Consider the following 55,274-nt stretch of genomic DNA (forward strand, 5'->3'; position numbering starts at 1 on the left):
CTCCTGCGAGGCGTCACGCGCGAGCGCGTCGACTGGGCGCAGCCGCCCGCTCCCGGGCGGCGCATCGTGCTCCGCTTCCATTCCGCTCCCGTGGAGATGCTCGGCGAGAAAGCCGTGCAGGGCGTACGGGTCGTGGAAGCGTCGGGGGAGCGGACGATACGGGCGGAGATGGTGCTGCGCGCGATCGGCTACCGCGGGATGCCGGTCGCCGGGCTGCCCTTCGACGAGACCACCGGCACCGTCCCGCACGAGGGCGGCCGGGTGGCCGGACAGCCGGGGACCTACGTCGTGGGGTGGATCAAGCGGGGCCCCAGCGGCGGCATCGGCGCCAACCGCACCTGCGCCGCGGAGACGGTCACCACGCTGCTCGCCGACGCGGTCGCCGGCGCCCTGCCCGCACCGGGTTCCGCACCGAAGGCCTTCCACCGGCTCGCCCGGCGCCGCAACCGCGCGGGGAGCCTCGCGCTGAGCCGCTAGCGGTGGTTCGCCCGGCGCGGCTCAGGGGGTGCGGGTCTCGGCCAGGGTGTGGGCGACCAGGGCGTTGGCGTGTCCGTGCCCCAGGCCGTGCTCGGTCTTGAGCCAACCGACGAGCTCCATGTGCTTGGTCAGCGGCGAGGCGCGGATGAGGTCCTTCCACTCGGTGATGGGGCGGCCGTACTTCTGCTCGATCGAGGGGAAGTAGCTGGCAGGGCCCTTGGTGGCTTCGGTCATGGTGACGCCGTCCCGTCTTTCGCGGTGGTGGTGCCCGTCAGGAGTGGTCTTGCGGGTGGTGTTGTCCCTATGACGGGTGGGGCCCGCTCAAATCATCGGGCGGCCCGCGTGTCCTGGATCACATTCTCTGGCGGTGATGCATCGGCCGAAGCCCCGGTCAGGGTCTCGCCGCCGCACCCCGCCGACGAATGGCGGGGCTCTAGGGGCGGGTCTAGCCTGAGACCAGTGGACGCGTCCGTTCACTGCCTGAGCGACACGCACACCGGCAATCCCATGACTGGCTCTCGGACGACACCCTCGGAGCCTGCCGCCACCCCGGAGCGGGGCAGCGGCAGCGGTATCGCACTCCTCGTCATCGCCTCGTGCCAGCTGATGGTGGTCCTCGACATCACCATCGTGAACATCGCTCTGCCGCACATCCAGACCTCGCTCGGCTTCTCCACCGAGACCCTGTCCTGGGTGATCAACGCCTACACGCTGACCTTCGGCGGACTGCTCCTGCTCGGCGGGCGCCTCGGCGACATCCTCGGACGCCGCAGGGTCTTCATGTTCGGCGTCCTGCTCTTCGTCTTCGCCTCGCTGCTCGGCGGACTCTCCCAGGAGTCCTGGCAGTTGCTCGCGGCGCGCTCGCTCCAGGGCGTCGGCGGCGCCATCGCCTCGCCGACCGCACTCTCGTTGATCACCACGACCTTCCGTGAAGGACCCGAGCGCAACCGGGCGTTCGGTGTGTTCGCCGCTGTCTCGGCGGGCGGCAGCGCGATCGGGCTGCTCGCGGGCGGGCTGCTCGTGGAGTGGCTCGACTGGCGCTGGGTGCTGTTCGTGAACATCCCCATCGGCCTGCTCATCGCCCTCGCCACACCCCGCTACATCCGCGAGTCCGAACGCCACCCCGGGCACTTCGACATCCTCGGCGCACTCACCTCCACCCTGGGCATGGTGCTGCTCGTCTACGGCTTCATCCGCGCGTCCGAGGACGGCTGGAGCGACAGCGTGACCATCGCGTCCTTCGCGGCGGCCGTCGTGCTCCTCGGCCTCTTCCTCACCGTCGAGCGCCGCTCGAAGCAGCCCATCACCCCCCTGTGGATGTTCCGCGACCGCAATCGCGCCGGTGTCTACGGGATGATGCTGTGCCTGGCCGCGGCCATGTTCGGCATGTTCTTCTTCCTGACGCTCTTCGTGCAGAACATCCTGAACTTCAGCCCGCTGCGGGCCGGTCTCGCCTTCCTTCCGGTGAGCGCGATCATCGCGGTCGGCGCGGGACTCGCCTCGCAGCTGCTGCCCAAGTGGGGGCCCAAGCCCTTCATGGTGGTGGGCGCGGTCCTTGCCGCCGTGGGGCTGGGCTGGCTGACCCTGACCGATGTCGACAGTACGTACGTGGGGAGCCTGCTCGGGCCCGTGCTGGTCTTCGGCTTCGGCATGGGCATGCAGTTCGTGTCCCTGACGCTGATGGCGGTCTCGGGCGTGCAGCCACAGGACGCCGGAGCGGCCTCCGGGATCCTCAACGCGACCCAGCAGGTCGGCGGTTCGCTCGGCCTGTCCGTCCTCGTCACCGTCTTCGGCACCGCGAGCCGCAACGAAGCCACCGACCAGGTTCCCCGCTTCCTGTCCCAGGCGACCCCGGCCGAGCTGGTGGATTTCCGCAGGACGGGCGAGCTGCCGGGGCGCTGGGGCGACCAGGTCCTCGCCTCGGGCATCTCCAGTTCCTTCGTCGCGGCTGCCGTCTTCGCCGTCGTCGCCGCGCTGATCGCCCTGATCGTCATCCAGGTGCGGCCCGCCGATCTGGAGCGCCTCCAGGGTGGCGCCGCCGTACCGCCCGCGCCGGGCACGGACGGGCGGGATTCGGGCACGGAAGAGCCGGATCCGGGCACGGGTGACGGGGCTTCTGCCGTCGACGGCTCCCCTCCCCGCGACGGTCCTCCCGCGCCCGGCCGAGGCAGCGGCTGAAGCCGCAGCTGGTGCCACGGCCCGAGGCCGCGGCCGAAGCCCGCGCGGCGTCCGTATTGCGGATGGCCTGATTCCCCTGGTGCGCAAGCGAGTTGAGAACGGGCAGACGTACTATGACCAGCCGATCGGGAGCGGGGGCGCTCGGGGGCTCGGGGTGGTGGGGGCGGCGCGGGGCAAGGACCCATGGAGACGGGCGTGAACACGGACACCGACTACCGCTTGCTGGGCCCGGTCGAGGCGTGGCGAGCGGGCCGCCGCCTCAGCCTGGGCGGGCCCAAGCCACGTGCACTGCTCGCGGCGCTGCTCCTGGAACCGGGGCGCGTGGTGTCGGTCGACGCGCTGATCGACGCCATCTGGGGCGAGAGGCCGCCGGACACGGCACGTTCTTTGATCCAGTCGTACGTCTCCGCGCTGCGCCGCGCGCTGACCGCCGACGCCATCGAGACCCGGCCGCCGGGCTATCTGATCCACGCGGACGCCACGCTCGTCGACCGGGCCGAGTTCGAGCGCCTCGCGGTGCAGGGCAGGCAGGCCGCGGCGGACGGCGACCACGCCGCGGCGGCCCGGCTGCTGGGTGACGCCCTCGCCCTGTGGCGCGGCCCCGCGCTCGGCGGCATCGGCGAGACGCTGCGGGCCATGGCCGACCAGCTGGAAGAAGCGCGGCAGGCGGCCCTGGAGGAGCGCATCGCCGCGGACCTCGCCCGCACCGGGCAGGAGAGGGAACTGGTCGCCGAACTCACCGCGTTGGTCGCCACGCATCCCACCCGCGAGCGTCCGCGCGGCCAACTGATGCTCGCCCTCTACCGGTTGGGACGCCAGGCCGACGCGCTCGCGGTGTACGTGGAGGGACGCGACGCACTCGCCGATGAGCTGGGCATCGACCCCGGACCCGACCTCAGACGGCTGCACGAGGCGATCCTGCGGGCCGACGAAACGCTGCTGCCCTCCGCGGAGGGTGCGACCGAACCCGTCGTCCCCAGGGACACGACCGCTGTCCCGGTGGCGGCCCTCCTGCCGCCCACCATCGGCGACTTCACCGGCCGCGACACCCAGCTCGCCGACGTACGGACCGCGCTGTCGGGGATCCGCGAGGCCATGCCGGTCGTCGTGCTCTCCGGACCCGGCGGAGTCGGCAAGTCCACCCTGGGCGTCCGCGCCGCGCACCAGGTGGCCGACGTGTACCCGGACGGACAGCTGTACGCCGAGCTGCGCGGCGCCACCGATCCCGTGGCCCCCGGGGAAGTGCTCGGGCGGCTCCTGTACGCCTTGGGCGCCGATCCGCCCGACGGGGACGCCGAGCGGCGCGACCTCTTCCGCAGCCTGGTCTCGGGGCGCCGCGTCCTGCTGGTGCTCGACGACGCGGCCAGCGAGTCACAGGTGCGCCCACTGCTTCCGGGGAGCGCCACCTGCGGGGTCCTGATCACCGCACGGGCCCGACTCGGCGCCCTGCCCTGCACCCACCGCGCCGATCTCGACGTGCTGGACACGGCGCCGGGCACCGAACTCCTCGGCCGCGTCGCGGGCCAGCGGCGCGTCACGGACGAACCGGACGCCGCCCGGCGCATCGTCGAGCTGTGCGGCGGCCTCCCGCTCGCCATCCGGATCGCGGGCGCCCGCCTCGCCACCCGCAGGCACTGGACCGCGCGCATGCTCGCCGACCGGCTCGCGGACGAACACCACCGCCTGGACGAACTCGCCGTCGGCGACCTCGAAGTGCGGGCCGGTCTCGGCCTGAGCTACCGGGCCCTGGACACCCCCGCCCGCACCGCCCTGCGCCGCCTCGGGCTGCTCGCCGCGCCCGACGTGGCCGCGTGGGTGGTGACCGCGCTGCTGGACGTGCCGGAGGCCGAGGCCGACCGCGTCGTGGAACAGCTCATCGACGCCCAGCTCCTGCACTGCACCGGCGTCGACCGCGCCGGCCAGCCCCGCTACCGGCCGCACGACCTGGTGCGCGTGTACGCCGCCGAACGCGCCGACGCCGAGGACCCGCCCGCCGAACGGGCCGCCGCCGTCGGCCGCGCGCTGGGCGCCTGGCTCTGGCTGACCGGCCGTGCCGCGTCCGCGACGCCCTCCGGCGCCGTCGAACTGCACCGCGGACTCCTGGACGCCGGCGGATCGGGCGGGGCCGCGGCCGTCGCCCTGCGGGGCCTGGTCCGGCCCGTGGGACCGGAAGCCACCCAGCGGGCCCTCGCCGACCCGGCTGCCTGGTTCGAGGCCGAGGCCGACGCGATAGCCGCCGCCGTCGAGCGCGCGGCGGCCCTGGACCTGCACACCCTCTCCTGCGAGGCGGCGGCCGCCCTGTGCTCCTCCGCGTACACCGTCGGGAACCGGTTCGAAGCCTGGTGGCGCACCCACGACGCGGCGCTGGCCGCCGCCCGCCGCGCGGAGGACAGGGCGGGCGAGGCCCTGCTGCTCATCGGCCTGGGCCAACTGCGCTACGAACAGGACCGGTTCCCCGAATCGCAGGGCTACTTCAAACAGGCCGCCGGGCTCTGCGCCGAACTCGGTGACATACGCGGCCGGGCCGCCGCCTTCGCCGGGCTCGGCAGCGCCCTGCGGGAAGCGGGGCGGCTGCGGGCCGCGCAGGAGACCCTCGTCCGGGCCGTCGAGGGCTTTCGCCGGCTCAGCGACGACCCGGGCATCGGCCTCTCCTGCCGGTACGCCGGATCCGTCCAGCTCGAACTCGGTGACTTCCAGGCATCGCGCGCGTTTCTCGACGAGTCGCTGCGGGCCTACCGCAGGCTGGGCAGCCGCCGCGGCGAGTCCCTCACCCTGCGCTCGCTCGGCCTCGTGCACCGTGCGCTCGGCGAGTACGCGGCGGCCGAGGAGCTGTCCGGCCGGGCGGTGGACCTCCTGCGCACCCTGGGCGACCCGCTGATGCTCGCGTACGCCATGCAGGCCAGGGCCAAGTCGCGCATCCGGCTGGGGCGTTCGGCTGAAGCCGCGGAAGAGATCCGCAGCGTCCTCGACGTCTGCCGGGGACAACGCGACCGCTTCGGCGAGGCACTTGGCCTGCGCACCCTGGGCGAGTGCGAGCTCGCCGCGGGCCGCCTCGACACGGCGGAACAGCACCTGACCGCGGCCGCCGCCCTCTGGAACGACCTGGAGCTGCCGCTGCCCCGCGCCCGCACCCTGCGCGATCTCGCCGCGGCGCGGGAGGCGGTGGGGGACCGGGCAGGGGCGGGTGCGCTGCGCGCCGAGGCGCGGGAGGTCTTCACGGCGTACGAGGCACGCGAACGGAACGAGCCGGGACTCTGACGCGGCCCCCCGAGGGCGGCCCTGCAATCCGCTTACCGCGCACTTGCAGAGAACTTGCAGCGGACTGCGTCATTCTCGGGATGTCGCCGGGCGAACATGCCGACGGCAACGGGGGATGGCAGGAAACAACGGGGGACTCAGCGGAATTCATCGGGGGGAAGCACGGGGGAAGGCCACTGATGCCTCGTACGGCCCACACCACCGACGCCGTCGGTCGTGTGGGCCGCTCGTCGCGTAGCGCCCCTGCCAGGGCACGGAGGGGACTCCGGGGGCGGGCCGCGGCCCGCCCCCGGGGCTGTGCCCGCCGCCGTCGCCACGAAGGGGCAAGCATGTCGTCGATCATCCTCATGAACGATCCCAGAGTCGTCGGCATACCGGTCAGTGAATGCGGCGAGGCCCTCGTCGACCTGCGCCAACTGCCTTTCGTGGACGTCGACGACCGGCTCGCGGACCCGGCAGGGGCCTACGCCCAGCTGCGGGAGGGCGTCGCCTGGCGCCTGGCCCGCGCCGCCCGGCTGCTGCCCGAGGGCCTGCGCCTCCTGGTCACCGAGGGATACCGCCCGCTGGCCCTCCAGATCCAGTACTTCGAGGAGTACGCGGCCGAGCTGAGGAAGGCGAACCCCGACTGGTCGGACGACCACCTCCACCGGCAGACGAGCCGTTCCCTCTCGCCGCCCGAAGTGGGCCCGCACGTCGCGGGCGCCGCGGTCGACCTGACCCTGTGCACCGCGTCCGGCACGGAACTCGACTTCGGCACCCCGGTGAACGCCAGCCCCGAGGAGAGCGAGGGCGCCTGCTACATGGACAGCGACCTGATCTCCCCGACCGCCCGCCGCAACCGCCGCACTCTCACCGCAGCCCTCGCCACGGCGGGCCTGGTCAACTACCCCACGGAGTGGTGGCACTGGTCCTACGGCGACCGCTACTGGGCCCTGACGACCGACGCCGCGGCGGCCCGGTACGGGCCGATGACGCTGGACACCTAGGCCGCGCCCCGGTGCTGCCGACGTGGCTGTAGCCTCAACCCCACTGGAAACAAAGCGAGTTGGCAGTCTGGGGCGATGTCCGTGAAGATTCTGATGGTGGCCGCGAACCCGGCAGACACCGGACGTCTGGCCCTCGACGAGGAAATGCGTCTGATCCAGCAGCGGACGGAGCAGAGCCCCCACGCGGCGAACCTGGAATTCGTGCCGGTCTGGGCCGCGCGTGCCGACGATCTGCTGCGAGAAATCAACCGGCACGCCCCGACGATGCTGCACTTCTCCGGTCACAGCTCCCTGAGCAGCATCGCACTCGTCGGCGACGACAAGCAGACCAAGCCGGTGTCGGGCGACGCCCTGCTGAGACTGCTCGACCTCCCGGCGGCCCGCTCCGTCAAGGTCGTCCTCCTGAACTCCTGCTACTCCTCCGAGATGGCCAAGCGGGTCGCGCACGAGACCAGGTGCGCCATCGGCACGATCGAGCCGTGGGGCGACGAGCAGGCAGCTCTCTTCTCCGCCTCCTTCTACCGCGCGTTCGGATTCGGCGCGAGCGTCACGGAGGCCGTGGAGCAGGGGTGCACCTCGATTCTGCTCGAGGGGTACACGGGCGCGGACGACGTGCGGCTGCACGGCGGAGCTGCTGCCTCGTCCATGCGTTTGGTCCGTTCGCCCACGTGGGGAGGTGGCGCGTGGGGCGGCGCGACGACGCCGGACGCGGCGCAGTCACCGGACGCCACCCGCGGCGGGGAGCAGACCGGGCCGATCCCCCTCTACAACGAAAGCGAGTGCGCCGACTTCGTGACGAGTGTCCTGGAGGACGCGTACTCGGCGGCGCTGACCTATCTCGACGTCGACGGCCTCCTGGGCATCAACAACGTCTACGGCGAGCACGTGGGCGACCTGGTGATCCAGCAGTGCGGCGAGCTCGTCGCCGAGCACAGCGCCGAGTCGGCGGCCCTGTGCCGGCTCAGGGGCGATCAGTTCGTCGTCGTGGAGCGGAACGTGGATACCGCAGTGGCGCAGGAGCGGGCCGGGAAGCTGGTCCAACGGATACGTCGGCACACGTGGTCGCACCTGTCCAGGGACCTCCACGTGAGCGCCACCGGCTCCATCGCGCACTGGCGCTTCCCCATGGAGGACGCCCCCAGCCTGATCCTGCGCGCGGTCCTCGGCGTCAAGGAGGCCAAGAGCACCCACCGGGCCTCACTCGCCGCCGCGCCCCTCGCCCTGCCCAGACTCGTGGGCGACTTCGAGCGCAGGGAAGACAAGATCTCCTACCTTTCCTCCTACCTGTCCTGACCGCGAAGGCCCGCGACGCGGCGCACCGTGCCCTTTCACGACGCGAACGGCACCGCCGCGGGTGTCGCGTCGAGTGACGCCGCCGCCGGGTGCTGCCACAGTCCCCGCGCCGCAAGCTGCGGCAGCACGCCCTCGCCGAACCAGTACGCCTCCTCCACGTGCGGGTAGCCGGAGAGCACGAACTCGTCGATGCCCAGGGCGTGGTACTCCGCGATGCGGTCCGCGACCTCGGTGTGGGAGCCGACCAGGGCCGTGCCCGCGCCGCCTCGCAGGAGGCCGATGCCCGCCCACAGGTTCGGGTAGATCTCCAGGCGGTCGGTGGAGCCGCCGTGCAGGGCCAGCATGCGCTTCTGGCCCTCGGAACCGGAGCGGGCCAGGCCCTGCTGCACCTCGCTGATCAGGGACGGGTCGGTGCCTGAGAGGAGGCGGTTCGCCTGGGTCCAGGCCTCATCCGACGTGTCGCGGGCGATGACGTGCAGGCGGATGCCGAAGCGGACCTCGCGGCCCTCCGCCCTGGCCAGTGCGCGGATCCAGGCGATCTTCTCGGCCACCTGCGCCGGGGGTTCGCCCCAGGTGAGGTACACGTCGCTGTGGCGCGCCGCGACCGGGCCCGCCGCCTTCGACGAGCCGCCGAAGTAGACCGGAGGCACCGGGGCGGGAAGGCGGGTGAGGCGGGCCTGTTCGACTCGCTCGTGCTCGCCGTGGAAGTCGACGCTCTCGCCGCGCCACAGGGAGCGGACGATGTGCAGGAACTCCTCGCAGCGGGCGTAGCGGTCGTCCTTGCCGAGGAAATCCCCGTACGCACGCTGCTCGTGGTCCTCGCCGCCCGTGACGACGTTGAGGAGCAGGCGCCCACCGGAGTGGCGCTGGTAGGTCGCCGCCATCTGTGCGGCGAGGGTCGGTGTGACGAGGCCAGGACGGAAAGCCACCAGGAACTTCAGGCGCTCGGTCGACTCGACCAGCATCGCCGTCGTCAGCCAGGCGTCCTCGCACCAGGCGCCGGTGGGGGTGAGCGCCCCCTCGAAGCCCAACTGCTCTGCCGTACGGGCTACTTGAGCGAGGTAGGCGAGCGAGGCGGGGCGGTCGCCCCCGGCAGCCCCGGTGGGTACGCCGTGGCCGCCGCCGACGATGTGGCGGCTGTCGCCGTTGGTCGGCAGGAACCAGTGGAAGGTCAGGGGCATGGCGGGGACGTCCTCTGCGATCGTGCGGTATCGGAAGCTTGCTCAGACCAGGCCGTTGCGGGGCGGCGGGGTGTCGTTGAGCTCCCAGCCGCCCAGGTGACGGAGCTTGAGGCGGCGTGGGTCGTGCAGGGTGTGGGTGCGGGCGTTGCGCCAGTGCCGGTGGAGGTTGAGGTCGCGGTCCGCGGCACGGGTGCCGATGAGTTCGAAGATGCCGCTGGACACGGCGAGGGCCACCGCGTCGGACCGCGCGCGGGCTGCGGCCACCGCGGCAGATGCCTCGGCGGCGCTCTCCTCGGTCAGTGCGGCGCGGGCCGCGTCCAGGGAGTCACCGGCGTCGCGCAGCAGGGCGCGCGCGGTGCGCACCTTCAGGGCGAGCTCGCCGAAGCCGTCGATGACGGCGCCCTCGTCGGCGGCGCGCTCCACGCCTGCCTCCAGGCGCGGGCGGGCCAGCGAGTGGATGAGCCGCTTGCCCTCGCGCAGGGCGCCGACCGCGATGCCCGTGTCGATGGCCGCGTGCAGATACTGGCCGAAGGCGCCGAACACCTCGTCCTTCTCGAAGATCGAGTACACCGGCACGATGTGCTCGGCGGGCACCCGCACCTGGTCGAAGCGGACGGTGCCGCTGCCGGTGGTGCGCTGCCCCATGCCGTTCCAGTCGTCCTCGACGCGCACGCCGGGATGGTCGGCGGGCACCCAGGCCGCGTGCGTACGGCCCTCCTCGTCGTTGGCGTACACCGGGATCCAGTGCGCGAAGAGCGACCCGGTCGCGTAGAACTTGGTGCCGTCCAGGACGCGGCCCCCGTCGGGGTGCCTTTCGAAACCGATGGCGAACTCACGGGCCGTACGAGTGCCCCGCTCGGAGAGCGCGTTGCCGAAGTGCCGCCCCGCCAGGACCTCGCGGTAGAAGAAGGCGCGCTGCTCCTCGGTGCCCGCGTGGGCCAGGACGTTGACGAAGGCGTAGTGGTTCTGCGGGATCTGGCCGATGCTCGCGTCCCCTGCCGTCAGCTCGGTGAACACCTCTCCCAGGCTGCGGGCAGCGAGCTCGGGCCCGCCGTGCGAGCGGGGGATCGAGAGCGTGAAGAGACCGGCTTCGGCGAGGTCGCGCACCTCCTCGTACGGCAGATCACGCTCGGCGTCGCGTCGCGCGTCGTCGGAGGCCAGTCGCTCGGCCACCCGACGGGCGAGCGCGATCGCCTCCGCGTCGGATGCGGGGATGCGGGGCATGGGGCGGGCCTTTCGGGTACGGAGGGGAAAGGGGCGGCAGGATCCGGCGGACCGACGCGAAAGGGAAAGCCGATTACCCCTCACGCCACCGCGAGCCGCGCCGGCACCGCGAGCGCCTCCCGGAAGCGGTCGACGACGGGGGTGAGACCGGCGTCCGCCTCGGGAGTGAGGCTGACCGTCCCGTCATCGGCGGCCGTGATGTGGCGGTCCAGGACGAACCAGCCCTGGGCCACCTCGGCGCCGAGCGAGGTGAGGACGGGCCGCAGTGCGTAGTCGACGGCGAGGACGTGGGCGGGGGAGCCGCCGGTGGCCAGCGGCAGGACGGGCTTGCCGCGCAGCGCGAACTGCGGGAGGAGGTCGAGGAAGGTCTTGAGGACGCCCGAGTACGCCGCCTTGTAGACGGGTGTGCCGACCACGAGCGCGTCGGTGCTCTCGACGAGGGCGACCGCTGCGGCGACGGCGGGGTGCGAGGTGTCCGCGGAGAGCAGCGCGTCGGCGGGCAGCGTGCGGACGTCCAGCGTCTGCACCCGGTGCCCCCGCGCGGCAAGGTCGCGGCCCAGATGCTGGACGAGGCGCGCGGTGCGGGAGGCGCCGGGGGCGGAGGCGCTGCCGGTGAGCGTGAGAACGGATGCCATGGCGGAAGTCCTTCGGGTACGCGGCCACGCGGGCCGGTGGGGCGAGGCAGGGGGAGGGGCAGCGAGGCGCGGCGCTGCTCGATACGTGCGGGGGTGAACCGGCGAAGTCGTCAGGGAATCGCGCGGGCCGTCAACGGGCCCGGCGGGACGCGGAGTTCACGCGCACGACAAGCGGTGGAGTGCCCGGCGGATGCTCAGCGGCCGTGGCGACAGCAGGCGCTGCACACCCGCGCGAGGTCGACGTACCGTCGCCGCGTGAGGTGGGATCGCACTGCATTCATGTCCTCGATTCAAGCAGCTGCCCCCACCAGGCGTCGAGTCGGTAATCGCTAAGCCCTGATAGGGTTTCCCTCCCACAGCGGGAGTTCGGCGAGAGGCGCGCGGGATGCGGACAGAGCAGCTCGAGTACATCGAGGCCGTCACCCGACTCGGCTCGCTGCGCCGCGCCGCGGGCGAACTGCACCTCTCCCAGCCCGCGTTGAGCGAGACCGTGCGGAACCTGGAGCGCGAACTCGGCGTCTCGCTCCTGGACCGGCACCGCTCCGGGGCGAAGGTCAGCGACGAGGGCCGTGAGCTCCTGCCGCACATCATCGGCGTACTGGAATCGGTGGACCGGCTGCGCAGGGCCGCGCACGACCAGCACCAGTCCAGCCGCGTCGTGCGGGTCGGCACGGTGAACGCGGCCACGGCCCCGCTCCTGGTCCCCGCCGTGCGCACCTTCCGTGAGACCCACCCGGCGACACAGGTGGAGATGGTCGGCTCGCAGCAGGACGACATCCACCGCGGCCTGCGCGAAGGCCGCTTCGACCTGGGCCTGGTCAACTACCTGGACGGCGACGACACCCCGCCCGACTTCGACACCACCGAGTTGCTGCGCGGCAGGCCCGTGGTCTGCCTGCACCCGGACAGTGCGCTGGCCCGGCTCTCCGCGGTCTCGCCCGCCGACCTCGGCACCGAACCGTTCATCGCGATGCGCGCCGGCTATGTGATGCACCGCTACGCCCACCGCCTCATCGGCGGCTCCGCGCCGTCCTTCGCGTACTCCACGGACGGCGCGGAACTGGGCAAGCTGATGGTGGCCGAAGGCCTCGGCGTCGCGCTGCTGCCCGATTTCAGCGTCGTCGGCGACCCGCTGGAGCGGGCCGGAATGATCACCCACCGTCCGCTCACCGACGAGACCACCCGCGTCCTCGTGGTCCTTCAGCGCCGCCGCAGCGAGTCCTTCCCGCGAGCGGTGAGGGAGTTGCACGAGGCCTTCGTGACCAGGGCGAAGGGACTCAGGGAGCATCCTTGAGCCCGCGACGACACAGCGCCCTACCGCACCTGACCGCCGCGCAGGGCTCCGCGCGCCACGGCTGACAGAAGCGAGCCGATGGTGACGCCGATGGCCAAGTAGACGGCAGCCGTGCCGATCTGGGCCTCCAGCGACGCGTAGAAGGTGAAGGGCAGCAGCACCATCACGACGGTGGCCAGCGAGACGATCCAGACGAGGAACCGGCCGGCCTGGGGCGTGCCGAGCAGCAGCAGATGCAGCAGGAGCGTGGCCGCGAGGGCGGCCAGCGCGGCGCCGCCCGCCAGCAGTGCCTACCCCTCCTCGCGGGACCCGTTCCTTACGATCGTCCCGGCGTGGCGCCGCACCACCAGTGGACAGCCGCCACACGAGTGGGGCCTGGTCAACCGGCTTCCGAGTCCGGCTGGTCCAGGGCGTCCGCGAGGCAGGGAACGGGGGCGAAGACCGGGTAGAGGCCGGTCACCCGCAGGACCTGGAGGGTCAGCGGGTGCGCGCAGACCAGTTGCAGCTCTCCGCTGTGGTCCAGGATGCGGCGCCGGGCCCGGCACAGCAGACGCAACCCCGAGCAGTCGAAGAACTCGACATGGCTGAGGTCGATGATCACGGTGAGGGCGGGCCGCGCCGTGTGTGCGTCCAGCGCGGGACCCATGTCCAGGGCGGCGCCGATATCGATCGCGCCGTGGAACTCCAGGACCAGGTGGCCTTGCGCGCGGTAGGTGTGCAGGTGCCCGGTGGCGGGCGGGGAGCCGTCGATCATGGTGGCATCCTCGGTGTGTACGAGGCCTGGCATGTGCCTGAGGAATGAGGGGGCGGACTCACCGGGGGCTGGGGTGATGGTGAGCGGCGAACCGAGGGTGGGGCAGGCCGCCGTGCAGCTGTTCGCCGGGCCGCGACGGCGGTCCGGGCATCCCTCATCTGTCCTGGTGAGGCAGGGAGGTGAGAGTTTCCATCATGGACCCATCAGGCTGCATTCGGCACATGTCCGGGGCAACTGGTTGCTATTGACGCGCAGTTGGTAGCCACGGGACCGCCCTTCGGCCTGGGCCGTGGGGAGAGCTTGCCGCTGCGTGGTCACCTTCTTACGTCACCCGGAGCGGGCGACGTGAGGTGCGTCGAGGAACCGGAAGGTGTCCGGCAGGAGTGGGATCCCGCCAGGAGAGGACACCGTCATGCGGATCGCCCTTGCGGTACTGCCGCTGGCGGGGCGCGTCATCCAGCAGCTCGTGCGCGTCACCATCCTCGACATGTCGACGCGCCTGGCGGCCCAGGCGTTCCTGGCCGCGCTGCCGATGCTCATCGCGGTGGCGTCCTTCAGCCCACCGGCCGTTCGGCAGGAACTGATGCTCTCGCTGCGTACGATGCTCGGCTCGGGCGGCCCGGTGGTGGCGCGGGCCGAGGTCGTGTCCGCGGCCGGGGACACCACGCTGCACAACTGGGGCACGGCGAGCGTGCTGGTCGCGCTGCTGTCCGCCACGGCCTTCACCCGCGCCCTGCAGCGCATGTGCGAGCGCTCCTGGGACCTGCCCCGCTCCGCCGTACGGCTCGTGGCCTGGCGCTGGGCCGTATGGCTCCTCGTCTGGATCGCGATGCTCGTCGTGCAGGGCGCCCTGCACCGGGCGTTCGGCGCGGGGCCCGTCCTGGGCGTCCTCCTGCAGTCGGCGGCCGCGATCCTGATGTGGTGGTGGACCCAGCACCTGCTGCTCGCGGGCCGCGTGCCCTGGCTCGCCCTGCTGCCGGGCGCCGTCCTCGCGGGCGCGGCAGGGACCGCGTTCAGCGCCGCGTCGGGGCTGTGGCTGCCGCGTGCACTACGGATGAGCGAGCAGCGCTACGCGGCCCTCGGCTCGGTGTTCACCGTGCTGTCCTGGCTGATCCTGTACTTCACCACCATCGTGTTCGGCATAGCCGTCGGCCGGGTGCTCGCGCAGGAGGAGTTCCTGCGTTACTGGCTCGGCGGGCCGACGGAGCGTCACTCCGATGCCGCGGTGACCCGGCCTTCGCGCACCGCGGTGGCCAGCGCCCGGTGGTCGCGCTCGTTCTGGTCGGCGTACGACTCCGAGAACCGCGCCAGCGCCCGGTCGAAGGAATCGGAGCCGCCCAGATAGGCGGCGATGGCGATCCGGTCGCCGGAGCGCGCGTGCGCGCGCGCCAGGGTCGCTCCGCACATGCGACCGAACAGCCGCATCACGTCGGGGGTCATCAGCTCGGCCTGGGGAATGGCCTTCCAATCCCGCAACTGCCGTATGTAGAAGTCGCGTTCGCGGCCGTCGAGCCCTTCGACCCGTTCCCAGCCCAGGAACATGTCGCTGGTCGCCTGCATCAGACGCTGCCCCGCGACGACCCGCTCCCCCTGGTTGAGGTGGCTGCTCGCGCCCGCGAACTCCGCGAGCACCGACGCCGACGCCTCCTTGGCCTGGAGCAGCAGCGGGTCGGTGTCGTCACGGCCGACCAGCAGCACGATCCAGCATCGGGTTCCCACACTGCCCACCCCGACCACCTTGCGGGCCATGTCGACCACCCGGTACTGGGCAAGCAGCGTCCTGCGGTCGGCGGGCAGCGTGAGCGCGTAGCGGTCGATCAGTTCGCGCAGTTGACGTTCCAGCTCCTTGCGTTCGACCCCCGGCATGAGGTCGTCGAGCGGCGTCACCAGGGGCGGGTCGGGTGAGATCCGCAGGTGGCCGTGGACGACCCGTGCCAGCTTCGCCGACGCCTGAAGGTGGTCGCGGGTCCGGGCCTTGCTGAGCGTGCGGGACATCCTGCGCCGCGCGCGTGTGTCCAGCTTGCCGGACATCGTGGCGTACAGATCCTCCGCGTCGATCTGCGAGTACCACACGTCGAGCGTCCGCATCCGGGCGAACTCGCTCATCGACTCCCGGTACGAGCGCACCGTCGCCCGCACCACACGGGCCCGCTCCGACGTGCTGAAGCCGTTGTCGCGCCCCGCGATGACAAGGCTGACCACGAGGCGTTTGACGTCCCACTCCCACGGCCCGGGAAGCGTTTCGTCGAAGTCGTTGACGTCGAACATCAGGTGCCGCTCCGGTGAGGCGAGCAGTCGGAAGTTCAACATGTGGGCGTCTCCGCACAGTTGGGCACGCAGACCGCTGTCCGGGGTGGTGGCCAGGTCGGTGGCCATGATGGCGGCCGCTCCGCGGAAGAACCGGAACGGCGACTCCAGCATGCGGCCGTAGCGGATCGGCACGAGCTCCGGGAGCCTGCTCGCCGACTGCCGCTCGATCACAGCGACCGGGTCGGGCCGGGCCGGCGCGGGGAGGAACTCGGCATGGTCGGACCGCCGGGCACGGGACCGGCCGGCCCTCCCCAGGGCCGCCCGCTCCTGCGGGGTGAGGTGGTGGTGCGTGGTCTCGGTCATGGCGCGCTCCCTCCAGGCGCTGAGGACTCTGGGCGCGGCTCGGCAGCTCGGCGTCACCCCGCCGGTGTGAGGTCGCCTCCCAGGGGTGAGGCCCGGCGCGCTGCGGTGCCACAGACTGAGAGGCATGGAACCGACGATGCGAGGACAGCGATGGCTGGCCCGTGCGTCCCTGGCATCCGCCGCGGCCGCGGTGCTGGTGCTGGCAGTGTTCGCGGGGTTCAAGACCTTCGCGCTGCTCGGCGTGGGACTGGCGGGCCTGACGGTCACGGCTGCCGCGGTCTGGTGGATCATCAGCAGGCGGGGCCTGCCGCGGGCCCTCGCGGTGCTGCTCGCACTCGCCGCTCCGGTCTGGGTGCTCGTGGAGTTCACCCAGGCCCGGCTCACCTGGGTGGTCCTGACCTCCGGTGCGCTGTGGCTCCTCGCGGCGGGCACGGGCCGCGCGGCCCTGGCCCGGCACACGGTCCCGGACCAGATGGCCGAGCAGCCCGCCGGAAAGTTCCGCCACCCGGTCCTGATCATGAATCCGCGCTCCGGCGGCGGCAAGGTGCGCCGGTTCGAGCTGCGCGAGCTGGCGGAGTCGCGGGGCGCCGAAGTGGTGCTCCTCGAGGGGCCGGGCGAGACCGATGTGGCGGCCCTTGCCCGCAAGTGCGCGGCCGGGGGCGCCGATCTGCTCGGGGTCGCGGGCGGCGACGGCACCCAGGCGCTGGTCGCCGAGGTAGCCGCCGCCCTGGACCTGCCCTTCCTGGTGATCCCGGCGGGCACCCGCAACCACTTCGCCCTCGACCTGGGCCTTGACCGCGAGGACCCGTCGACGGCCCTCGACGCGTTGCACGACGGGGTGGAATTGCGGGTGGACCTCGGCCGGGCCGGAGGGCGGCCCTTCGTCAACAACGTGTCGTTCGGCGCGTACGCCGAGGTGGTGCAGAGCCCGGCCTACCGGGACGACAAGACGCGCACCACCCTCAAGCTGCTGCCCGATCTCCTCGTGGGCCAGCAGGGGGCCAGGCTGACGGCGCGCGCGGGGGAGCAGGAATTCTTGGAACCGCAGGCCCTGCTGGTGAGCAACAACCCCTACGGCAGCAAGGACATCGCCGGGCTCGGCCGCCGGACGCGGCTGGACGGCGGGGTCCTCGGCTGCGTCGGCGTGCGGGTCACCAGCGCGACGCAGGCCGCGGGGCTGCTGCGCGGAGGGCAGGCCACCGGGCTGCACCTGGCCACGGCCACCTCCGTGGTCGTCGACGCCGATCAGGAGGAGATCCCGGTCGGCATCGACGGCGAGGCGGTGCGGCTGGCCGTCCCGGTGCGCTGCGAGGTCCGGCCCGGCGCCCTGCGGGTGATCGTGCCCCGGCTGCGTCCGGGGGTGTACCGGGAGCGGCCGAGGCTCGACTGGCGCCTGGTCGGCAGGCTGGGGCTGGCCTCCGGGCACTGACGGGGCCGACCCCGGCCCGTTACATGGGCGCCCCGTAGACCTTGTGGGCCTGCGGGTGGCCGTACACGGTCAGCGACCAGATCACCAGGATGTCGAGGGCGATGAGGATGGCCGACCACACCGGGTGGTACGGGGTGAAGAAGAAGTTCTCCATCGCGCTCAGCGCCGCGACGATGATCCCGACGACGCGGGCCCAGGTACGGCCGTTGAAGATGTTGAACGCCGCCGCGGCGATGATGACACCGGAGAGCATCTGGACCCAGCCGCGGACGTTGGCGTCGAAGTCGAAGGGATAGTCGCTCTGCGACTGGTAGTAGTTGTCGCCGAGGATCGCGGAGAGCCCCGCGATCGCGTGGAACGTGCCGATGATGCCCAGCACGCACACGGCGAAGACGACTCCGCCGACGGCGACCGGATTGACACGCGGCTGCGGTTCGGGCGGGCCGGAACGTGCCTGGCCCGACGAGATCTGGTCCGTCATGGCGAACCTCCTCTGAGGGTGGAACCGGAGCATCGCGCCCGGCACCGCGGGGCCGGTTCACCCGCAGCGGATGAGCCGGCAGCCGCAGGTGGCGGCATCGTCACCCGCGCAAGGTGATGCCGTCGGCCACGCCACCGCGAGAATGGCCGCTGATGGCAGAGCCCTCGTACAGGAGGTGGCGCCATGGGCGGGGCACAGGAGGACTCGGGGCCCGGACCGGCCGGGACCCCACCCGGTGGCGCCGACTTCGAGATCCGCGTCCGGGGCAGGATCGGCGAGGCCTTCCGCTCGGCGTTCGCGGAGATGACGATCGTGCTGCGCCCCGCCGAGACGGTGCTGGTGGGCGCGGGACTCGATCAGGCCGCGCTGTACGGGATCCTCGACCGCATCCAGGCGCTCGGGCTCGAACTCCTCGAAGTGCGCAGGCTGCCGGGCGCCGGCGCCTAGATCGCGGCGCGGACGCGGCGAGGGGGAAGGCCGGATTCTGTTCGAAAAAAGCCGAACGGCCACTTCCCGGCACAGTGCCCGCCGCCCCACGGTGTAGGGGTAATGCCCTGCACATGGGGAGGTGAGGGGCATGTCCGTGGCGCTGTGCGCGGAGCCGCGAAGCGGCTCGAGGGGAGTGGGCGGCGAAGTCTCCGTCCTGCACGGGCGGTTGCACGTGCTCAGCCGAGAGGCACAGGCGGCCGACACGACCGTGACGACGTGTCTGGCGTGGGTCGCGGGCACCTTGGTCCGGATCGCGGGAGACGTGGGCGACGTACGCAGTGCGGGTGCCCTGGTGGGGGAGGCGGCAGCCGTGCTGGCCTTCGTCGCCGCCCAGCCGGAGCAGCCCGTGCAGAGGCCCGTACAGGAGCCCGTGGAGCCTTTGACGCAGTGTCAGCTGGCGGTGCTGCACCAGTTGCAGCAGGAGGTGCCGCTGCGGCAGATCGCCGACGGCATGTACGTGTCGGTGAACACGGTCAAGAGCCACGTCCGCGCCGTGTACCGGAAGCTGGGCGTGTGCTCCCGGGCGGACGCGGTGCGGCGGGCCCGTGCGCTGGGGCTCGTGTCACAGGAGCTGTAGTTCGCGGGCCCGCCGGACGGCGGCCGAGCGCCGGGTCACGGCCAGCTTGCGGTAGACGCTCTTGAGATGCGTCTTCACCGTGTTCACCGAGAGATACAGGTCCTCGGCGATCTCCTCGGTGGTCATCATCTGCGCCAGCCGGTCCAGGACGTCGCGCTCCCGCGCGCTGAGCCGCCCGGCGGGGGCCGGCGGGACGCCCACGAGGACGAGGGCGGGCCGCGCGGTCGCCTGCCGCGGTACGGCGCTGAGCGCGACCCGGTGGCGAGCGGAGTCGAGCAGGGAGACGCACGCGGGCAGCACCGCCCGCAGCACGGTACGGGGCAGCCGGGACGCGGCCACCACGTCACCGATCGGCGCAGGCGTCGAACCGCCGCGCTCCAGCGCCGTGGCCAGCCCCGCCAGCAACGACTCGACCTCGGAGAGGAACACGTCGGGCAGCGCGCCGAGCACGGCTCTGGTCAGCGTGAGTTCGTGCCGGGCCCGGCCGGGTTCGCCGCGCGCCAGTTCGACCCAGGCGCGCACGAGGTGCAGGGACGCCTGCGGGCGCTGCGCCACGGTCCAGGCGGGCAGCGGCGGCTGGGCCGCCTGGGCGGCGAGTTCGTCGGCGCCACGGAAGCGGCCCCGGAGCGCCTCGATGAGCGCGAGTTCGACCAGGCAGTCCCGGCGCAGCATGCCGTTCCCGGCGGCGCCCGCGGCCTTGAGCCCCCCGGTGAGGGAGGCTTCAGCGGCTTTCAGGCCCCCCGCCCGCAGCTCGCCACTGCCGCGGATCGCCAAGGTGAGCGCAAGGATCTCCGGGTGCTGTGCCAGGGCCGCCTGCGGCAGGCATGAGAGGGCCGACTCCGCGTCGGCCGCCGCGGCGTGGGCCGCCTGCGGGTCCCGCGAGCGCAGCTGTTCCATGCGGATCACGCAATGCGCCACGCGGCACCGGGCGGTGCGGTCGTCCCCCGCCGTCAGGTCGGCCAGCAACCGTTCGGACAGGTCGAGGTAGCGGGAGGTCAGCTGGTCGTCCTCGCGGACCCGGGCGACCGCCGCGGCGAGCAGAGCGGATTCGGGGTGCTCCGTCGGCAGCTGTTCGGGCAACTGCCGGGTCAGCTCGGCCGGCAGCCGCAGCCGGGTGAGGCCGAGCACCTGGCCGATCGCGAGGCGGTCCACGATCAGCCGGGCCGCCCGGTCCCAGTCGCCCGCGGCGAGCAGGTGGCGCACGGCGTCGGCCAGGAGACCGTGCTCGCCCAGCCAGGCCGCGGCGCGGCGGTGCAGCGGGGCGACCAGGCCGGGCTTCTCGTGGCGCAGGCACATCCGCAGCACGTCGGCGAACATCTGGTGGCAGCGGTACCAGCCCTGGCCGACGGGTTGCAGGAACGAGTTCTCCCGGACGAGGTCGGCGAAGTGCCTGCCCGCGTCCTCGCCGGAGAGCTCGACGGCGAGTTCGGCGTTCACATGGTCAAGGACGCTCGTCGTGAGCAGCAGCCGGCGCATGCCGTCGGGTTGCTGGTCGAGCACCTCCTCGACGAGATAGCTGGCGACGGCCTCGTCGTCGCCGGCGAACTGCGCCACGAACCGCTCGGGGTCGTCGCGCTTCTCCATGGACATCGCCGCGAGCCGCAGGCCCGCCGCCCAGCCGTCCGTGCGCCGTCGCAGCGCGCTCACCGTCTGCTTGGGCACGTCGATCCCGTGCTGGGCGAGGAGCGCGGCGGTCTCCCGGTCGTCGAAGGCCAGGTCGCCGGTCCGCAGCTCGCTCACCTCGCTGGTGAGACGGCCGCGGTGCAGATGCAGGGGTGGATCCCGGCGGGCGAGGACCACCAGGCGCAGCACCCCCGGCAGATGCCGCAGGAGGCTGCTGACCCCTTCCGCGATCGGGGATCCCGGAGTGGGCTGGAAGTCGTCGAGGACCAGCACCACCGGCTCACCGTGCTTGCGCAGTCCGGCGGCGAGCGCCGCCACGAGCAGCGGTTCCGCCTCGGAGGTGGGGGCTTCCGACAGCTCCACTCCGGCCTCGCGCAGCGCGCCGATCACGCGCGGCCAGAAGACACCGGACTGCTCGGCCCGGCCGTCGCAGGTGACCCAGGCGAGCGGGCCCGGCAAGCGCCTGGTGTGCGCCCACTCCAGGGCGAGAGCCGTCTTTCCGGCCCCCACGGGGCCCACGATCACGGTCAGCGGGCCGAGGACGCCTCTCGCGAGACGGTCGGTCAGGCGGGGCCGGGGGACGAGCCAGGCGGGCACCGCGGGCGTCGCGCCTGCGGGCGCCCGGGTACGGCCGTCGTTCCGTGCGGGCCGTGAGGACTCGGCCATGGGCGGCACCTCGCTCTCGGAGCAAGTGTGGCGACTGCGCCAAGTATGGGGCCGCCGGAACCGGCAGAGCGCGCGGCAGGCGCCATCTCACCCGGGTGAAATCCCGGTGGGAGACGGCGCCTGCCGCCGCGGCCCGGAGCGCCGGGCCGCCCCCGGTCACTTCTCCTGAAGTGCCGCCACCAGCTCCTCCTCCCGGTCCTTGGTGAGCGACGTACGGATCACGGTGGGGTTGAAGGGACGCACCGCGTCACGTACACGGTCGGGTGTCGAGCGCCGGACGAGGGCGAAGAGCGCCGCGCGTCCCGGTTCGAGAGTGCTGGAGATCTCCTTGACGAAGGCGTCGTTGATGCCGACGTCGCTGAGCTTTCCGGCGATGGCGCCGGTGGCGGCGCCCACCGCGGCACCGAACACCGGCATCAGGAAGAGCAGTCCGAACAGCGAGCCCCACAGGGCGCCGCCGGCCGCTCCGGTGGCCGTGGTGTTGTACGTCTGGTGCACATGGATCTTGCCGTCCATGGTCCGCCAGGCGATTGCCGCGTCCTCCAGGTCGAGCAGTTCCTGGCGGGACAGTTCCTTGGCGAGGCGCAGGACGCTCTCCGCCTTCTCCTTGTCCGAGAATCCGAGCACGACGAGATCGGCCATCAGGCCCTCCTCCGGTGGTTGCGGGTTGTCGGGTCCGGCGTTGCCGCGGGCGTGACCGGGTCACCCAACTTCTGTGCCATCGACGTGAGTTCGTTGATCACGGGGGCCAGTGCCTCCTCGGTGAGGAAGCCCTCGGCGACGGGGACGGCCCCGGCGTCGCGGAGTGCTTTGCGCAGGTACTTGGCCCATACGTGTTCCAGCAGGATGAAGGCCGCCGCGGCCCCCGGGTCGAGGGAGTCGGCCATCTCCCTGATCTCGTCGAGGGTCAGACCGAAGGCGTTGCCGTCGGCCAGGCTCGCGTCCATCTCCTCCGCGGCCCTGACCTGCTCGCTGGTGAGCCCGAGGAGCGTGGCGACCGTCTCACCCATCCCCTCCGCCTGGAAGTCGAGGGCGAACAGATCCCCACCGGGCTCCTTGCGCACGAAAAGCATGTCGAGGACACGGATCTGTCCGTTCGCCTCGAGGATCGCCAGTTCCTCGATGATCCGCCCCTCGAACTTGGCGTCGGGTCCGAACTCGACCGTCAAAAGTTGTACCGGTCCGATCCCAGCCATCGTGTCTCCTCTCGGGGGAACCGCTGCCGTCACGGCCGTCATCACAGCGTCGCCACCCGCTGCCGCGCGTCACCCGCCTCAGGTGAGGGAACCGGGTCGCGGGTGCCGTGACGGTGGGAGGCGGAGGTGCGACGCCCATGACGCATCAAGAGACACCGGACGGGAACGTCCCCGAGCCCACCCGGGAGAGCGTCACCGAGGCCGAACTGGAGCGCCTGCGCGCGGAGGTCGGCGAGCTGCGGGACCGGGTCGGTACCGAGCGGCGGCGCCGGGCCCGGCTGCTGTCCGTGCGGCGGATCGTCGCGGCCGTCCTGATCGCTCTGGTCGCCGTCCTGGCGACCACGTCGATCGTGGGGGTGTGGGGAGCGCGGACCACGCTCAACACGGACCGCTGGATCGCCACGGTGGGTCCGCTGCCCGAGGACCCCGACGTGAACGCCGCCGTCTCCACCTATCTGGCGCGCGAGATATTCGACCAACTGGACGTCGAGCAGCGGCTTTCCGACACGCTGCCGCCGCGCGCGTCCTTCCTGGCGGCACCGGTCACCACCGCCGTCCACGACTATCTGCGGAACTCGATATCCAAGCTCATCGCCGACGACCGGTTCCGGGCGCTGTGGCGCGAGACGAACCGCCGCGCCCACGCGCGGATCGTCGAGGTGCTCGAGGAGCGCAACGAGAACGTGCGGGTGAGCGGCGACACGGTCACCCTGAACCTGCTGCCGATGGTCAACAACGTACTGCGGTCCCTGGAGGATCAACTGCCCACCCTGTTCGGCAAGAAGCTCGATCTGCCCGCACTCTCCTCCGGCGAGATCCCGCCGGGCCTGCACGAGCGCATCGAGAAGGCGCTCGGGGTCTCGCTGCCCGAGAACTTCGCGCAGATCCGGCTCTACAACCGCAACGAACTGGGTCAGTTGCAGGACACCGTGCTGCTGGCCAAGCGCTCCGTGGTGGGTCTGGTGATCGCGGTGCCCGTGCTGCTCGGGCTCGCCCTGTGGATCTCGCCCCAGCGGCGGCGCACCCTCCTCCAGCTCGGTCTGTGGCTGGTGGTGACCGTCACGGTCCTTGCGGCCGTCCTGCGGGCGGTCCGGGACCAGCTGCTCGGCCAGGTGCCGTCGGGCGTCTACCGCGACGGCGCACGCGCCGCGATGTGGACGGTGTTCACGACCCTGCGCGACCGGGGCGACCAACTGCTGTGGCTGGGCGTCGCCATCGCCGTGGTGGCGTACCTGGTGGGGCCCGGCCGCCTGCCGAGGGCACTGCGCCGGTACGTGGCGCAGGGCGCGCGCGCCACCGGCCACCTCCTGGCCAAGGCCGGCGACCGGGTGGAAGGCGCACGGGTGCGGCCGTGGCTGGCACAGCACGCCGATGTGCTGCGGGTGTCGGGCCTCGTCGTCGCGGCTCTGATCGCGCTGCTCCTGTCGTCGTGGACAGGCCTGTTCGTGGTCGGTGCGCTGCTGGCCGTGTACGAGATCGCGATCACCCTCGTCGCCCGCTCGGAAGGCTCACCCCCGTCAGGTGAGGCGGGCCGGGAGGCCCCCGCGAAGAGTGGCGCATCCGGTTGACCGAGGCAGGGAGACGGGCATGAAGAGGCGGACGCACGCCGGACGGGTCGGACCCAACGGCGACGGGAGTGGACGCTCACGCCTGTGGGGCCCGTACCTGAGCGAACGGCAATGGGGCACGGTCCGCGAGGACTACAGCCCCGGCGGCGACGCCTGGTCCTACTTTCCGCACGATCACGCGCGCTCTCGCGCCTACCGGTGGGGCGAGGACGGTCTCGGCGGGATCTGCGACGACAAGCAGCGCCTGTGCCTGGCCCTGGCCCTGTGGAACGGCCGCGACGCGATCCTCAAGGAGCGGGCCTTCGGCCTCACCAACGGCGAGGGCAACCACGGCGAGGACGTCAAGGAGTACTACTTCTACCTCGACAGCACCCCCAGCCACTCCTACCTGCGGTACCTGTACAAGTACCCGCAGACGGCGTTCCCGTACAACGATCTCGTGTCCGTCAACCGGGACCGCACGCGTCAGGAGTTCGAGTACGAGCTCATGGACACCGGTGTGTTCGACGACGACCGGTACTTCGACGTCACGGTGGAGTACGCCAAGGCGGACCACGACGACATCCTGATGCGCGTCACCGTCGACAACCGTGGCCCCGACGAGGCGACCCTGCACGTGCTGCCGACGCTGTGGTTCCGCAACACCTGGTCCTGGGGCGAGTCCCACGAGCAGGAGGCAAGGCCACGGCTGCGGGCGGTCGACGGGCCGGACCCGACCGTCACGATCCGGGCCGACCACCCCCAGCTGGGCAGTTACGACCTCCGGTGCGGCGAGGGGGTGCCGCTGCTCTTCACGGAGAACGAGAGCGACAACGAGCGGCTCTTCGGCTCGCCCAACGCCGGCCCCTACGTCAAGAACGCCATCGGCCGCTACGTCGTGGAAGGGGAGGAGAGCGCCGTCAACCCGGCCCGGGAGGGCACCAAGGCGGCCGCCCACCACGTCCTCGGTGTCCCGGCGGGAGGGTCGGCCACGATCCGTCTGCGGCTGGGCCCCGCGGGCGGGAAACTCTCCCTGGACCGGGGATTCGACACGGTGTTCAAGGACCGTATCGCCGAAGCCGACGCCTTCTATCAGGAGTTGACCCCCGAGGGCGCCGGCGAGGACGAGGCGCGCGTCCTGCGCCAGGCCCTCTCCGGAATGCTCTGGTCCAAGCAGTACTACGCCTTCGACCTGGAGAAGTGGCTGGGCGAGCACGATCTGACCCCGTGGAGCCCGCCGCGGCCGGGACTGCGCAACCACGAGTGGTTCCACATGGAGAGCGACGACATCATCTCCATGCCGGACAAGTGGGAGTACCCCTGGTTCGCCGCCTGGGACCTGGCGTTCCATGCCGTGGGCCTGTCGGTCGTCGACGTCGGCTTCGCCAAGGAGCAGCTCGAACTGCTGTTGCGCGACGCCTACTTGCACCCCAACGGCCAGATCCCGGCCTACGAGTGGAACTTCGGCGACGTCAATCCGCCCGTGCACGCCTGGGCCGCGTACTTCGTGTACACGGTGGAGAAGGGCACGACCGGCAACGCCGACCGCGCCTTCCTCGAACGCACCTTCCAGAAACTGCTCACGAACTTCACCTGGTGGGTCAACCGCAAGGATCTCGGCGGCCGCAACATCTTCCAGGGCGGCTTCCTCGGCCTGGACAACATCGGCGTCTTCGACCGCAGCGCCCCCCTGCCCACCGGAGGCAACCTGGAACAGGCGGACGGCACCGCCTGGATGGCGCTGTACTGCCAGTCGATGCTCCAGATCGCGATGGAACTCGTCGAACTCAATTCCTCGTACGAGGACCTGGTCCTGAAGTTCGTCGAGCACTACCTGTGGATCGCGGCCTCGATGGACCGGGTCGGGGAACTCCACGACGAGCTGTGGGACGAGGAGGACGGGTTCTTCTACGACGTGCTGCGGCTGCCCGACGGGCAGGCGGTCCGGCTGAAGGTCCGCTCCATGGTGGGCCTGCTTCCGCTGTGCGCCTCGACCGTCTTCCAGCCGGAGGAGCTGGAGCGGCTGTCCGGTGTCGGCGAGCGGCTGCGGCGGTTCGCCGAGCGCCACCCCTCGCTGTCCGTGACCCTGACATCGGCGCAGGCCGGCGTGGCGGGCGGCCCGCGGCTGCTGTCCATCCTGGACGAGAAGAAGCTGGTGCGCGTGCTCGCCCGGCTCCTGTCGGAGGACGAGTTCCTGAGCCCCTACGGCATCAGGGCGCTCTCCCGCCACCACGCCGCGCACCCCTACACGTTCTGGGTGCACGGGCAGGAGTACAGGGTCGGCTATCTGCCCGCCGAGTCGGACACCGGCATGTTCGGCGGCAACTCCAACTGGCGCGGCCCCATCTGGATGCCGATGAACGCCCTCGTCATCCGCGGGCTGCTCAACCTGTACGGCTTCTACGGCGACGACTTCACCGTCGAGTGCCCGACAGGATCCGGGGTGCGCAAGAACCTGTACGAGGTCGCCGAGGACATCAGCGCCCGGCTGAGCAGGATCTTCCTGCGTGCGGACGACGGCCGACGGCCCGTGTACGGAGGCCAGGAGAAGTTCGCGGACGACCCGCACTGGCGCGACCTGATCTCCTTCTACGAGTACTTCCACGGCGACAACGGGGCAGGCCTCGGCGCCTCGCACCAGACCGGCTGGACCGGTCTCGTCGCCGCACTGATGAAGATCTTCGGCACGCTCGGACCGGAAGACTTCCGCTCCGGCCCCGCGAGGAGGCAGAAACGATGACCGAGTTGCCCGCGCAGCCCGTCGTGCACGAGGTCAACACGCGCGTGTGGCTGCGCGAGACCGCGCACCGCACCGGTGGCCCGGCCGGTCTCGCGGACGTGCCCAAGGACGTGTGGGACGAGATCACGCCGTCCGGCATCGACGCCGTCTGGCTGATGGGGGTGTGGGAGCGCAGCCCGCAGGGGCGTGCCATCGCCCTGGAGGACCCGGCGCTGCGCGGCGCCTTCGCCGGAGCCGTCCCCGACATCGGTGAGCGGGACATCGCGGGATCGCCGTACTGCATCCGCCGCTACGAGGTCGACGCGGCGCTCGGCGGACCCGCCGGTCTTGCCGCCGCACGGTCCGAACTCGAGCGCAGGGGAGTGGGCCTGCTGCTCGACTACGTGCCCAACCACGTCGCCCCGGACAGCCCCTGGGTGCAAGCGCACCCCGAGTACTTCGTGCGGGGCGACGCGCAGGACGCCCGGAGCGATCCGGCCGGGTTCCTCGACACCGGGCACGCCGTGCTCGCGCGGGGCCGCGACCCGTTCTTCCCGCCCTGGCCGGACGTGGTGCAGCTGAACGCCTTCGCGCCCGCCCTGCGGCGGGCGACCGCGGAGGTGCTCGACGGCATCGGCCAGGTGTGCGACGGGGTGCGCTGCGACATGGCGATGCTGATGATGAACGACGTCTTCGCCCGTACGTGGGGCGAGCGGGCGGGGCCCGTCCCGCAGGAGGACTTCTGGCCGGAGGTCATGACCGCCGTCCGGCGCCACCACCCGCACATGGTCTTCGCCGCGGAGGCGTACTGGGACCTCGAATGGGAGCTCCAGGGGCAGGGGTTCGACTTCTGCTACGACAAGCGTCTGTACGACCGCGTGCTCAACGAGAGCCCCGAGTCGGTCCGGGCGCACCTGCGGGCCGACGAGCAGTACCAGCGCGGACTCGTCCGGTTCCTGGAGAACCACGACGAGCCGCGGGCCGCGCGGACGCTGACGCCGGCCAAGGAGCGGGCCGCGGCCGTTCTGATCGCGACCCTGCCCGGCGCCACCCTGTGGCACGAGGGCCAGTTCACCGGGCGCCGCGTCCACCTGCCGGTCTTCCTGGACCGCCGTCCCGACGAGCCGCCGGACCCCTCCCTGCGGGCGTTCCACGAACGACTGCTGTCGGCCGTGCACCGCAGCGGCATGCGGACGGGGCGGTGGCAGCTCCTGGACGGCTACGGCTGGCCCGACAACGACTCCGGCCGCGACCTGATCGCCTCGTGCTGGTCCGGTGAGTCGGGCCGGTTCCTGACGGTGGTGAACCTCTCGGACCACCGGGCCCAGGCCCGCATCCGGCTGCCCTGGGCCGAACTGGGGCAGGACGCCTGGGAGTTGGCGGGTCTGCTCGACGCCGAGCGGTTCGAACGTCCGGGCGCGGAGCTGACGGCCGAGGGGCTCTACGTCGACCTGCCGCCCTGGGGCACGCACCTGCTCTCGGTCCTCACGCCGGGCTGACCCAGTCCGCGCCGCTCTGCGCGCGGTACGCCTCCACGGCGGCCTCCACGGTGGGGTAGAAGCGGCGCGCGTCGAAGGTGCGGGCCAGCCCGTACTGCTCGACCTTGCGCCGCACCGGATCCTTGAGCTCGGCGAAGACCAGGACGACGCCGAGCTCCTGGAGCGCCGCGTCCAGCTCCTCCAGGATGTCCGCGGCGGTCGTGTCGACGTCGGTCACCGGCTCCGCGGCGATCACCACGCGCCGCGTGGCCGGGTCGGCGTGTGTGTACCGAAGGACTTCCTCGCGGAACGACTTGGCGTTGGCGAAGAACAGCTGCGCGTCGAAACGGAAGATCACCAGGCCCGGCAGGAGCTGCGCGCCCGGGTGCGAGCGCACGTCGTGGTAGCCCTCCAGGGCGGACACGCGCCCCAGCACGGTGCTGTAGGGCCACCACGCGCGCCGGAAGACGTTCAGGATGGACAGGCCCACCGCGACGCCGATCCCCGGCAGCACACCGAGCAGCGCCACCCCGAGGAAGGCCGAGATGGACAGCCAGAACTCCGCCTTGCGCTGGCGCCAAAGGCGCCTCGTGCCCGCGAGGTCGGCCAGCGAGAGGGAGGCCGTGATGACCACCGCGGCGAGCGCGGGCTGCGGCAGATCGCGGAAGAGCCCCGGCAGCAGCACGAGCATCAGCAGGATGAGGCCCGCACCGACGACTCCGGTGAGCTGGGTCTTGGCCCCCGCCCGCTCGGCCACGGCCGTGCGCGAACCGCTGGTGCTCACGGGGAACCCCTGGAACAGCCCCACGGCCACGTTCGCCGTGCCGATCGCGATCATCTCGTCGTTGCCGCGTACTTCCTGACCGGTGCGGGCGGCGAAGGCGGAGGCGTTGGAGATGGTGTCGGCCAGGGACACCAGGGCGATGCCCAGGGCGCCGACGAACAGCGGGCCCAGGTCGGCCCAGGCGATGTGCGGGACCGTGAACGGCGGCAGCCCCTCGGGCAGCGTGCCGACGGTCTTCACCCCGTGCTCGTCCAGATCGAGCAGGACGGACGTACTGATGGCGAGGACCACCATGACGAGGACGGCTGGGATCTTGGGCATCAGACGCTGCAGCAGCAGGATCACCAGGATGCAGCCACCGGCGACCGCGACGGCGGCCGGTACCGTGCGCCGGTCCGCCACCCCCTGGACGAAGGCGTCCACCTCGCCGATCAGCCCGTCGGCGTCGGTCGAGAAGCCGAACAGCTTGGGCAACTGCCCGATCAGGATGGTCAGGGCCAGGCCGTTCATATAGCCGATCATGGTGGGCTTGGAGATGAGATCGGCGACGAATCCGAGCCGTGCCACCCCGGCGAGAAGGGTGATCGTACCGACCATCAGGGCGAGCATGGAGGCGAGCGCGATCGCCCGTCCGCTGTCGCCGTCCGAGGCGATCAGGGGCAGGACCGTCGCGGCGATCATCGGGCCGAGCGAGGAGTCGGGGCCGAGCACCAGGACGCGCGAGGGACCGGCCACGGCGTACGCGAGCAGGCACAGCACGGAGGTGTACAGACCCGTGATCGGCGGCAGCCCGGCCAGTTCGGCGTAGGCCATGCCCTGGGGCACGAGCAGCGTGCTCAGTACGATGCCCGCGACCACGTCCTTGAACAGCCACTCCCGCCGGTAGGTCCGCAGCGTCTTGACCCCTGGCGGCGTCCCGCGCCCGCGCACCGGCCCCTCACCCCTGCCCGGCGAGCTCGCCGAGCTCCGACAGCGCAAGGAGCGCGAGGGCGGTGAGCACCGTGCCGGTCCGGCTGCGGCATCCGAGGGCGGCGACGATCAGACACGGCGCGAACGCGGTCAGGGCAATGGAGTGGCCGACGCGGACGCTGTCGTCACGCACGTCGCCGAGCTGGATCAAGGCCAGAAGGCCGATCGGCATGGCCGTCCCCGCGAGCCCGACGGTCAGCATCAGAGCCCCCGTCAGCACGGGCCGGCCGCGCGGCCAGCCGTGGCGTCGAGGCCCACGGCCGGGTCGACATCGGGTTCAGCGATCACCGAGTCGGCCGAGCGGGCGTACCAGTCGTCCGCCGGTGCGGGGCGTTCACCGTGGCCGGGTGGCTGTGCGGTCATCGCGCCTGCTCCTCCTCCAGCTGCTGTTTCGCCAGCTCCAGTGCACGCCGGCTCTTGTCGTCGATGACCGGATACTGCGGGTCGATGTCGATCAGGGTGTCGGCGAGCACGGCCGCCGCGCAGATGCGCGCGAACCACTTGCGGTCCGCCGGCACGACGTACCAAGGCGCCCAGGGAGTGCTGGTGGCGGACAACATCTCGGAGAACGCCGTCTGGTAGGAGTCCCAGAACGTACGTTCACGGGCATCGGCCGCCGAGAACTTCCAGTTCCGCTCCGGTACGTCGATCCGCTTGAGGAAGCGCAGACGCTGCTCCTCCTTGGACAGGTTCAGGAACAGTTTGACGATCCTGAAGCCGTTGTCCGTCAGATACCGCTCCCAGTCGTTGATCTCCCGGTAGCGGCGCCGCCAGATCTTCTTGCCCGTGGTGTGCCCCGGCAGCCCCTGGCGGGTGAGGTGCTCGGGGTGCACCCGCACGACCAGGACCTCCTCGTAGTGCGACCGGTTGAAGATGCCGATCTCTCCGCGGCTCGGCAGGCTGCGGGAGTAGCGCCAGAGGTAGTCGTGGCCGAGCTCCGCCGCCGAGGGCACCTTGAAGCCGGCCACGCGCACGCCCTGGGGATTGACCCCGCTCATCACATGGCGGATCGTGCCGTCCTTGCCTCCGGCGTCCAGCGCCTGGAGGCACACCAGGACCCCGTGCGTGCCCTGCGCGGCCAGCCGCCGCTGGTAGTCGGCCAGCAGGACGACGCCGGCGCGGAGCAGTTCCTGCCCGTCCTTCTTCGTCTTGACGCCCGCCTTGTGGGCGGGATCGAAGTCCCTGGACAGGTCCACTTTCGAACCGGGTTCGACCCGCAGCGGAGCGATGAACTCGGCGATCCGTTCCGCCCGATCGCCCGCCGAGCGTGCCCGTGCGTCCCTCATGGGCCACCTCGGTCAGTAGACGGAATCCTTCTCCACCACGCACAGGGCCCAGATGATGAACCCGTCCATCGCGATCAGGGTGAGGGACCAGATGGGGTGGTAGGGGAGGGACAGGAAGCTGGCGATGATCATCAGCGACGTGATGACGATGCCCGTGACCCTGGCCCACGTCGCCGCGACGAACAGGCCGAAACTGACGACCACCGCGATCGTGCCGATGACCATGTGGATCCAGCCCCAGCTGGTCAGGTCGAACTCGAAGGCATAGCCAGGGGTGTTGACGAAGATCTTGTCCTCGAGGACGGCCATGAGCCCCCGGCAGAAGTCCAGGGACCCGGAGAGGAACAGCAGCACCCCGGCGAAGATGGTCAGCCCGGCGGCCGCCGTCTGTTTGGCGCCGGAGCGATGGTGCTGAGTGGTCGTGGTGGCCATGACAGGGCCTCCATGCTCGAGCAGGGTGCCGATTGCACCGCAGTGCCCCGAGTGTTGCCCCCGACCGGTGCCCCCGGTCGTCACCCTCCGAGGGTGACGCCGCGGTGCAGGTCCCCCAGGAGGCTGGCCGTCGTCCGGCCGGCCAACGGCGGAGAGCCGGCGAACGGAGGCGAGGCGATGACCGTGCCGTCCACCCCAGAGGGAGCCAAGGCCCGGCAGGAGAAGCGCCCTTGGCCGCGTCAGGTGCTCGCGCCGCTCGCCCTGGCCCAGTTCGTCTGCAGTTTCGCGGGCTCGAACATGACGGTCATGATCCAGGACATCAGCGAGGACCTGGACACCACGGTGCAGGGCGTGCAGACCGCGATCACGGTCTTCCTGCTCGTCATGGCGGCGCTGATGATTCCCGGCGGCATCCTGACCGACCGCTACGGCCGCAAGCGCTGCCTCGTCATCGGTCTCGCCGTGTACGGGATCGGCACCGTGCTCAGCGCGCTGGCACCCGGCCTCGGCATCCTCATCCTGGGCAACTCCATCCTCCAGGGCGTCGGCACGGCCCTGCTCATCCCGCCCGTCTACATCCTCACCACCCTTCTGTTCACGAACGTGGCCGACCGCGCCCGCGCCTTCGGCGCGATCATGGGGATGGGCGGCGTCGGCGCCGCGGCGGGCCCGCTGATCGGCGGGCTGATCGCCTCGACGATCAGCTGGCGGGCGGCCTTCGTCTTCCAGGCCCTGGTGGTCGCGCTCATCATCGTGCTGACCCGCCGCCTCGACGATCCGCTCCCGCCGGACCCCGACCGGGTCTTCGACACCGGTGGCGCGGTGCTGTCCGCGACCGGTCTGATCCTGGTCGTCATGGGCATCCTGGCCGCCGACGACAACGCCTGGCTGATGGGCGCACTGCTCCTGGTCGGTGCGCTGGTGCTCGTGGCCTTCTTCCGCTGGGTGCGGGCCAAGGAGCGCGCCGGGGCCCAACCGCTCCTTTCCACCTCGCTGTTCCGCAACCGCACCTCCAACCTCGGCCTGATCACCCAGCACACGCAGTGGCTGATGCTCATGGGAGTGTCGTTCGTGGTGGCCGCGTACCTCCAGGTGGTGCGCGGGTACGACGCGATCGGCACCGGCGTGATCTTCAGTGCGTCCACGCTCGGCCTGCTCGTGTCCTCGCTCGGCGCGGAGCGCTTCGCGAAGAGGCGCGAGCAACGCACGCTCGTGATGGCCGGGTTCGCCGCGACGATCTGCGGCATCGGTGTGCTGCTGGCCATGGCCCACGGCGAACCGAGCGCCTGGACGTTCGTCCCCGGGCTGCTGCTCATCGGCCTGGGGATGGGGGTGATGCTGACGCCCTCGGTCAACGTGGTGCAGTCGAGCTTCCCCGAGGACCAGCAGGGGGAGATATCCGGCCTCTCGCGCAGCGTGTCGAACCTCGGCTCGTCGGTGGGCACCGCGCTCGCGGGCACCATCCTCGTCGCGGACCCGGCCGTGGGACCGTACGCCGTCGCCCTCGGGGTGCTCGCCTTCATCGGGCTCGGCGGGTTCGGCGCCGCCGCCATGCTGCCCCGGACCCCGGCGCCCACCCGGCACGGGTGAGGGCGGGCGGCTTCAACTCCAGTCGTAGCGCACCGCACTGGCCACCACCAGGTCCTGGACCGACGCCCGGCGTCTGCTGAGCGGGACCCAGTACAACCCCAGGGGGAACGTCACGCACAGGGCCGCACGCACCAGGGAACGCGGCAGCCCCAGCAGCTCACCCGCGCGGTCGGTGACGCGCAGTCCCATCAGCCCGTCTCCCGCCGTACGCCCGATGGCGGCCCACGAGCAGCCGAAGTACAGGACGGCGAGGGTCCAGCCCGAGACGCCGGCGAGCCAGCCGGGAAGATCGGGGAACTGGAAGGGAGGCCCGGTGAGCAGCAGCCGCACACACCCGGCGCCCGCCTGGAGCGTGATGCCGATGACGGCAAGGACCAGCACGTCGAGTATCGCCGCGGCGCCGCGCGAGACGATCCCGGCAGGCTCGGCTCCGGGCCCGCCGTCCCGTACGTTCACCGCGCGGGCCGTGGTGGTGGACCGGCTCCATTGCCCTGCGCCGGCCCCGCACGCCGGAGCAGCCGGTCGCTGAACCGGTTGACGCCCCGGTCGCCGCGCCTGCCGAGCAGGCGTACCGCGTCGGCGGTCTCCGCGGCCATCCCGCCCCCGGTGTCACGCACGATCCGCCCGAGATCGATCTCCGACAGCACGTCATGGGTGAGCCCCACCAGATCGATCCGCACGATCACCGAGTCCACGTCGACCCGTTCGGCGACCCGGTCGACGTCGACCTGGTCCGCGACCCGGTTGACGTCGATCCGGTCCGCGACGCGGTCGACATCGACCCGGTCCGCGATGCCGTCGACGTCGACGCGGTCGACGATCGCCCCCACGTCCACCCGCTCCGCGATCCGGTTCACGTCCACCCGGTCGGCGATCCGCTCGACGTCCACCCGGTCGGCGACCCGTCGTACGTCGATCCGGTCGGCGATCCGGTTCACGTCGACGCGGGACACGACGTCGTCCAGGTCGATGCGGTCGAGAACCACGCCTGCCAGCGCGCGGATCACCACGCCCGCCGCCTCGTCCACGATGTTCAGAGCGCTCCGCGCCCGCCGGGCGACGAACGCCACCGGGCTCCATCCTTCTTCTTCAGCCATCCGGTGATCGCAGCGGTATCCGGCGGCACCGGCATCCTCCGCCGCGGGTGAGTCGCCCGCGGCGCAGGACCCCTCAGCACTCCGCCGGCGGTGCGCGTCAGTAGTGCGGGACGACGACGACCGGGGTCGTGGCGTGGTGGATCGCCGCGTGCGCGGTCCGTCCCAGGCGCGGCCCCGCTGGGATGCGGCGGCCGACGACCAGCAGACCGCCGGTCGAAGCCGCCTTGGTCAAGTGGTGGCCGGGCAGACCGTGCAGGAGCCGTTCGGTGACCTCTGTCCGGGGGAACTTGTGCCGCCACGGGGTGAGCGCCGCCGCCAGAAGCCGCGACTTCTCCTCCACGGGGTCGACGGCGTCCGCTGAGGGAATCAGGGGCGCGGTCCAGATGTGCACGACGTGCAGCGGCACCTGCCGGGAGGTCGCCGCGTCGAAGGCGTACTCCAGCAGTTCGTCGTCCGGGCGGCGGAGGTCCAGGCCGAGCACGACCGGGCGCTGCGGACCGTCCACGCCCCGGTGTTCGTCCTCGGGGTGATTCCCCGCCCGGACCAGGGCGACGGGGCAGGCGGCACGCGCGGCGACGGCCAGTGCGACCGAGCCGACCAGGCTCCCGGTGAGCGCGCCGAAGCCGCGCGAGCCCAGGACCAGCAGCGCCGAGGATCTGGCCGCCGCGAGGAGCGCCTGCACGGGTGGGCCGGTGACCTGCTCGTCGAGGATCCCCAGCTCGGGGTGGGCGCGCGAGAGCTGCAGGACGGCGCGGTCGAGCGCGCCGTCCTCGCGGCGGAACGGGACGTCGATGTCCGGCGGCCGACTGCCCTCCACCGGCGGGTCGCAGGCGTGGACGAGGTGCAGGGGCAGGTCACGTCGCAGGGCTTCGCGGGCCGCCCAGCCGGCGGCGTCCAGGCTCTCGGGCGAGCCGTCGACGCCGGCGGTGATGGTCTGATGCGTGGGCATGGTGCGCACCTCCGCGGTGCGGTCGGGCGTCAGCCGGTCCAGGCCCCGGCACCGACCTCCGGAAGGCCGGTGCCGGGGGCGTGGATCCAGGCGTGGTGACGGGAACGGGTGTCGGCCATGGTCTGGCGTACGTGGCCGAGGCGGCGTGGCTTGATGTGTTCGGTCCGCAGCGGTTCGGTCAGCGGGGGATCGCCCATCAGGTGGATCTGGCCGACGGCCAGATGGTTCGCCGCGCGCCGGTGGGTGTCGAGGGCTGCCGTTCGGACCGGTGTCACGGTGCCTCCTGCATGCGGTTGTTGCGACTGTGTGGCTGGGCCGCTCAGGCGTACGGGACGACGGCCACCGGGCAGGCCGAGTGGTGCAGCAGGGCGTGGTTGACCGGGCCGAGCTGCATGCCGACGTGCCCCTTGCGGCGCCGGGCGCCGACCACCAGGAGGTCGGCGCCGCGGGAGGCGGCGAGGAGTGCGGTGCGCGCGTGGCCCTCGACGGTCTCGCGGCGGACCATGACCTCGGGATGGACGGCCGTCGCGTCCCGCAGCGCCTCCTCGACCAGTTCGGTGGCCCGGCGCCGGTGGCCGTCGTAGTGCGTCGCGGAGGCGTCGGGGACTTCCCTGTCGGGACAGCGCCAGGCATGGACGACGGCCACGGTGGCGTTGCGGGCCTCGGCTTCGTCGAAGGCGAACTCCATCGCCCCGTCGGCCTCTTGGGACGCGTCGACCCCCACGGCGATGGCGCGGAAGCCGCCTCGCAGGCTCTTCTCGCCGCCGCGTACGACGAACACGGGCGAGGCGGCGTTCGCGGCCACCGACAGGCTGATCGAACCGAGCAGCAGCTCGGCGAGCTCACCGCGCCCCCGGCTGCCGACCACCAGCGCACAGGCCTCCGGGCTGACCAGGGCGAGGGCGACGGCCGGGTCCTCGGGCAGCACCTCGCTCGTGACCTTGACGGTGGTGGTGTGGTGCAGAGCGCGATCGAGGGCCGAAGCCGCGATGTGGTCCGAAAGGGCTTGTACGGAGGCCTGGTTGATGTCGATGGACGGTTCGTGTCCCTCGTACCACTCCCACCTCGACGCGTGGACCACATGCAGTGGCACCCCTCGCGTCGCGGCCTCGTCCACGGCCCAGTCCAGCGCGCGCAGGCTCGGATCCGAGCCGTCGACTCCGACGATCAGGGGCTTGTCCACGCTGCCACCGCCTTCCGGCACGCCCCGGCAGGGGCCCTGCTTCGGACGGTTCCACCGGCGAGGCCGACCGGGGAGGGGCGAACCGGCCTCGGTAGGGGGACGCGTGGCGTGGCGCGGCGCCGCCCTCCGCGCACCGGCGGACACGCCCCGTCGGCTGCTGGTCGCGGCGAGTGACGACTGTGGCCGACGGGCACCTGTTCGACGTCGGCACCCCCCTTTTATGGTGGCGGTTGCCCCAGACCTCGGCGTCCCACCTTCCTGTGTCGCTTGCACGCGACACCTATGCCCACGCCCTGGAACCGGCCCCGGCCGACGTCACCGAAGAGGAGCCCCGGCATGAACATCCTGGTCGGCCACACCGGGGTGCACGGTTCCATCCACGGCATCGCGGAGCGCCTCACGCAGGCCACGGACTGCGTCCGCAGCCACCCCAGCACCCTGGTCGCGCACCCCACCTGGCTGTACAGCGTCAGCGTGCCGCCCCACGCCGGTGCCTGGCCCGGCCGACGCCCCTCCGAGCCCCGGCAACTGGCCGGGATCCGCTCCCTCATCCGCCTCCGGGAGCAGCAGATGCCGACCGGAGCCGCCTACCGTGACCACGTCCCGCGATGGCGGCACCTGGCCTTCAAGGCACGCGGCGGACGCTATGGCGACCACCGGGACCGGAAGGCCGTCGACAAGTGGGCCGAGCGCATCCATCAACGGCTCGCCGATCCCGACGGCACCGACACGCACCGGTGACCCCGCAGGCCGGTGCCGGTCGACAAGGCGCCGATCCGACCGCCCCCGCGGGCCGCGACGAACTCACTGACTCCCCGCTGGGCGGCACGCGCAGCCTGCTGGAAGCGGTGCTGCGGGAACTCGACCATGGCCTGCACGGCCGCCGGTCTCCTGCCGCCCCGTCAGCACACAGGGCCGACGCCGATACCACGGACCGGGGCTGAGCGACAACATGCCCGACACCAGGGGCAGGTGACGCTGTTGTGGCGGCCGTCGCCATTCTGCCCGCGTTCCGGTGGCTCCTACGGTTGCCGACACCCCGGCGTCCCGGCTCCTGCCCTGCCCCTAGCGGGTCCATGGCAGCAGTGGACGGGCCTCGGGGTCGCGTGATCCGCCCCGGAGAGCGCGTCGCCCATCGTCGGGAGCCGCCATGCCGTCGTACGAGAGACGCTGCGATCCGCAGCCGTCAGCAGCGCTACCTGCCCGACGCGGGCGCCGGCATCGGGCCCTGGGACGGATGGCCGCCGTCGTGGGCCTGGTCGTGGCCGCGGCGGTGTCCGCGCCCTCGCCCGCGGCCCAGGCGGCGCCGACGGCCGTCGCCCTGGAGAAGGTCGGTGACTTCGGCGCCAACCCGGGCAGCCTGAACATGTACGTGCACCGGCCGACGACCCTGGCGGCCGAGCCCGCGGTAGTGGTCGCGCTGCACGGCTGTAGCCAGAGCGCGCAGATGTACGCCGACAACGCGGGCCTGGTGAAATTCGCCGACCAGCACGGCTTCCTGCTCGTCTTCCCCGAGCAGACGTCCGCCAACAACAGCAGCAAGTGCTTCAACTGGTTCCAGCCAGGAGACACCAGGCCCGGACAGGGCGAGGCGGCGTCGATCCGCCAGATGGTGGCGCACGCCGCCTCCGCGTACGGCGCCGACCCGGAACGGGTGTACGTCACCGGCCTGTCGGCCGGTGGCGCCATGACCTCGGTGATGCTCGCCGCCTACCCGGACGTGTTCGAGGCGGGCGCGGTGATCGCGGGCCTCCCGTACGACTGCGCCGACGACGTGCTGTCGGCGTACACCTGCATGAGCCCCGGCGTCGACCGCACTCCCTCGGCCTGGGCACAGGGCGTGCGCGACGCCAACCCCGGTCATGGCGGCCCCTGGCCGCGGGTGGCCATCTGGCAGGGCGACAACGACCCCACCGTCGCCAAGAGGAACGCCGACGAACTGCGTGACCAGTGGACCGCCGTGCACGCCCTGGACCAGAGCCCGGACCGCACCTCGGTCATCGGCCCGAACTCGACCCGCAGGGAGCAGTACCTCACGGCGGACGGAAGCGTCGCCGTAGAGGTCGACAAGGTCCCCTCCCTCGCCCACGGCACCCCGGTCGACCCGGGAACGGGCGCACAGCAGTGCGGTGCCACCGGGACGGCGAACTTCATCGACTCCATCTGCTCCAGCTACTGGATCACCGGCTTCTTCGGCCTGGACGGCGCCGATCCGGACCCCGGCGGCCTGCCCGCGCCGAGCGGCCTGGCGGCGACCGGGGCGACCGACACGTCACTCACCCTGAACTGGAACGCGGTGGGCGACGCCGCGTCGTACGCCGTGTACAGGGACGGCGCCCGGGTCGCCACCCCCACAGGCCCGCCGTTCACGGACACCGGCCTCAGCCCCGCTTCCCGCCACACCTACAGCGTGGCCGCCCGCGACACGACCGGAAGGGAAGGCGTGCGGTCGGCCACGCTCACCGTCTCCACCACAGGCGCCACCGCCAAGTGCTGGACGGCCAACAACTACCAGCAGGTCCAGGCGGGACGGGCGACCACCAGCGGCGGCTACACCTACGCCAAGGGCTCGAACCAGAACATGGGCCTCTTCAACACCGCCGTCACCCACACCCTCAAGGAGTCACCGGCCGGCCACTACGTCATCGCCGACGGCACCTGCTCCTGACGGTCCCCGCACCACACCTGGCAGCGGTGGCACCGGACTTCGGCCGTGCCACCGCTGTTCCAGGCTGCCGTCGTACGCACGCACACGTCCACCGGAGGTACTCCGTGCACGCCATAGATCCGCCCAGAGCCCTGCCCTCCAGGGCGCGCCCCGCCCGCTCGCTCCGCGGCGCCCTTGCCATGACAGGGCTGCTGATCGCGCTCGCCGCGGTTCCGGCCGCCGCCGAACAGCCCGGCGCCACCCCGGGCGGCGGCCCGCAGCACTGCGCGTCGTCGGCGCGGCTCAAGGTGCCTGGGGCCGAACGCCAGGAGAAGTCCTGCCTGGCCGAGTTGACCACCGCGGGGACGGTCGCCTCCGGCCACACCGACCCGGCCGACTGGGCGGGGCTGACTCCCGCCGCGCTGCCGACGCCCCGCGGTGTGCCCGGCATCCAGATCGACGGCTACTTCCCCGACACGTCGGCGACCAACACCAACCACGGCTGGAAGCACGACGCGCAGTTCGTCATCCGCCTGCCCGACCGGTGGAACGGCGGCCTGGTCGTCGCGGGCACACCGGGCGTCCGTGAGCAGTACGCCAACGACCGGGCGATCGGCGACCGGGTGCTCTCCCAGGGCTACGCGTTCGCCTCGACCGACAAGGGCAACACCGGCGCCGCCTTCTACCGGGACGGCTCCGAACCGGGCGACGCGATCGCCGAATGGAACGACCGCGTCACTCAACTCACCCGCGCCGCACGGACCGTGGTCGCGCAGCGATACCACCGCCCTCCCGCGCGCACGCTGGCCACCGGCATGTCCAACGGCGGGTATCTGGTGCGCTGGCAGCTGGAGAACCATCCCGAGCTCTACGACGGGGGAGTGGACTGGGAAGGCACCCTGTGGAGGGCCAAGGGCCCGAACCTGATCGATTTCCTGCCACCCGCGCTGCGTGCCTACCCGGTCTACGCGGCGGGCGGCGAAGGCGCCGGCAGGGCCCACCGGGAGATGCTCGCGGCCGGTTTCCCCGCCGGTTCGGAGTTCCTGTGGCCCTACCACCACCAGGTCTACTGGGACCTGACCCAGCGGATCTACCGCGAGGAGCTCGACCCGGGCTACGACGGCGCGACCGAGGCCGGAACTCCCTTCTGCGCACCGGGGACACCGCGGTGCGACGCCGACTACGCATACGCCTCCCGGCCGCGGGAGGTCCGCGACGCCGTGCGGAAGATCGCCCTGACCGGACGCATCGGCAGACCACTGATCACCGTGCACGGCACCCTCGACGTCCAACTGCCCATCAGCGAGGACTCGGACGTCTACGCGAAGATGGTGCGCGGCGCGGGCCGCGGCGACCTGTTCCGCTACTACCGGATCGAAGGCGGCACGCACGTCGACTCACTGGTCGACACGTTCCCCGACAGACTGCGGCCCTTGGTGCCCTGCCACCGCTCCGCCTTCACCGCGATGGAAGCCTGGATCGACCGCGACAAGCAGCCGCCGCCCAGCCGGACGGTGCCGCGCCCGGACGCCGCGGACCCGGCGGATCTGCTCGCCCGCTGCCCCCTCGCGAGGTAGCGATTTCGGCCAAGGCCGGGCAGGAGCAGCCATGGCGGAAGGCAGGCTTCCTCAACGGGAAGCCAAAAATGCCGAGTTGACCTAAGATCGCCTCGCTCCCCATTCGTAAGGGAGTTCGGTGCGTGCGGGGAGGGTTCGTTCGTTGTGGTGAAGGTGTACACGATCGCCGGGTCAAGTGCGCCGTGGTGAGCCGTCTGGGGCGCGGTTCCGTGGGCCGCGAGGCCTTGGTGTGGCTGCTTGCCGTGGTGCTCGCGATCGTCGGTGCGGTGCTCGCCGCCCTTGATGCTGCGGCCGAATGGCGCCAGGTCCTGGCCGGTGGCTGCGCCGCTGTCGCCGTGCTGCTGCTCGCCTGGGTCCTGGTGCTGGTCCGGCAGTTGTCCGCCGAGCGGGCCGACCGCGCCCGGCAGGAGCGGCTGGCCTCGGTCCGGGAAGCCGAGGTGGCGCACCTGGCCGGTGTGCGACTCCCGGCCATCGCGGAGCGGGTGCGTGCCGGGCAGAGACTTGAGGGCGTGCCGGGGCCGTTGGCGACGCCGGGGGAGTCCGGCGAGGAGTTCGCGCGGGCCCTGTCCGCCGTGGCCGTCGCGCTGGGCTCCGACGAGGCGGTACGCCGCGAGCGCGGCCTGCGGGACTCCGTACAGGCCGCCTTCGAGTCCGTCGCGCGCACCATGCACGCGATGGCCACGGTGCAGCAGCAGGTCCTCGACCGGGTCGAGCGCTCCATCGACGACCCGCACCTCATGGCCGAGGTGATGAAGGCCGACCACGCGGCCGCGCAGATGACCCGCAAGGCCCAGACGCTCCTGGTGATGTGCGGGATCTGGCCCGCCCGCCGCGAGACACGGCCGGTCTCGCTGTACGACTGCGTCCGCGGCGCACAGTCCCGGATCGTGGAGTACAGCCGGATCGAGGTGCACGGCGGGCAGACGCTCTACGCGGTGCCGCCCGCGGTGGAGGGCCTCATGCACGCCATCGCCGAGATCCTGGAGAACGCCACGGTGTTCTCGCCCTCGCGCTCCCAGGTCGTCGTCACCATCCGCGAGGTGGGCGCCGGAGCGGTCCTGGAGATCGACGACGCCGGGCTCGGCATGCCGCCCGACGTGCTGCACCGGGCGATGGGCCAGCTCCGCGACGACCAGGACCTGGCCCGCCTCGGTGCGGTGCCCCGCCTGGGCCTGGCCTGCGTGGGCCGCTGGAGCAGGGAGCTGGGCTTCAACGTGGAGCTGAGCGGGGCCTCGGCCTACGGTGGCACCCGTGCGGTGACGTTCGTGCCGTTCAGGCTGCTGACCGAACCTCCCTCGCACCTAACGGGCTCCCATCGGACGCGGGCGGCGGCGCAGGAGGCCGCCGAACCCGAGCCCGTGGGCGCGCGGTTGCAGGAGCAGCACGATCGGCACGACCCCGCCGAGCAGCTGGAGTTGTCCGTCCGGACCGCACCCGGCGCACCACCCGCGAGCGAGACGCCGGTCGGCCTGCCCCGGCGCCGCAACCGGCGCCAAGCGGCTCCGGACGCCGCCCGCAGACCCGTTCCCCCGCCGCCGCAGGCGCCCCCGGCCGCACCCGCGACGCCTTGGACCCCGGAGGCGGCCCGCGCGTCGATCGCCAGCGTGGTGTCCGGTTCGCTGCGCGGCCGCGCGGCCCTGGCGGCGGACCAGGCCGCCACGCGGGACGCGAACCCGTCGGCCGAACCCCCGCCGACCGCGACACCGTCGCAACCCCCCACCCCCGACGAGCTAGACGGAGGCCGGCAGTGACCGGAATCATCAATCCCCTTCCCGACCTGGGCTGGATGCTCCGCCCGCTGATCGAGATCCCCGGGGTCCGGCACAGCGTGGTGGTCTCCGAGGACGGCCTGCGGCTGGGACACGCGTCCGCGGAGAACCTCTCGGGTCCGGTGGCCGATCTGAGTGTCGCCGAGGCCGAGTCCCTCTCCGCGGCCTGCGCCGCGATGACCATGACGGGCCGCTCCACGACCTCGCTGCTCTTCGGATCCGGCGCCGGCGTACGGCAGTTGATGCTGGAGTCCGACCACGGGTTCGTGCTGTTCACCCACGCCGGTGTGGGCGCCCACCTGGGGGTCGCCACCGACCTGGACGCGGACGTCGGCCTGGTGGCCCAGCAGATGCAGCTGCTCGTGGTGAAGATCGGCGCGCACCTGAGCAGCCAGCCGCGGGATCCGGCCGCCGCGGCGTCATGAAGGGACCGCGGCCGGAGGAGCCGAAGGCCTCGGCGATCCGCCCGTACGTGATCACTCGCGGGCGGGCCGCGGCCGACACCGAGGCCTTGGCCTGGGAGTCCCTGGTGATGGCGACGGACGCGGCGTTTCCCGCGTCGCTCCAGCCCGAGCACCAGACCATCCTGGCGCACTGCCAGGGACTCCTCTCGGTGGCCGAGGTGGCCGCACACATCGGCCAGCCCCCCTCGGTCGTACAGGCGCTGCTCTGCGATCTCCTCGAATGGGGACTCATCGTGACCCGACCGCCCGTGCCGCCGGCCGAACACACCGATGTGACCATGCTCAGAAAGGTCCTCCATGGTCTCGAAAGCCGCCTCTGACGCGCCGTCCCGGGCCGTGGAACCCGCCGGCTCCGGGAAGTACCTCACCTCCAGCGTCGCGGGCGCCGCGAAGATCCTGGTCGTCGGGCCCCTCGGGGTCGGCAAGACCACCCTGATCGGCACCGTCTCGGAGATCAAACCCCTGTCCACCGAGGCCGTCATGACCCAGGCGGGCGCCCGGGTCGACACCGTCGTGGCCGACGGGAAGACGACCACGACCGTGGCCCTGGACTTCGGCCGCATCACCATCGACGGTGAACTGGTGCTCTACCTGTTCGGCACCCCTGGACAGCAGCGGTTCCTGCCCGCGTGGCGGGACCTGGCAAAGGGCTCGCTCGGCGCCCTCGCCCTGGTGGACACGCGTGACCTGGAGTCGTCCTTCGACGCCCTGGGCAACCTGGAGGAGCTCGGGCTGCCCTTCGCGGTGGCCGTGAACGTCTTCCCCGGCAGCCCCCAGCACGGCATCGACGACCTGCGTGCGGCCCTCGACCTGCTCCCCGGCACCCCCGTGGTGACCTGCGACGCACGAGACCCCCAGTCCTCGGTCCGGGCCCTGATCGCCCTCGTCAGCCACCTGATCCACGTCGCCACGGAGACCTCATGACCTCGCCCCACCCCGCGGCCGGGCCGTCCGCCCGCTGCCCGGTCACCGGAGTCCCCGCGCCGACGACCGCGCTGTACGGACCCGACCTCGACGGTGACGCGCTGCCCGCCCTGTACGAGCAACTGCGCGACACCCACGGGCCGGTGGCACCGGTCACCATCGCCCCCGGCGTCGACGCGTGGCTGGTCATCGGCCACCGTGAGCTGCTCCAACTGACCCGCGACGAACAGGACTTCTCCCACGACCCACGCCGCTGGAGCCTGCTGCGGGAAGGCCGGGTGCCCGCCGACTCGCCGATCCTGCCCATGGTCGGCTGGCGCCCCGCCCTGCTGTTCGCCGACGGACAGCAGCACCGCAGGATGCGCGCGGCCGTCTCCGCAGCGCTCGCCGGGATCAACGGCCACGAACTGCGGCGCTCCGTGCGGGCCGAGGCCGAGCAGGTGATCGTGTCGTTCGCGGAGCGCAGCGAGGCCGACCTGGTGGCCGACTACGCGCGCAAGCTGCCGATGCGCGTCATCACCGCACTGCTCGGCGTCGACGAGGAGACCGGCCGCCACCTGGTGGAGGCCGTCGCCGGAACGGTCGCCGCCACCAGCGCCTCCGCCGACGCCAGCAAGCGCATGGGCGCGATCCTGCTCCAGCTGATCGAGGAGAAGCGGCGCCGCCGCGGCAACGACATCACCTCGGCCCTGCTGCACCATCCGGCCCGGCTCACCGACGAAGAGGTCCTGCACAACCTCGTGGTCATGTTCGTCGCGGGCAACCAGACCACCGTCAACTGGATCGCCACCACCCTGCGCATCCTGCTGTGCGACCCGGAGTTCCGCTCCTCGCTCACCGGCGGCCACCTCAGCGTGGACGACGCGCTCGACCTGGTGCTGTGGCGCTTCCCGCCCACGCAGAACTTCCCCGCCCGCTACGCCACCCGCGACATGACCTTCGGCGGGCAGCACATCCGCACCGGCGACATGCTCATCCTCGGCCTCGCGGGCGCCAACGCGGACCCGCAGATCCTCCCGGACGACGGCACACCGGTCGTCGGCAACCGCTCCCACCTGGCCTTCGGCGCGGGCCCGCACATCTGCCCCGCCCAGGACCCCGCCCGGCTCATCACCCGCACCGCCGTGGACACGATCCGCCACCGGCTGCCCGACCTCGAACTGGCCATACCGCAGAGCGAACTCCAGTGGATCAAGTCGCCCTGGAGCAGGGGCCTGGCCGCGCTCCCGGTCAGCTTCACCGCCCCCGTCCTGTCCCAGCATCCCGCCCCTTCGCCGGAGCCCAAGCCCGTGCTCTGACGACCGGACACGCCGCCTCGTGCCGCGACGCCCGTTGCGGCGGCCGAACCGCCCCCTCGACCAGGAGAGCCCCGTTGAACACGCCACCGGTGAACACCGCAGACGACCAGCCGTACCGCTTCGACCCGGCCGGCGGCTGCCCGCACGCGGACAACGCCCGCCTCCTGGCACGCGGCGCCGTCACGCACGCCGTCCTGCCCGGTGACGTACAGGGCATGGCGGTCCTGGGCCACGACGCGCTCAAGGAGTTCCTCGCGCACCCCGATGTCGCCAAGAACGCCCAGCACTTCGCCGCCCTCCAGGCGGGCGAGATAGCCGACGGCTGGCCGCTGAAGACGTTCGCGACGGTGCAGGGCATGACCACCGCCGACGGCGCCGACCACCGCAGGCTGCGTTCCCTGATGGGCAAGGCCTTCACCCCGCGCCGGGTGGCCGCACTCCAGCCGCGGATCACGGCCCTGACGACCGATCTGCTCGACGGCCTCGACCGGGCCGCCGACGCGGGCGACGGCGTCGCGGACCTGCGCAAGCACTTCGCGCTGCCGTTGCCGATGGGCGTCATCTGCGAACTCCTGGGCGTGGACGCCGAGTACCACGACCGGCTGCACCACCTGTCGAACCAGATCGTCGCCACCGACATCGGCCCCGAAGAGGCGATGGCCGCCAACCGGGAGATGGTCGAAGTCCTCGGCGCCGTGGCCGCCTCCCGCGCCGCGAACCCGGGGGACGACCTCACCACCGCCCTGATCGCGGCCCGCGAGGAGAACGGCGACCGGCTCAGCCCGCACGAGCTGCTCGGCACCCTGATGCTCACGATCATCGCCGGGCACGAGACCACCCTCAACCTGATCACCAACGCCGTACGCGCCCTGTGCACCCACCGCGAGCAGCTCGCCCTGGCCAAGTCCGGCAAGGTGGCATGGGCCGACGTGGTGGAGGAGACCCTGCGCTGGGACAGCCCCGTCAGCTACTTCCCCTTCCGCTATCCCACCCGCGACCTCACGCTCGACGGCACCGTCATCCCCCAGGGCACCCCCGTCCTGGCCGGATACTCCGCGGCGGGCCGCGACAAACAGGCGCACGGCCCCGACGCCGACCGCTTCGACATCACCCGCGACAACACCACGACGCGGCACCTGTCCCTGGGCCACGGCGCGCACTTCTGCATGGGCGCACCGCTGGCCCGCATGGAAGCCACCATCGCCCTGGAGCAGCTGTTCGGCCGCTTCCCCGACCTCGACCTCGCCGTGCCGGAGCCCGCACTGCCCCGCCACGCGTCCTTCGTGGGAAACAGCGTGCAGAAGCTTCCCGTACGCCTGCGCACGGGAAGCTTCTGAGCCGGGCGGGCCTCAGGCGAGGATCTTCTCCTTGGCCTTCTCGTACTCCGCGGGGGTGAGGTCACCGCTGTTCTTGAGCTCGGCGAGCTTCGCCAGCTCATCGACGTGGCCGCCACCCGGGCCGGAGCCTGCCGCCTTCTGTACGTAGGTGCGGAACGCCTGTTCCTGCTCCTTCGCCTGGACCACGTCCCGTTCGCTCATGCTGCGGCCACGGGCGATCAGGTACACGAGGACGCCGAGGAACGGCAGGACCAGCACGAAGATGAGCCAGCCGGCCTTCCACCATCCGCTGAGCGAGTGGTCACGGAACAGGTCGGTGATCACCTTGAACAGCAGGAAGAACCACATGATCCACAGGAAGAGATACAGCATCGTCAGAAAGAGATTCAGCAGCGGGTAGTCGTCCACGACGGGTGCCCCTTTCCCGGAGTCCGTTGGGTCGCGGAATCAATTCCGGTGTATCAGGCATATCCCCGAAAAGGAACTCCCGCATCTCGGGCGCTGACGCTCCCTCCTGGTCAGCGGCCCAGAGCGTACTCGGCGCGGTCATGCCAGCGGGTGCCGTCCCAGACGATGAGGCGTACGGCGCGGACACGGCAGCTCAGCGGCAGCAGGGGCTCCAGTTCGGCCTGCAACGCGTCGTACGCCGCATCCTGGGTCGCGGGGCCCTCACTGTTCGCGACCGTCAGATGCGGGGCGAGCGGCGGCTCGAATATCCCCCGGTAGGGCACCGCCCGGGGCCAGCGCCGGGTGAGGTCCTTGGTCAGGGCCGTGACCGGGGTGTGCGGCCACGGGTCGAGGTAGAGGACGCCGGGATAGCGGGCGAACTCGGCGAACGTCAGGGTGAAGGCGTCGTGCCCGGCGAAGAGCCCGGTCAGCTCGCGGTGGGCCGCGGCGTCCAGAAGGCTCTCGTGCACGAAGGGGTAGAGCACCGTCACATGGGCCGGGAACCCCGCCCGGACCAGCGGGTCGGCCTCGGGGACCTCGATGGTGAGGGCGGTGTCACCCGGTAGGTCCGGCCACCCGCCCTCCGCGGGCTCGCACTGGGCACACTCTTCATCGGCGTTCATCACCGCCATGATCGCACCGGCCGCGATTGCCTCCGTCCTCGCGGAATGGGCGGCCACCCACCGGATGTTCGACGAGACATGACTGACGATCAGCGCACGATCACCAACCCCGGCACACTCCACGACCCGACACCGTTCGGCTACAGCCACGCCGTCTCGGCACCCGGCGAACTCGTCTTCATCGGCGGCCAGTACGCCTCCGACGCCGACGGATCCCCCGTGCCCGGCGACTTCGCCGCCCAGGTGGACCTCGCCTTCGACAGACTGCGGTCGGCCCTGGAGGGGGTCGGCCTCGGATACGAGCACGTGACCCGGCTCGGCACCTTCATCGTCGACCACGACCTGGACAAGCTGGAGACCCTGGGCAAGGCGCTGCACGCCCGCTTCGGCGAGCGGCTGCCCGCCCAGACCCTGAGCGGCGTGGCCTCGCTCGCGCTGCCGGGGATGCTGTTCGAGGTGGACGCGGTGGCGGTGCGGCCCTAGTCGCAGAAGACGCCACGAGACGACGTGACGAGAAGAAGGGACGAACGACATGGAGGACAGCGCCCTCCTGGTGATGGACGTACAGCGCGAGATCGTGGACCTCGCCGACGACGGTTCGGGATATCTGCCGCGCCTGCGCCGGGCGATCGACGGTGCCCGCGCGGCGGACATCCCCGTGATCTACGTGGTCATCGCGTTACGGCCGGGCCGCCCCGACGTCAGCACCCGCAACAAGGCGCTCACCGGCCTCGTACGGGCGGGCCTGCACACCGAGGGCGAGCCCGGCACCGAGATCCACCCGGACATCGCGCCGCAGCCGGGCGAGACCGTGGTCACCAAGCGGCGCGGGAGCGCGTTCTCGGGCAGCGACCTCGACCTGGTGCTCAGGGCGCGCGACATCAACCATCTGATCCTCACCGGCATCGCCACCAATGGCGTGGTGCTGCACACCGCGTGTCACGCCAACGACCGGGACCTGGGACTCACCGTCCTGTCGGACGCCTGCATCGACCTGGACCCCGAGGTGCACACGCTCCTGACCGGGAAGCTGTTCCCGCAGTGGGCGGAGGTGGTCGCCGTCGAGGAGTGGCTGAGGGCCGTCGCGCCGCGGTAGTGCGGTGGCTCAGACCTCGGTGACGGCCGTCAGGACGACGGCCGAGTCGTCCAGCGCGGTCAGGCCGTGGCGCTCGTGCGGGATGGGCGCGAACTCACCCTCGCCCAGTTCGAGCGTGTCACCGGCCGTGGTGAGACCGACCCTCCCGCGCAGGACGAACAGGGTCGCGGCCCGGGGCGTCTCGTGCTCGCTCAGCTCGGTTCCGGTGGTGAGCACGATGAGGCTCTGCCGCAGCGGACCGTCGTGCAGGAGCAGCTCCGAGCTGCGTCCGTGCGCGGCGGTGCGGGCCTTCTCCAGGTGCTCTGCGACAAGGGCGTAGAGATCGGCCACGGTGTGTCCCTTCGACGGAGAGCGGGTGCGCGTGCCTGCGTGCGCGCGGGCATACGCCACCCAGTGTTCCCGTCTCCCGCGCCGGCCGCATCCGGCGGCCGGAACCTGATCACCCGAAGGTGGCGTGGAGTGGCTGCGGTGGGGTGCGCAGGCGACAGGGCGGTCGCCCTGGGCGCGCGGCCGGATTCTGGCGCCGCTCGCAGTCCTCACCGCCTGCCTGCTGGCCTTCCACTCCTGATCAGGAGTTCTGCCGCCGCCAGTCGGCCTGTGCCGTGTTGAGCTGGTCGGCGAGGTCGTCCAGGAAGTCCTTCGCGCTGGTCTTGCCGAGCATGACCTTCTGGAAGGCGGGTTCGTTCTCGGCCTTGGAGATCGTGTTCCAGTCCGGCAGGTAGTACGGCAGCTGAACGATCGTGGTGGCCGGGGAGTTGAGCGCGTCGGCGGCCAGACGTGTCGGCTCCGACTTCTCCACCCAAGTGTCCTTGGCGGCCTTGTTGTTGGCCGGGATGAGACCCGCGGACTCGTTGAACTTCGAGCTCGCCTTGTGCGAGGAGGCGAACTCGATGAACTTCCAGGCGGCCTTCTTCTTGGTGCTGGTCTTGAAGAGGGAGAGCCCGTCGATCGGGTTGGACACCTGGACGCGCTTGCCGCCCGCCGTCTTCGGGGCCGGCAGGCCGCGGAACTTACCGGGGCCGAGGGCCTTCACGTGGTCCTGGTACGAGCCGAGGTTGTGGCTGAGCATGCCGATCCTGCCGCCGTCCCACTGGGCGACCATCTGCGTGAAGTTGTTGTTGAGGTCGGCGGCCGGGGTCGTCTTCTTGTAGAGGGCCGTGTACTTCTCCAGGGCGGCGACGTTCCTCGGGTCGTTGACGGTGGTCTGCGTCTCGTCCTCATTCCAGAAGGACTTGATGCTGCTCTGCCCGTACACCGCGTCCAGGGCCTGGGCGATGGACCCCACACCGCCGCGGATGGTGTAGCCGAACTGGTTCTGGTCCTCGGCGGTGAGGCGATCCGCCGCCGTGTAGAACTTGCTCCAGGTGGTCGGCGCGTCCAGACCGGCGGCCTTGAAGAGGTCGGTGCGGTAGTACAGCACGCCGTTGTTCGCGGACGTTGGGACCATGAGCAACTCCGACGTCCCGCCGGCCGACTTGGTCGAGGCGAGCATGCTCTTGCTGAGCTCGCCGTCCAGAGGGCTTTCGCCCAGCCGGTCCTGCAGTGGCTCCAGCGCGCCCTGGGCCGCGATCGCGGCGAGCATGGCGGCTCCGACACCGCCGACGTCCGGCAGGCCGCCGCCCTGGATGGAGTTGTCGTACTTCGACTGGGCGTTCTCGGCGGGGATGCCTACGTAATCGACCTTGATGTCGGGGTACTTCTTCTCGAAGTCCTTGATGATCTCCATCCAGATGCCGCGGCGCACGGCTGTGTTGTTGTCCCAGAAGGTGATGGTCCCCTTACCGGAGCCCTCGCTGCCCTCCTCGCCCGCGATCCCGGAACCGTCGTCCCCGCACGCGGTGGCGCCGATGCCGAGGAGAAGCGACAGGGCTATGGCTGCTGGGGCGGATCGACGCGGCCCCTTACGGATACGGGAACTCAAGACGGGCTCTCCTCCTCTGAACGCTGACCGGGGTACGCCGACACGCGCCGTGCGTACACCGCGTATGGCATACCGCGTCTCGTATATGACATACGAAGCGCGGCGACTCGAAGCTAGGAGCAGGTAGTTGCTTCGTCAACGCATCTGACAAAATCCGTCGCCATGGGCCTGACGGTGTTCGAAATCCCGTCGGGGGAGCGCGGTTGCGCTTCCGCGCCGAGGGGTCAACTGCCGGGCGCCTGGCCTACGTAGAGGCCGAGTACGGCGAGCAGTTGGAGGGGAGCGGGGTCGGCCGCTGTAAGATCCCCGCCACATCACAGTGGGGGGATCATGGAAAACGGCACAGCACAGACGGTTGGCTCAGCGGCGAGACGAGGGCCCAATCCTTGGATCGTCCTCTGCCTTGTACTGGCCTCGGTGGTTCTCGCCCTCGGCGGGTTCCTCACGGGGCGGGCCGCCGCGACCGGCGACGGTGACGACAAGGGTGGAGAGGACTGTCCCAAGCTTCAGAAGGTCGCCGAGAAGCTGCGGGGGGAAGTCCAGCGGCTCGAAACCGTCGAGGATGAAGATGACGCATGGCTCTTCAACCTCCGTACACGTGCCTACCTCATCAAGGAGAACCCCGGCTGCTTCCCCGCAGAGGCAGTCGCCAAGGCCCTGGCCACCCTGGACCAGTACAAGGGCGCCTGAGGACCAAGGCCGCAGACGTCCCTGCGTCGGTTCCGGTACCTGCCCCCTGCCGCCTAGAGGAAGCTGACGTTCTGGGCCAGGGCGAGGCGGCCGGAGTAGTTGATGGTGTTGGTCGCCGGACGCATGTACGCACGCCAGGCGTCGGAGCCGGACTCGCGGCCGCCGCCCGTCTCCTTCTCCCCGCCGAACGCGCCGCCGATCTCGGCACCGGACGTACCGATGTTGACGTTGGCGATGCCGCAGTCGGAGCCCTCGGAGGACAGGAAGAGCTCGGCCTCCTGCTGGTCCCGCGTGAAGATGCTGGAGGAAAGCCCCTGCGGCACGTCGTTGTGCAGCGCGATGGCCTCCTCCAGGGTGTCGTACGTCAGGACGTACAAGATGGGGGCGAAGGTCTCCTGGCGTACGACGTCGCTCTGTTCGTCGACGCGTACGACGACGGGTTCGGCGTACGCGGCCCGCGGCGCCGCATCCGCCAGGCGCCGGTTGCCACCGGCGAGGATCTTGCCGCCCTGTGCCTGTACGCGGGAGAGCGCGTCCTGCATGCGGTCGAGGGCGGTGGCGCAGATGAGCGGGCCGACCAGGGTGTGCTCGTCGAACGGGTCGCCGATGGGGAGCTTGGTGTAGGCGGCCGTCAGGCGTGCGACGAGGGTGTCGGCGATGTCGCGGTGGACGATGAGGCGGCGCAGCGTGGTGCACCGCTGGCCCGCCGTGCCCGCCGCGGAGAAGACGATGCCCCGCACCGCGAGATCGAGGTCGGCCGAGGGCGCCACGACCGCCGCGTTGTTGCCGCCGAGTTCGAGCAGGCTGCGCCCGAACCGGGCCGCCACGCGCGGGCCCACCTCGCGGCCCATGCGGGTGGAGCCGGTGGCGCTGACGAGCGCGACACGCGGATCGTCGACAAGTCGCTCGCCCACCGTGCGGTCACCGAGCAGCAGCCGGTGTACGTCACGGGGTGCGCCGACCTCCTCCGCGGCCTGGGCAAGCAGCCGGTCGCAGGCCAGGGAGATCAGCGGGGTCAGCTCGGAGGGCTTCCACACCACGGTGTCGCCGCAGGCCAGCGCCACCGCCGTGTTCCACGACCAGACCGCCGCAGGGAAGTTGAACGCGGAGATCACCCCGACCACGCCCAGCGGATGCCAGGTCTCGGCGAGACGGTGGCCGGGGCGCTCGGAGGCGATGGTGCGGCCGTAGAGCTGGCGCGAGAGGCCGACCGCGAAGTCACAGATGTCGATCATCTCCTGGACCTCGCCCAGCGCCTCCGAACGGATCTTCCCCGCCTCGATGGTGATCAGGTCGGCCAGATCGCTCTTGTTCTCGCGCAGCAACTCGCCCAGGCGGTGCACGAGTTCGCCCCGGCGCGGCGCCGGGGTGGCACGCCAGCCGAGGAACGCCTCGCGAGCGGCGGCGACCGCGTCATCGGCGTCGGCGGGGGACGCCGCGGCCAGGCCGAACAGATCCTCGCCGGTGAGGGGCGTACGCGCCCGGAAGTCGCTGCCCTCCGGGACCGTCACGCCGACCTGCCGCAGGCTCGCGAGGGCGCGGGCGCGCAGGTCGTCGGTGCTGGGCAGGGCGGTGGTGGTGCCGGTCATGGTGCTCCCTGGGTGAGGTGTATGGGGGCGTGGGGATGGAGGGAGGGTCAGTGGTGCGTGCTGCCCGGGTGCCGGTCCACGTCCAGGCCGAGCTCACGGCCGACCTGGGCGATGGAGAGACTCTGCTGGTCCCCGTACAGGACGAACGGATCGAGAACTTCGCGCTCGATGGCCCCGGAGAGCCAGTCGCTGTCGTACGCGGCACCTTCCTGCTCGGTGTCGCGGGAGCCTTCGCCGCTGAGATTGGACTGGAAGATGCCGGCCGCTGAGCGCGGCAGGAAGTCCTCGTAGACGACGGGCTCGGCCCGCACCCAGCCACGGCGCTCCAACTCGGCGATGGTGGTGGGCGGTTGGGTGCCGTTGCGCGGGCGGTCTGGGACGGTGCGGTAGGTGAAGTAGGCCAGCTCCCGCGCGGCGAGTTCGCGCTCGGTGGCGGGGACGTGCGCGGCCCACAGCGTGCGGGCCAGTGCGGTCCGGTCGGCCGCGGGGCGCCGGGCGGCCTCTTCGTCGACGAGGGTGAGCAGCCGGTCGTAGAGCGCACGGCCCGCGGGGGTGAGGGCGACACCGCGGGCCTCGACCTCGCCGAACCGCACCCGCAGCGCGCCGCGGGTCACGCTGCCGTCGGCAAGGCGCAGGGCGCGAGGTTCGGCGAGGGCCCGGAACGACGTCTGGCGAAGGAGCAGGTCGGGGCCCTTCCAGCCGGGCGGGCCTTGGATGGTGTCGATCATCTCGATGCCGCGGTCGGCCATCCGCCGGTACAGCTCGTCGATGTCCAGGACGCGCGGGGTGAGGTGGTTGATGTGGGTGGAGCGGACACCGCCGATGTCCGCCGCCACCGCGGAGACCCGCCCGAGCTCTTCGTACCAGGCCTTGTCGATCGGCTCCGAGGACAACTCGAAGGCCTGGACGGCGAGATGGAGGAACTGCTCGGCTTCCGCCTCGGACAGCTCACGCCGCTCCTCGGCCCGGTCGGCCAGCGCGAGCAGCTCCGGTGGGAACAGCTCGCGCCCGGCCAGGAACGTCTCCAGCCGGGCGCGCAGGTCGGCGTCGAAGAAGCGCGGATCCGCGGGCGTGAGCAGCGAGGTGAAGACCCGGAAGGGATTGCGCGCCAACTCCTCGGCGCCCACCGGCCGAAACGCCGTCGAGACGACCGGCACCGCGCTCGCGGCCGCCTCCCGGAGATCGTAGAAGCCGACGGGCCGCATGCCGAGGGCGCCGAAGATCCGCGCGACGTGCCGCAGTTCGGTGGGGGTGCCCACGCGGATGGCGCCGTGCCGTTCCGCGGTGACGCGGCTGATGGATCCGAGCCGTTCGGCGTCGGCGCCCCGAGCGCGCAGAGTGTCCTCGTTGACCTCGCGCGAGACGTCCACGAGGGTTTTGTAGGCGGGGACTTCACGCCCGTACATCTCCGAGAGCCGTGCGGCGAAGGCGGCCCGCAGCTGCCACTGGCTGATCATGGAAGGTCTGCCTTTCGGACGACGTGTGCCTGGGCTTTCATACGACGTGTGCCTCGGGACGGACCGCGTCCCCGGCCCCGCCCCGGAAGCGATCGGCGCTCATCGGCGCGACGTCGACGCACGGCTCGCGCTCCAGGTGCAGGTCGCGCACGATCTCGCCGACGGCCGGGGCCTGGAGGAAGCCGTGCCCCGAGAATCCGGTGGCGTACAGGAAGTTGGGCAGCTCGCCGGAGCGCCCGATCAGCGCGTTGTGGTCGGGCGTGACCTCGTAGAGGCCGGCCCACCCGCCGGTGACCGCCATCGCGGCCAGGGCGGGGGCGCGATGGCGTACGACGTCCCGGAACAGGTCCAGCCACTCTGGGGTCCACGTGGTGTCGAAGCCGTCGGCCTGGCGGGGGTCGGCGAGGCCGAACAGCAGCCCGTCGTCGCTGTTGTGGAAGTACGCCGATGAGGTGAAGTCGATGGTGAAAGGGATCCGTGGGGCCGACGGCGAAAGCCTCTCGGTGAAGGCGAGTTGGCGGCGCACCGGCCGCACCGGAAGGTCCACGCCGACCATGGCGGCGATCCGGCCGGACCAGGCGCCCGCCGTGCAGATCACCGTGGAGCAGGCGACGGTGCCGCGGTCCGTGTGCACGGCGTCGACGCGGTCGCCGGTGGTGCCCATGCCGGTGACACGGGTGTGCGTGGCGAAGCGGACGCCCGCCCTGCTCGCCGCGTCGGCGTACCCGTGCACGACCAGGCCGGGCCGGGCGTGCCCGTCGGCGGGGGAGTGCACGGCGGCCACGAGGCCTTCGGTGCTCAGATACGGACACAGGCGCCGGGCCTCGTCGGGGTCGACCATGCGGCTCGGCACGCCCAAGCCGTTCTGCAGCCGCACGCTCTCGGCGAACCGCGCGGCCTGCCGCTCGCCGGTGAGCAGGAAGAGATAGCCCACGGTGTCCAGCCGGATGTCCGCGCCGGGCCGGTGCGCGAAGTCCTGGAAGGCGCGGAGACTGCGCAGGCCGAGCTCGATGTTGAGCGGGTCGGAGAACTGGGCGCGCACGCCGC

Annotated in this window: 52 protein-coding genes and 2 pseudogenes (2 of these 54 cut by a window edge); 26 read left to right on the forward strand and 28 right to left on the reverse strand. The window is 71.7% G+C overall.

Features of this window, described 5'->3' with window-relative positions; genetic code table 11:
- Positions 1–477: the end of an FAD-dependent oxidoreductase gene (locus tag ACFUPX_RS11840; protein ID WP_383319867.1), read on the forward strand. Its footprint begins 1,065 nt before the window's first position; the window shows 477 of its 1,542 coding nt (coding positions 1,066–1,542); its start codon lies off the left edge, out of view; its stop codon occupies positions 475–477.
- Between the two features lie 21 nt (positions 478–498).
- On the opposite strand, the gene ACFUPX_RS11845 is transcribed toward ACFUPX_RS11840, so the two are convergent.
- On the reverse strand, positions 499–711 hold the full coding sequence (locus ACFUPX_RS11845; protein ID WP_383319869.1) for a DUF4287 domain-containing protein: 213 nt from the start codon (positions 709–711) through the stop codon (positions 499–501).
- A gap of 273 nt (positions 712–984) precedes the next feature.
- On the opposite strand from ACFUPX_RS11845, the gene ACFUPX_RS11850 reads away from it, so the two are divergent.
- From ACFUPX_RS11850 to ACFUPX_RS11865, 4 genes are all read left to right on the forward strand, one after another.
- Positions 985–2,655 (forward strand): MFS transporter, encoded by a 1,671-nt coding sequence (locus tag ACFUPX_RS11850; protein WP_383319871.1) that lies wholly within the window; start codon positions 985–987, stop codon positions 2,653–2,655.
- A gap of 195 nt (positions 2,656–2,850) precedes the next feature.
- Complete coding sequence (locus ACFUPX_RS11855) at positions 2,851–5,913, forward strand: BTAD domain-containing putative transcriptional regulator (protein ID WP_383319873.1); 3,063 nt, start codon at positions 2,851–2,853, stop codon at positions 5,911–5,913.
- Between the two features lie 329 nt (positions 5,914–6,242).
- A complete protein-coding gene (locus tag ACFUPX_RS11860) occupies positions 6,243–6,899 on the forward strand; it encodes a M15 family metallopeptidase (RefSeq protein ID WP_383319875.1) in 657 nt (218 codons plus the stop codon).
- 75 nt (positions 6,900–6,974) lie between these two features.
- Positions 6,975–8,192, forward strand: a complete 1,218-nt coding sequence (locus ACFUPX_RS11865; RefSeq protein WP_383319877.1) for a diguanylate cyclase domain-containing protein — start codon at positions 6,975–6,977, stop codon at positions 8,190–8,192.
- Between the two features lie 35 nt (positions 8,193–8,227).
- On the opposite strand, the gene ACFUPX_RS11870 is transcribed toward ACFUPX_RS11865, so the two are convergent.
- The 3 genes from ACFUPX_RS11870 to ssuE form a co-directional block, all read right to left on the reverse strand.
- Positions 8,228–9,373 carry an LLM class flavin-dependent oxidoreductase gene (locus ACFUPX_RS11870; RefSeq protein ID WP_383319879.1) on the reverse strand — a complete coding sequence of 382 codons (1,146 nt, stop codon included), beginning with the start codon at positions 9,371–9,373 and terminating at the stop codon, positions 8,228–8,230.
- Positions 9,374–9,415: 42 nt separating this feature from the next.
- Positions 9,416–10,597: an SfnB family sulfur acquisition oxidoreductase gene (locus ACFUPX_RS11875; RefSeq protein ID WP_383319881.1), complete on the reverse strand. Its 1,182-nt coding sequence runs from the start codon at positions 10,595–10,597 to the stop codon at positions 9,416–9,418.
- Between the two features lie 80 nt (positions 10,598–10,677).
- The gene (gene ssuE / locus ACFUPX_RS11880) at positions 10,678–11,232 is read right to left on the reverse strand and encodes an NADPH-dependent FMN reductase (RefSeq protein ID WP_383319882.1); all 555 of its coding nucleotides are present in this window, start codon (positions 11,230–11,232) and stop codon (positions 10,678–10,680) included.
- A gap of 385 nt (positions 11,233–11,617) precedes the next feature.
- Between ssuE and ACFUPX_RS11885 the strand changes: the two genes are divergently transcribed.
- Positions 11,618–12,526: a LysR family transcriptional regulator gene (locus tag ACFUPX_RS11885; protein ID WP_383319884.1), complete on the forward strand. Its 909-nt coding sequence runs from the start codon at positions 11,618–11,620 to the stop codon at positions 12,524–12,526.
- Between the two features lie 20 nt (positions 12,527–12,546).
- Here the strand turns inward: ACFUPX_RS11885 and ACFUPX_RS11890 are convergent, their stop codons facing one another.
- Both ACFUPX_RS11890 and ACFUPX_RS11895 read right to left on the reverse strand, forming a co-directional pair.
- Positions 12,547–12,690 carry a hypothetical protein gene (locus ACFUPX_RS11890; protein WP_383319886.1) on the reverse strand — a complete coding sequence of 48 codons (144 nt, stop codon included), beginning with the start codon at positions 12,688–12,690 and terminating at the stop codon, positions 12,547–12,549.
- A 215-nt stretch (positions 12,691–12,905) separates the two neighbouring features.
- Positions 12,906–13,280 carry an STAS domain-containing protein gene (locus ACFUPX_RS11895; RefSeq protein ID WP_383319888.1) on the reverse strand — a complete coding sequence of 125 codons (375 nt, stop codon included), beginning with the start codon at positions 13,278–13,280 and terminating at the stop codon, positions 12,906–12,908.
- A 487-nt stretch (positions 13,281–13,767) separates the two neighbouring features.
- Here ACFUPX_RS11895 and ACFUPX_RS11900 point away from each other — a divergent pair.
- Positions 13,768–14,436: pseudogene (locus ACFUPX_RS11900) on the forward strand (ribonuclease BN); the annotation flags it as partial.
- A 53-nt stretch (positions 14,437–14,489) separates the two neighbouring features.
- On the opposite strand, the gene ACFUPX_RS11905 reads toward ACFUPX_RS11900, so the two are convergent.
- Entirely contained in the window at positions 14,490–15,893 is a 1,404-nt protein-coding gene (locus tag ACFUPX_RS11905; RefSeq protein ID WP_383319890.1) for a DUF2252 domain-containing protein, read from the reverse strand.
- A 124-nt stretch (positions 15,894–16,017) separates the two neighbouring features.
- On the opposite strand from ACFUPX_RS11905, the gene ACFUPX_RS11910 reads away from it, so the two are divergent.
- Positions 16,018–17,322 (forward strand): diacylglycerol/lipid kinase family protein, encoded by a 1,305-nt coding sequence (locus tag ACFUPX_RS11910; protein ID WP_383319892.1) that lies wholly within the window; start codon positions 16,018–16,020, stop codon positions 17,320–17,322.
- 19 nt (positions 17,323–17,341) lie between these two features.
- Here ACFUPX_RS11910 and ACFUPX_RS11915 read toward each other — a convergent pair whose 3' ends face one another.
- Positions 17,342–17,803: a hypothetical protein gene (locus ACFUPX_RS11915; protein ID WP_383319894.1), complete on the reverse strand. Its 462-nt coding sequence runs from the start codon at positions 17,801–17,803 to the stop codon at positions 17,342–17,344.
- Positions 17,804–17,986: 183 nt separating this feature from the next.
- Between ACFUPX_RS11915 and ACFUPX_RS11920 the strand changes: the two genes are divergently transcribed.
- A complete protein-coding gene (locus tag ACFUPX_RS11920) occupies positions 17,987–18,250 on the forward strand; it encodes a hypothetical protein (RefSeq protein WP_383319896.1) in 264 nt (87 codons plus the stop codon).
- A 130-nt stretch (positions 18,251–18,380) separates the two neighbouring features.
- A complete protein-coding gene (locus tag ACFUPX_RS11925) occupies positions 18,381–18,869 on the forward strand; it encodes a LuxR C-terminal-related transcriptional regulator (protein WP_383319898.1) in 489 nt (162 codons plus the stop codon).
- Here the strand turns inward: ACFUPX_RS11925 and ACFUPX_RS11930 are convergent.
- The 3 genes from ACFUPX_RS11930 to ACFUPX_RS11940 form a co-directional block, all read right to left on the reverse strand.
- A complete protein-coding gene (locus tag ACFUPX_RS11930; RefSeq protein WP_383319900.1) occupies positions 18,855–21,158 on the reverse strand; it encodes a LuxR C-terminal-related transcriptional regulator in 2,304 nt (767 codons plus the stop codon). The two genes, ACFUPX_RS11925 and ACFUPX_RS11930, sit on opposite strands and share 15 nt — an antisense overlap.
- A 156-nt stretch (positions 21,159–21,314) precedes the next feature.
- A complete protein-coding gene (locus tag ACFUPX_RS11935) occupies positions 21,315–21,800 on the reverse strand; it encodes a DUF1269 domain-containing protein (protein WP_383319902.1) in 486 nt (161 codons plus the stop codon).
- On the reverse strand, positions 21,800–22,354 hold the full coding sequence (locus tag ACFUPX_RS11940; protein ID WP_383319904.1) for a DUF1269 domain-containing protein: 555 nt from the start codon (positions 22,352–22,354) through the stop codon (positions 21,800–21,802). The genes ACFUPX_RS11935 and ACFUPX_RS11940 overlap by 1 nt, the downstream gene beginning before the upstream one ends.
- A 137-nt stretch (positions 22,355–22,491) precedes the next feature.
- Here ACFUPX_RS11940 and ACFUPX_RS11945 point away from each other — a divergent pair, with 137 nt between their 5' ends.
- Genes ACFUPX_RS11945 through ACFUPX_RS11955 form a run of 3 tightly spaced genes read left to right on the forward strand, consistent with a single transcriptional unit; the run spans position 22,492 to position 28,119 of the window.
- Positions 22,492–23,922, forward strand: coding sequence for a hypothetical protein (locus ACFUPX_RS11945; RefSeq protein ID WP_383319906.1), 1,431 nt, complete (start codon positions 22,492–22,494; stop codon positions 23,920–23,922).
- Between the two features lie 19 nt (positions 23,923–23,941).
- Complete coding sequence (locus tag ACFUPX_RS11950) at positions 23,942–26,641, forward strand: glucosidase (protein ID WP_383319908.1); 2,700 nt, start codon at positions 23,942–23,944, stop codon at positions 26,639–26,641.
- Positions 26,638–28,119 (forward strand): alpha-amylase, encoded by a 1,482-nt coding sequence (locus ACFUPX_RS11955; RefSeq protein ID WP_383319910.1) that lies wholly within the window; start codon positions 26,638–26,640, stop codon positions 28,117–28,119. Before ACFUPX_RS11950 ends, ACFUPX_RS11955 begins: the two co-directional genes overlap by 4 nt.
- On the opposite strand, the gene ACFUPX_RS11960 is transcribed toward ACFUPX_RS11955, so the two are convergent.
- Genes ACFUPX_RS11960 through ACFUPX_RS11980 form a run of 5 tightly spaced genes read right to left on the reverse strand, consistent with a single transcriptional unit; the run spans position 28,106 to position 31,569 of the window.
- The gene (locus tag ACFUPX_RS11960; RefSeq protein WP_383319912.1) at positions 28,106–29,812 is read right to left on the reverse strand and encodes a SulP family inorganic anion transporter; all 1,707 of its coding nucleotides are present in this window, start codon (positions 29,810–29,812) and stop codon (positions 28,106–28,108) included. The genes ACFUPX_RS11955 and ACFUPX_RS11960 overlap by 14 nt on opposite strands.
- Before the next feature lie 7 nt (positions 29,813–29,819).
- A complete protein-coding gene (locus tag ACFUPX_RS11965; protein WP_383319914.1) occupies positions 29,820–30,053 on the reverse strand; it encodes a hypothetical protein in 234 nt (77 codons plus the stop codon).
- An 11-nt stretch (positions 30,054–30,064) separates the two neighbouring features.
- Complete coding sequence (locus ACFUPX_RS11970; protein ID WP_383319916.1) at positions 30,065–30,214, reverse strand: hypothetical protein; 150 nt, start codon at positions 30,212–30,214, stop codon at positions 30,065–30,067.
- Positions 30,211–31,137 (reverse strand): polyphosphate kinase 2 family protein, encoded by a 927-nt coding sequence (locus tag ACFUPX_RS11975; RefSeq protein WP_383319917.1) that lies wholly within the window; start codon positions 31,135–31,137, stop codon positions 30,211–30,213. The genes ACFUPX_RS11970 and ACFUPX_RS11975 overlap by 4 nt, the downstream gene beginning before the upstream one ends.
- Before the next feature lie 12 nt (positions 31,138–31,149).
- Positions 31,150–31,569, reverse strand: coding sequence for a hypothetical protein (locus ACFUPX_RS11980; RefSeq protein ID WP_383319919.1), 420 nt, complete (start codon positions 31,567–31,569; stop codon positions 31,150–31,152).
- Between the two features lie 177 nt (positions 31,570–31,746).
- On the opposite strand from ACFUPX_RS11980, the gene ACFUPX_RS11985 reads away from it, so the two are divergent.
- Entirely contained in the window at positions 31,747–33,159 is a 1,413-nt protein-coding gene (locus tag ACFUPX_RS11985) for an MFS transporter (RefSeq protein WP_383319921.1), read from the forward strand.
- A 12-nt stretch (positions 33,160–33,171) separates the two neighbouring features.
- Here ACFUPX_RS11985 and ACFUPX_RS11990 read toward each other — a convergent pair whose 3' ends face one another.
- The 5 genes and pseudogenes from ACFUPX_RS11990 to ACFUPX_RS12010 form a co-directional block, all read right to left on the reverse strand.
- Complete coding sequence (locus tag ACFUPX_RS11990; RefSeq protein ID WP_383319923.1) at positions 33,172–33,615, reverse strand: RDD family protein; 444 nt, start codon at positions 33,613–33,615, stop codon at positions 33,172–33,174.
- Positions 33,612–34,256, reverse strand: a complete 645-nt coding sequence (locus ACFUPX_RS11995; RefSeq protein ID WP_383319925.1) for a hypothetical protein — start codon at positions 34,254–34,256, stop codon at positions 33,612–33,614. Before ACFUPX_RS11995 ends, ACFUPX_RS11990 begins: the two co-directional genes overlap by 4 nt.
- Before the next feature lie 97 nt (positions 34,257–34,353).
- A complete protein-coding gene (locus ACFUPX_RS12000; protein WP_383319927.1) occupies positions 34,354–35,205 on the reverse strand; it encodes a universal stress protein in 852 nt (283 codons plus the stop codon).
- Between the two features lie 131 nt (positions 35,206–35,336).
- A pseudogene (locus ACFUPX_RS12005) lies at positions 35,337–35,480 on the reverse strand (hypothetical protein); the annotation flags it as partial.
- 44 nt (positions 35,481–35,524) lie between these two features.
- A complete protein-coding gene (locus tag ACFUPX_RS12010) occupies positions 35,525–36,388 on the reverse strand; it encodes a universal stress protein (RefSeq protein WP_383319929.1) in 864 nt (287 codons plus the stop codon).
- A gap of 336 nt (positions 36,389–36,724) precedes the next feature.
- Here ACFUPX_RS12010 and ACFUPX_RS12015 point away from each other — a divergent pair, with 336 nt between their 5' ends.
- The 9 genes from ACFUPX_RS12015 (at position 36,725) to ACFUPX_RS12055 (ending at position 46,404) form a co-directional block, all read left to right on the forward strand.
- A complete protein-coding gene (locus ACFUPX_RS12015) occupies positions 36,725–37,129 on the forward strand; it encodes a hypothetical protein (protein ID WP_383319931.1) in 405 nt (134 codons plus the stop codon).
- 409 nt (positions 37,130–37,538) lie between these two features.
- A complete protein-coding gene (locus ACFUPX_RS12020) occupies positions 37,539–39,056 on the forward strand; it encodes a PHB depolymerase family esterase (RefSeq protein ID WP_383319933.1) in 1,518 nt (505 codons plus the stop codon).
- 179 nt (positions 39,057–39,235) lie between these two features.
- A complete protein-coding gene (locus tag ACFUPX_RS12025) occupies positions 39,236–40,612 on the forward strand; it encodes a tannase/feruloyl esterase family alpha/beta hydrolase (RefSeq protein ID WP_383319935.1) in 1,377 nt (458 codons plus the stop codon).
- A 185-nt stretch (positions 40,613–40,797) separates the two neighbouring features.
- Positions 40,798–42,363, forward strand: a complete 1,566-nt coding sequence (locus ACFUPX_RS12030; protein ID WP_383319937.1) for an ATP-binding protein — start codon at positions 40,798–40,800, stop codon at positions 42,361–42,363.
- The gene (locus ACFUPX_RS12035; RefSeq protein WP_351156006.1) at positions 42,360–42,806 is read left to right on the forward strand and encodes a roadblock/LC7 domain-containing protein; all 447 of its coding nucleotides are present in this window, start codon (positions 42,360–42,362) and stop codon (positions 42,804–42,806) included. Before ACFUPX_RS12030 ends, ACFUPX_RS12035 begins: the two co-directional genes overlap by 4 nt.
- A complete protein-coding gene (locus ACFUPX_RS12040) occupies positions 42,803–43,165 on the forward strand; it encodes a DUF742 domain-containing protein (protein WP_383319939.1) in 363 nt (120 codons plus the stop codon). The genes ACFUPX_RS12035 and ACFUPX_RS12040 overlap by 4 nt, the downstream gene beginning before the upstream one ends.
- The gene (locus tag ACFUPX_RS12045) at positions 43,143–43,769 is read left to right on the forward strand and encodes an ATP/GTP-binding protein (RefSeq protein ID WP_383319941.1); all 627 of its coding nucleotides are present in this window, start codon (positions 43,143–43,145) and stop codon (positions 43,767–43,769) included. Before ACFUPX_RS12040 ends, ACFUPX_RS12045 begins: the two co-directional genes overlap by 23 nt.
- Positions 43,766–45,067 carry a cytochrome P450 gene (locus ACFUPX_RS12050; protein WP_383319944.1) on the forward strand — a complete coding sequence of 434 codons (1,302 nt, stop codon included), beginning with the start codon at positions 43,766–43,768 and terminating at the stop codon, positions 45,065–45,067. The genes ACFUPX_RS12045 and ACFUPX_RS12050 overlap by 4 nt, the downstream gene beginning before the upstream one ends.
- 74 nt (positions 45,068–45,141) lie before the next feature.
- On the forward strand, positions 45,142–46,404 hold the full coding sequence (locus ACFUPX_RS12055; RefSeq protein WP_383319946.1) for a cytochrome P450: 1,263 nt from the start codon (positions 45,142–45,144) through the stop codon (positions 46,402–46,404).
- A gap of 12 nt (positions 46,405–46,416) precedes the next feature.
- Here ACFUPX_RS12055 and ACFUPX_RS12060 read toward each other — a convergent pair whose 3' ends face one another.
- Complete coding sequence (locus ACFUPX_RS12060) at positions 46,417–46,812, reverse strand: SHOCT domain-containing protein (protein WP_383319948.1); 396 nt, start codon at positions 46,810–46,812, stop codon at positions 46,417–46,419.
- Between the two features lie 110 nt (positions 46,813–46,922).
- On the reverse strand, positions 46,923–47,483 hold the full coding sequence (locus tag ACFUPX_RS12065) for a 2'-5' RNA ligase family protein (RefSeq protein ID WP_383320046.1): 561 nt from the start codon (positions 47,481–47,483) through the stop codon (positions 46,923–46,925).
- 69 nt (positions 47,484–47,552) lie between these two features.
- Between ACFUPX_RS12065 and ACFUPX_RS12070 the strand changes: the two genes are divergently transcribed.
- Together ACFUPX_RS12070 and ACFUPX_RS12075 are read left to right on the forward strand one after the other, a co-directional pair.
- Positions 47,553–47,957 (forward strand): RidA family protein, encoded by a 405-nt coding sequence (locus tag ACFUPX_RS12070; RefSeq protein WP_383319950.1) that lies wholly within the window; start codon positions 47,553–47,555, stop codon positions 47,955–47,957.
- 49 nt (positions 47,958–48,006) lie between these two features.
- A complete protein-coding gene (locus ACFUPX_RS12075) occupies positions 48,007–48,570 on the forward strand; it encodes a cysteine hydrolase family protein (RefSeq protein ID WP_383319952.1) in 564 nt (187 codons plus the stop codon).
- A gap of 9 nt (positions 48,571–48,579) precedes the next feature.
- On the opposite strand, the gene ACFUPX_RS12080 is transcribed toward ACFUPX_RS12075, so the two are convergent.
- Entirely contained in the window at positions 48,580–48,900 is a 321-nt protein-coding gene (locus tag ACFUPX_RS12080) for a cupin (protein ID WP_383319954.1), read from the reverse strand.
- 238 nt (positions 48,901–49,138) lie between these two features.
- Positions 49,139–50,491, reverse strand: a complete 1,353-nt coding sequence (locus ACFUPX_RS12085) for an ABC transporter substrate-binding protein (protein WP_383319956.1) — start codon at positions 50,489–50,491, stop codon at positions 49,139–49,141.
- A 417-nt stretch (positions 50,492–50,908) separates the two neighbouring features.
- Between ACFUPX_RS12085 and ACFUPX_RS12090 the strand changes: the two genes are divergently transcribed.
- Positions 50,909–51,181: a hypothetical protein gene (locus tag ACFUPX_RS12090; RefSeq protein ID WP_383319958.1), complete on the forward strand. Its 273-nt coding sequence runs from the start codon at positions 50,909–50,911 to the stop codon at positions 51,179–51,181.
- Between the two features lie 53 nt (positions 51,182–51,234).
- Here ACFUPX_RS12090 and ACFUPX_RS12095 read toward each other — a convergent pair whose 3' ends face one another.
- The 3 genes in view from ACFUPX_RS12095 to ACFUPX_RS12105 are tightly spaced (at most 47 nt apart) and all read right to left on the reverse strand, a layout consistent with a single transcriptional unit that may run on beyond the window.
- Positions 51,235–52,770 (reverse strand): aldehyde dehydrogenase family protein, encoded by a 1,536-nt coding sequence (locus ACFUPX_RS12095; RefSeq protein ID WP_383319960.1) that lies wholly within the window; start codon positions 52,768–52,770, stop codon positions 51,235–51,237.
- 47 nt (positions 52,771–52,817) lie between these two features.
- On the reverse strand, positions 52,818–54,227 hold the full coding sequence (locus ACFUPX_RS12100) for a 2-oxoadipate dioxygenase/decarboxylase family protein (protein ID WP_383319962.1): 1,410 nt from the start codon (positions 54,225–54,227) through the stop codon (positions 52,818–52,820).
- A 37-nt stretch (positions 54,228–54,264) separates the two neighbouring features.
- Positions 54,265–55,274: the 3' portion of an NAD(P)/FAD-dependent oxidoreductase gene (locus tag ACFUPX_RS12105; protein WP_383320048.1), read on the reverse strand. The gene runs 145 nt beyond the window's last position; 1,010 of the gene's 1,155 nt are visible here — the last part of the coding sequence; its start codon lies beyond the right edge, outside the window; it ends in the stop codon at positions 54,265–54,267.

The organism is Streptomyces sp. NPDC057302, assembly GCF_042667685.1.
Classification (GTDB): Bacteria; Actinomycetota; Actinomycetes; order Streptomycetales; family Streptomycetaceae; genus Streptomyces.

Bases quoted from the DNA above. Each gene is read 5' to 3' on its own strand.
- ACFUPX_RS12075 (WP_383319952.1), top strand. From the start codon at position 48,007: ATGGAGGACAGCGCCCTCCTGGTGATGGACGTACAGCGCGAGATCGTG.
- ssuE (WP_383319882.1), bottom strand. From the start codon at position 11,232: ATGGCATCCGTTCTCACGCTCACCGGCAGCGCCTCCGCCCCCGGCGCC.
- ACFUPX_RS12050 (WP_383319944.1), top strand. From the start codon at position 43,766: ATGACCTCGCCCCACCCCGCGGCCGGGCCGTCCGCCCGCTGCCCGGTC.
- ACFUPX_RS11955 (WP_383319910.1), top strand. From the start codon at position 26,638: ATGACCGAGTTGCCCGCGCAGCCCGTCGTGCACGAGGTCAACACGCGC.
- ACFUPX_RS12045 (WP_383319941.1), top strand. From the start codon at position 43,143: ATGGTCTCGAAAGCCGCCTCTGACGCGCCGTCCCGGGCCGTGGAACCC.
- ACFUPX_RS12065 (WP_383320046.1), bottom strand. From the start codon at position 47,483: ATGGCGGTGATGAACGCCGATGAAGAGTGTGCCCAGTGCGAGCCCGCG.
- ACFUPX_RS12000 (WP_383319927.1), bottom strand. From the start codon at position 35,205: ATGCCCACGCATCAGACCATCACCGCCGGCGTCGACGGCTCGCCCGAG.
- ACFUPX_RS11905 (WP_383319890.1), bottom strand. From the start codon at position 15,893: ATGACCGAGACCACGCACCACCACCTCACCCCGCAGGAGCGGGCGGCC.
- ACFUPX_RS11965 (WP_383319914.1), bottom strand. From the start codon at position 30,053: ATGCTGACCGTCGGGCTCGCGGGGACGGCCATGCCGATCGGCCTTCTG.
- ACFUPX_RS11860 (WP_383319875.1), top strand. From the start codon at position 6,243: ATGTCGTCGATCATCCTCATGAACGATCCCAGAGTCGTCGGCATACCG.
- ACFUPX_RS11850 (WP_383319871.1), top strand. From the start codon at position 985: ATGACTGGCTCTCGGACGACACCCTCGGAGCCTGCCGCCACCCCGGAG.
- ACFUPX_RS11895 (WP_383319888.1), bottom strand. From the start codon at position 13,280: ATGATCGACGGCTCCCCGCCCGCCACCGGGCACCTGCACACCTACCGC.
- ACFUPX_RS11865 (WP_383319877.1), top strand. From the start codon at position 6,975: ATGTCCGTGAAGATTCTGATGGTGGCCGCGAACCCGGCAGACACCGGA.
- ACFUPX_RS11980 (WP_383319919.1), bottom strand. From the start codon at position 31,569: ATGGCCACCACGACCACTCAGCACCATCGCTCCGGCGCCAAACAGACG.
- ACFUPX_RS12070 (WP_383319950.1), top strand. From the start codon at position 47,553: ATGACTGACGATCAGCGCACGATCACCAACCCCGGCACACTCCACGAC.
- ACFUPX_RS11935 (WP_383319902.1), bottom strand. From the start codon at position 21,800: ATGGCCGATCTCGTCGTGCTCGGATTCTCGGACAAGGAGAAGGCGGAG.
- ACFUPX_RS11920 (WP_383319896.1), top strand. From the start codon at position 17,987: ATGGGCGGGGCACAGGAGGACTCGGGGCCCGGACCGGCCGGGACCCCA.
- ACFUPX_RS11970 (WP_383319916.1), bottom strand. From the start codon at position 30,214: ATGACCGCACAGCCACCCGGCCACGGTGAACGCCCCGCACCGGCGGAC.
- ACFUPX_RS12040 (WP_383319939.1), top strand. From the start codon at position 42,803: ATGAAGGGACCGCGGCCGGAGGAGCCGAAGGCCTCGGCGATCCGCCCG.
- ACFUPX_RS11995 (WP_383319925.1), bottom strand. From the start codon at position 34,256: ATGGCTGAAGAAGAAGGATGGAGCCCGGTGGCGTTCGTCGCCCGGCGG.
- ACFUPX_RS12095 (WP_383319960.1), bottom strand. From the start codon at position 52,770: ATGACCGGCACCACCACCGCCCTGCCCAGCACCGACGACCTGCGCGCC.
- ACFUPX_RS11950 (WP_383319908.1), top strand. From the start codon at position 23,942: ATGAAGAGGCGGACGCACGCCGGACGGGTCGGACCCAACGGCGACGGG.
- ACFUPX_RS11925 (WP_383319898.1), top strand. From the start codon at position 18,381: ATGTCCGTGGCGCTGTGCGCGGAGCCGCGAAGCGGCTCGAGGGGAGTG.
- ACFUPX_RS11875 (WP_383319881.1), bottom strand. From the start codon at position 10,597: ATGCCCCGCATCCCCGCATCCGACGCGGAGGCGATCGCGCTCGCCCGT.
- ACFUPX_RS12100 (WP_383319962.1), bottom strand. From the start codon at position 54,227: ATGATCAGCCAGTGGCAGCTGCGGGCCGCCTTCGCCGCACGGCTCTCG.
- ACFUPX_RS11910 (WP_383319892.1), top strand. From the start codon at position 16,018: ATGGAACCGACGATGCGAGGACAGCGATGGCTGGCCCGTGCGTCCCTG.
- ACFUPX_RS12025 (WP_383319935.1), top strand. From the start codon at position 39,236: ATGACAGGGCTGCTGATCGCGCTCGCCGCGGTTCCGGCCGCCGCCGAA.
- ACFUPX_RS12015 (WP_383319931.1), top strand. From the start codon at position 36,725: ATGAACATCCTGGTCGGCCACACCGGGGTGCACGGTTCCATCCACGGC.
- ACFUPX_RS11975 (WP_383319917.1), bottom strand. From the start codon at position 31,137: ATGAGGGACGCACGGGCACGCTCGGCGGGCGATCGGGCGGAACGGATC.
- ACFUPX_RS12020 (WP_383319933.1), top strand. From the start codon at position 37,539: ATGCCGTCGTACGAGAGACGCTGCGATCCGCAGCCGTCAGCAGCGCTA.
- ACFUPX_RS11845 (WP_383319869.1), bottom strand. From the start codon at position 711: ATGACCGAAGCCACCAAGGGCCCTGCCAGCTACTTCCCCTCGATCGAG.
- ACFUPX_RS11985 (WP_383319921.1), top strand. From the start codon at position 31,747: ATGACCGTGCCGTCCACCCCAGAGGGAGCCAAGGCCCGGCAGGAGAAG.
- ACFUPX_RS11945 (WP_383319906.1), top strand. From the start codon at position 22,492: ATGACGCATCAAGAGACACCGGACGGGAACGTCCCCGAGCCCACCCGG.
- ACFUPX_RS11930 (WP_383319900.1), bottom strand. From the start codon at position 21,158: ATGGCCGAGTCCTCACGGCCCGCACGGAACGACGGCCGTACCCGGGCG.
- ACFUPX_RS11885 (WP_383319884.1), top strand. From the start codon at position 11,618: ATGCGGACAGAGCAGCTCGAGTACATCGAGGCCGTCACCCGACTCGGC.
- ACFUPX_RS11915 (WP_383319894.1), bottom strand. From the start codon at position 17,803: ATGACGGACCAGATCTCGTCGGGCCAGGCACGTTCCGGCCCGCCCGAA.
- ACFUPX_RS11890 (WP_383319886.1), bottom strand. From the start codon at position 12,690: ATGGTGCTGCTGCCCTTCACCTTCTACGCGTCGCTGGAGGCCCAGATC.
- ACFUPX_RS11940 (WP_383319904.1), bottom strand. From the start codon at position 22,354: ATGGCTGGGATCGGACCGGTACAACTTTTGACGGTCGAGTTCGGACCC.
- ACFUPX_RS11870 (WP_383319879.1), bottom strand. From the start codon at position 9,373: ATGCCCCTGACCTTCCACTGGTTCCTGCCGACCAACGGCGACAGCCGC.